Source organism: Cytobacillus kochii, from assembly GCF_020171845.1.
Lineage (GTDB): Bacteria > Bacillota > Bacilli > Bacillales > Cytobacillaceae > Cytobacillus > Cytobacillus kochii.
In genome coordinates this window covers 1-57,671 of the sequence record NZ_JAIVAM010000001.1, presented here as the reverse complement: position 1 = coordinate 57,671, position 57,671 = coordinate 1, and the positions used below count along the sequence as shown (strand labels likewise).

At 36.1% G+C, this 57,671-nt stretch carries 56 protein-coding genes and 1 pseudogene; 14 read left to right on the top strand and 43 right to left on the bottom strand.

Features of this window, described 5'->3' with window-relative positions; genetic code table 11:
• Positions 1 to 356 precede the first annotated feature (356 nt).
• A complete protein-coding gene (locus tag LCM23_RS00280) occupies positions 357 to 1,043 on the top strand; it encodes a hypothetical protein (protein ID WP_224934478.1) in 687 nt (228 codons plus the stop codon).
• 71 nt (positions 1,044 to 1,114) lie between these two features.
• On the opposite strand, the gene LCM23_RS00275 is transcribed toward LCM23_RS00280, so the two are convergent.
• Genes LCM23_RS00275 through LCM23_RS00260 form a run of 4 tightly spaced genes read right to left on the bottom strand, consistent with a single transcriptional unit; the run spans position 1,115 to position 4,811 of the window.
• The gene (locus LCM23_RS00275; RefSeq protein ID WP_224934677.1) at positions 1,115 to 1,822 is read right to left on the bottom strand and encodes a DNA alkylation repair protein; all 708 of its coding nucleotides are present in this window, start codon (positions 1,820 to 1,822) and stop codon (positions 1,115 to 1,117) included.
• A gap of 19 nt (positions 1,823 to 1,841) precedes the next feature.
• Positions 1,842 to 2,813, bottom strand: a complete 972-nt coding sequence (locus LCM23_RS00270; RefSeq protein ID WP_224934476.1) for a quinone oxidoreductase family protein — start codon at positions 2,811 to 2,813, stop codon at positions 1,842 to 1,844.
• 16 nt (positions 2,814 to 2,829) lie between these two features.
• Positions 2,830 to 4,314, bottom strand: a complete 1,485-nt coding sequence (locus LCM23_RS00265; RefSeq protein ID WP_224934474.1) for a PH domain-containing protein — start codon at positions 4,312 to 4,314, stop codon at positions 2,830 to 2,832.
• Positions 4,314 to 4,811, bottom strand: a complete 498-nt coding sequence (locus LCM23_RS00260) for a PH domain-containing protein (RefSeq protein WP_224934472.1) — start codon at positions 4,809 to 4,811, stop codon at positions 4,314 to 4,316. The genes LCM23_RS00265 and LCM23_RS00260 overlap by 1 nt, the downstream gene beginning before the upstream one ends.
• Positions 4,812 to 5,066: 255 nt before the next feature.
• Here LCM23_RS00260 and LCM23_RS00255 point away from each other — a divergent pair, with 255 nt between their 5' ends.
• The gene (locus LCM23_RS00255) at positions 5,067 to 6,311 is read left to right on the top strand and encodes a serine hydrolase domain-containing protein (RefSeq protein ID WP_224934470.1); all 1,245 of its coding nucleotides are present in this window, start codon (positions 5,067 to 5,069) and stop codon (positions 6,309 to 6,311) included.
• Positions 6,312 to 6,550: 239 nt separating this feature from the next.
• On the opposite strand, the gene LCM23_RS00250 is transcribed toward LCM23_RS00255, so the two are convergent.
• The gene (locus LCM23_RS00250) at positions 6,551 to 7,015 is read right to left on the bottom strand and encodes an SRPBCC family protein (protein WP_224934468.1); all 465 of its coding nucleotides are present in this window, start codon (positions 7,013 to 7,015) and stop codon (positions 6,551 to 6,553) included.
• Between the two features lie 680 nt (positions 7,016 to 7,695).
• Here LCM23_RS00250 and LCM23_RS00245 point away from each other — a divergent pair.
• Positions 7,696 to 8,163: a DUF2243 domain-containing protein gene (locus tag LCM23_RS00245; RefSeq protein ID WP_404826571.1), complete on the top strand. Its 468-nt coding sequence runs from the start codon at positions 7,696 to 7,698 to the stop codon at positions 8,161 to 8,163.
• Between the two features lie 27 nt (positions 8,164 to 8,190).
• Positions 8,191 to 8,973: a cytochrome c oxidase assembly protein gene (locus LCM23_RS00240; RefSeq protein WP_224934466.1), complete on the top strand. Its 783-nt coding sequence runs from the start codon at positions 8,191 to 8,193 to the stop codon at positions 8,971 to 8,973.
• Positions 8,974 to 9,033: 60 nt separating this feature from the next.
• Here the strand turns inward: LCM23_RS00240 and LCM23_RS00235 are convergent, their stop codons facing one another.
• Complete coding sequence (locus LCM23_RS00235) at positions 9,034 to 9,393, bottom strand: n-acetylglutamate synthase (protein ID WP_224934464.1); 360 nt, start codon at positions 9,391 to 9,393, stop codon at positions 9,034 to 9,036.
• Positions 9,390 to 9,761, bottom strand: coding sequence for a DUF3221 domain-containing protein (locus LCM23_RS00230; RefSeq protein WP_224934462.1), 372 nt, complete (start codon positions 9,759 to 9,761; stop codon positions 9,390 to 9,392). The genes LCM23_RS00235 and LCM23_RS00230 overlap by 4 nt, the downstream gene beginning before the upstream one ends.
• A 188-nt stretch (positions 9,762 to 9,949) precedes the next feature.
• On the opposite strand from LCM23_RS00230, the gene LCM23_RS00225 reads away from it, so the two are divergent.
• A complete protein-coding gene (locus tag LCM23_RS00225; protein WP_224934460.1) occupies positions 9,950 to 11,089 on the top strand; it encodes an endonuclease in 1,140 nt (379 codons plus the stop codon).
• A gap of 69 nt (positions 11,090 to 11,158) precedes the next feature.
• Here the strand turns inward: LCM23_RS00225 and LCM23_RS00220 are convergent, their stop codons facing one another.
• From LCM23_RS00220 to LCM23_RS00195, 6 genes are all read right to left on the bottom strand, one after another.
• Positions 11,159 to 12,301, bottom strand: a complete 1,143-nt coding sequence (locus LCM23_RS00220) for an MFS transporter (RefSeq protein ID WP_224934458.1) — start codon at positions 12,299 to 12,301, stop codon at positions 11,159 to 11,161.
• Between the two features lie 166 nt (positions 12,302 to 12,467).
• On the bottom strand, positions 12,468 to 13,859 hold the full coding sequence (locus LCM23_RS00215; protein ID WP_224934456.1) for a sodium/glutamate symporter: 1,392 nt from the start codon (positions 13,857 to 13,859) through the stop codon (positions 12,468 to 12,470).
• Positions 13,860 to 14,444: 585 nt separating this feature from the next.
• Positions 14,445 to 14,606, bottom strand: a complete 162-nt coding sequence (locus tag LCM23_RS26140) for a GntR family transcriptional regulator (RefSeq protein ID WP_224934672.1) — start codon at positions 14,604 to 14,606, stop codon at positions 14,445 to 14,447.
• A 189-nt stretch (positions 14,607 to 14,795) separates the two neighbouring features.
• On the bottom strand, positions 14,796 to 15,374 hold the full coding sequence (locus tag LCM23_RS00205; protein WP_224934453.1) for a hypothetical protein: 579 nt from the start codon (positions 15,372 to 15,374) through the stop codon (positions 14,796 to 14,798).
• A 427-nt stretch (positions 15,375 to 15,801) separates the two neighbouring features.
• Positions 15,802 to 17,697, bottom strand: coding sequence for an endonuclease MutS2 (locus tag LCM23_RS00200; protein WP_224934452.1), 1,896 nt, complete (start codon positions 17,695 to 17,697; stop codon positions 15,802 to 15,804).
• A gap of 397 nt (positions 17,698 to 18,094) precedes the next feature.
• A complete protein-coding gene (locus LCM23_RS00195) occupies positions 18,095 to 19,063 on the bottom strand; it encodes a tRNA dihydrouridine synthase (RefSeq protein WP_224934670.1) in 969 nt (322 codons plus the stop codon).
• 211 nt (positions 19,064 to 19,274) lie between these two features.
• Between LCM23_RS00195 and LCM23_RS00190 the strand changes: the two genes are divergently transcribed.
• Positions 19,275 to 19,496, top strand: a complete 222-nt coding sequence (locus tag LCM23_RS00190) for a cyclase (RefSeq protein WP_224934451.1) — start codon at positions 19,275 to 19,277, stop codon at positions 19,494 to 19,496.
• 117 nt (positions 19,497 to 19,613) lie between these two features.
• Entirely contained in the window at positions 19,614 to 20,249 is a 636-nt protein-coding gene (locus tag LCM23_RS00185; protein WP_224934450.1) for a DUF998 domain-containing protein, read from the top strand.
• Positions 20,250 to 20,264: 15 nt separating this feature from the next.
• On the opposite strand, the gene LCM23_RS00180 is transcribed toward LCM23_RS00185, so the two are convergent.
• The 8 genes from LCM23_RS00180 to LCM23_RS00145 all read right to left on the bottom strand — a co-directional run bounded on the left by LCM23_RS00180 (position 20,265) and on the right by LCM23_RS00145 (position 25,075).
• Entirely contained in the window at positions 20,265 to 20,414 is a 150-nt protein-coding gene (locus LCM23_RS00180) for a hypothetical protein (protein ID WP_224934448.1), read from the bottom strand.
• A 256-nt stretch (positions 20,415 to 20,670) separates the two neighbouring features.
• Complete coding sequence (locus LCM23_RS00175; protein WP_224934446.1) at positions 20,671 to 20,952, bottom strand: hypothetical protein; 282 nt, start codon at positions 20,950 to 20,952, stop codon at positions 20,671 to 20,673.
• 10 nt (positions 20,953 to 20,962) lie between these two features.
• On the bottom strand, positions 20,963 to 21,352 hold the full coding sequence (locus tag LCM23_RS00170) for an SHOCT-like domain-containing protein (RefSeq protein WP_224934444.1): 390 nt from the start codon (positions 21,350 to 21,352) through the stop codon (positions 20,963 to 20,965).
• A 14-nt stretch (positions 21,353 to 21,366) separates the two neighbouring features.
• Entirely contained in the window at positions 21,367 to 21,732 is a 366-nt protein-coding gene (locus LCM23_RS00165; RefSeq protein ID WP_224934442.1) for a DUF2089 domain-containing protein, read from the bottom strand.
• 151 nt (positions 21,733 to 21,883) lie between these two features.
• On the bottom strand, positions 21,884 to 22,381 hold the full coding sequence (locus tag LCM23_RS00160; protein ID WP_224934440.1) for a YehS family protein: 498 nt from the start codon (positions 22,379 to 22,381) through the stop codon (positions 21,884 to 21,886).
• Positions 22,382 to 22,535: 154 nt separating this feature from the next.
• Positions 22,536 to 22,724, bottom strand: a complete 189-nt coding sequence (locus LCM23_RS00155; RefSeq protein ID WP_224934438.1) for a hypothetical protein — start codon at positions 22,722 to 22,724, stop codon at positions 22,536 to 22,538.
• A 188-nt stretch (positions 22,725 to 22,912) separates the two neighbouring features.
• Complete coding sequence (locus LCM23_RS00150; RefSeq protein WP_224934436.1) at positions 22,913 to 23,719, bottom strand: SMI1/KNR4 family protein; 807 nt, start codon at positions 23,717 to 23,719, stop codon at positions 22,913 to 22,915.
• Positions 23,720 to 24,310: 591 nt separating this feature from the next.
• A complete protein-coding gene (locus LCM23_RS00145; RefSeq protein WP_224934434.1) occupies positions 24,311 to 25,075 on the bottom strand; it encodes an SDR family NAD(P)-dependent oxidoreductase in 765 nt (254 codons plus the stop codon).
• Positions 25,076 to 25,172: 97 nt separating this feature from the next.
• Between LCM23_RS00145 and LCM23_RS00140 the strand changes: the two genes are divergently transcribed.
• A complete protein-coding gene (locus tag LCM23_RS00140) occupies positions 25,173 to 25,799 on the top strand; it encodes a TetR/AcrR family transcriptional regulator (RefSeq protein WP_224934432.1) in 627 nt (208 codons plus the stop codon).
• A gap of 611 nt (positions 25,800 to 26,410) precedes the next feature.
• On the opposite strand, the gene ahpF is transcribed toward LCM23_RS00140, so the two are convergent.
• From ahpF to LCM23_RS00100, 8 genes are all read right to left on the bottom strand, one after another.
• Positions 26,411 to 27,940 (bottom strand): alkyl hydroperoxide reductase subunit F, encoded by a 1,530-nt coding sequence (gene ahpF, locus LCM23_RS00135; protein ID WP_224934430.1) that lies wholly within the window; start codon positions 27,938 to 27,940, stop codon positions 26,411 to 26,413.
• Positions 27,941 to 27,953: 13 nt separating this feature from the next.
• Positions 27,954 to 28,517 carry an alkyl hydroperoxide reductase subunit C gene (gene ahpC, locus LCM23_RS00130; protein WP_095370569.1) on the bottom strand — a complete coding sequence of 188 codons (564 nt, stop codon included), beginning with the start codon at positions 28,515 to 28,517 and terminating at the stop codon, positions 27,954 to 27,956.
• 425 nt (positions 28,518 to 28,942) lie between these two features.
• Complete coding sequence (locus LCM23_RS00125; protein ID WP_224934428.1) at positions 28,943 to 29,941, bottom strand: NADP-dependent oxidoreductase; 999 nt, start codon at positions 29,939 to 29,941, stop codon at positions 28,943 to 28,945.
• Positions 29,942 to 29,963: 22 nt separating this feature from the next.
• The gene (locus LCM23_RS00120) at positions 29,964 to 30,302 is read right to left on the bottom strand and encodes an ArsR/SmtB family transcription factor (protein WP_224934426.1); all 339 of its coding nucleotides are present in this window, start codon (positions 30,300 to 30,302) and stop codon (positions 29,964 to 29,966) included.
• A 250-nt stretch (positions 30,303 to 30,552) separates the two neighbouring features.
• Complete coding sequence (locus tag LCM23_RS00115) at positions 30,553 to 31,038, bottom strand: GNAT family N-acetyltransferase (protein WP_224934424.1); 486 nt, start codon at positions 31,036 to 31,038, stop codon at positions 30,553 to 30,555.
• A gap of 27 nt (positions 31,039 to 31,065) precedes the next feature.
• A complete protein-coding gene (locus LCM23_RS00110) occupies positions 31,066 to 31,449 on the bottom strand; it encodes a hypothetical protein (RefSeq protein ID WP_224934422.1) in 384 nt (127 codons plus the stop codon).
• A 176-nt stretch (positions 31,450 to 31,625) separates the two neighbouring features.
• The gene (locus LCM23_RS00105; RefSeq protein ID WP_224934420.1) at positions 31,626 to 32,090 is read right to left on the bottom strand and encodes an NUDIX domain-containing protein; all 465 of its coding nucleotides are present in this window, start codon (positions 32,088 to 32,090) and stop codon (positions 31,626 to 31,628) included.
• A 165-nt stretch (positions 32,091 to 32,255) separates the two neighbouring features.
• On the bottom strand, positions 32,256 to 32,810 hold the full coding sequence (locus tag LCM23_RS00100) for a GNAT family N-acetyltransferase (protein ID WP_224934418.1): 555 nt from the start codon (positions 32,808 to 32,810) through the stop codon (positions 32,256 to 32,258).
• Between the two features lie 567 nt (positions 32,811 to 33,377).
• Here LCM23_RS00100 and LCM23_RS00095 point away from each other — a divergent pair.
• Positions 33,378 to 33,860: a hypothetical protein gene (locus LCM23_RS00095; protein ID WP_224934416.1), complete on the top strand. Its 483-nt coding sequence runs from the start codon at positions 33,378 to 33,380 to the stop codon at positions 33,858 to 33,860.
• Positions 33,861 to 34,582: 722 nt separating this feature from the next.
• Positions 34,583 to 34,978, top strand: coding sequence for a VOC family protein (locus LCM23_RS00090; RefSeq protein ID WP_224934415.1), 396 nt, complete (start codon positions 34,583 to 34,585; stop codon positions 34,976 to 34,978).
• A gap of 86 nt (positions 34,979 to 35,064) precedes the next feature.
• On the opposite strand, the gene LCM23_RS00085 is transcribed toward LCM23_RS00090, so the two are convergent.
• The gene (locus tag LCM23_RS00085; RefSeq protein WP_224934413.1) at positions 35,065 to 35,436 is read right to left on the bottom strand and encodes a VOC family protein; all 372 of its coding nucleotides are present in this window, start codon (positions 35,434 to 35,436) and stop codon (positions 35,065 to 35,067) included.
• Between the two features lie 236 nt (positions 35,437 to 35,672).
• On the opposite strand from LCM23_RS00085, the gene LCM23_RS00080 reads away from it, so the two are divergent.
• Entirely contained in the window at positions 35,673 to 36,050 is a 378-nt protein-coding gene (locus tag LCM23_RS00080) for a VOC family protein (protein ID WP_224934411.1), read from the top strand.
• Positions 36,051 to 36,503: 453 nt separating this feature from the next.
• On the opposite strand, the gene LCM23_RS00075 is transcribed toward LCM23_RS00080, so the two are convergent.
• From LCM23_RS00075 to LCM23_RS00065, 3 genes are all read right to left on the bottom strand, one after another.
• A complete protein-coding gene (locus tag LCM23_RS00075) occupies positions 36,504 to 36,956 on the bottom strand; it encodes an SgcJ/EcaC family oxidoreductase (RefSeq protein WP_224934409.1) in 453 nt (150 codons plus the stop codon).
• A 270-nt stretch (positions 36,957 to 37,226) separates the two neighbouring features.
• Positions 37,227 to 37,934, bottom strand: coding sequence for a DNA alkylation repair protein (locus LCM23_RS00070; protein WP_224934407.1), 708 nt, complete (start codon positions 37,932 to 37,934; stop codon positions 37,227 to 37,229).
• Positions 37,935 to 38,069: 135 nt separating this feature from the next.
• Positions 38,070 to 38,447, bottom strand: coding sequence for an iron chaperone (locus tag LCM23_RS00065; protein ID WP_224934405.1), 378 nt, complete (start codon positions 38,445 to 38,447; stop codon positions 38,070 to 38,072).
• A 796-nt stretch (positions 38,448 to 39,243) separates the two neighbouring features.
• Between LCM23_RS00065 and LCM23_RS00060 the strand changes: the two genes are divergently transcribed.
• Together LCM23_RS00060 and LCM23_RS00055 are read left to right on the top strand one after the other, a co-directional pair.
• Positions 39,244 to 40,266 (top strand): DUF3231 family protein, encoded by a 1,023-nt coding sequence (locus LCM23_RS00060; protein ID WP_224934403.1) that lies wholly within the window; start codon positions 39,244 to 39,246, stop codon positions 40,264 to 40,266.
• Positions 40,200 to 40,727 carry a hypothetical protein gene (locus tag LCM23_RS00055; protein ID WP_224934401.1) on the top strand — a complete coding sequence of 176 codons (528 nt, stop codon included), beginning with the start codon at positions 40,200 to 40,202 and terminating at the stop codon, positions 40,725 to 40,727. The genes LCM23_RS00060 and LCM23_RS00055 overlap by 67 nt, the downstream gene beginning before the upstream one ends.
• Positions 40,728 to 41,454: 727 nt before the next feature.
• Here the strand turns inward: LCM23_RS00055 and LCM23_RS00050 are convergent.
• The 6 genes from LCM23_RS00050 to LCM23_RS00025 all read right to left on the bottom strand — a co-directional run bounded on the left by LCM23_RS00050 (position 41,455) and on the right by LCM23_RS00025 (position 53,608).
• On the bottom strand, positions 41,455 to 43,383 hold the full coding sequence (locus tag LCM23_RS00050) for a UvrD-helicase domain-containing protein (protein WP_224934399.1): 1,929 nt from the start codon (positions 43,381 to 43,383) through the stop codon (positions 41,455 to 41,457).
• Complete coding sequence (locus tag LCM23_RS00045; protein WP_224934397.1) at positions 43,380 to 45,302, bottom strand: ATP-dependent nuclease; 1,923 nt, start codon at positions 45,300 to 45,302, stop codon at positions 43,380 to 43,382. Before LCM23_RS00045 ends, LCM23_RS00050 begins: the two co-directional genes overlap by 4 nt.
• Before the next feature lie 433 nt (positions 45,303 to 45,735).
• Complete coding sequence (locus LCM23_RS00040; RefSeq protein WP_224934395.1) at positions 45,736 to 50,082, bottom strand: coiled-coil domain-containing protein; 4,347 nt, start codon at positions 50,080 to 50,082, stop codon at positions 45,736 to 45,738.
• A gap of 213 nt (positions 50,083 to 50,295) precedes the next feature.
• Entirely contained in the window at positions 50,296 to 51,045 is a 750-nt protein-coding gene (locus LCM23_RS00035) for a DUF6063 family protein (protein ID WP_224934393.1), read from the bottom strand.
• Positions 51,038 to 52,549, bottom strand: a complete 1,512-nt coding sequence (locus tag LCM23_RS00030) for a hypothetical protein (protein ID WP_224934391.1) — start codon at positions 52,547 to 52,549, stop codon at positions 51,038 to 51,040. The genes LCM23_RS00035 and LCM23_RS00030 overlap by 8 nt, the downstream gene beginning before the upstream one ends.
• A gap of 3 nt (positions 52,550 to 52,552) precedes the next feature.
• Positions 52,553 to 53,608: a Wadjet anti-phage system protein JetD domain-containing protein gene (locus LCM23_RS00025; RefSeq protein WP_224934389.1), complete on the bottom strand. Its 1,056-nt coding sequence runs from the start codon at positions 53,606 to 53,608 to the stop codon at positions 52,553 to 52,555.
• Between the two features lie 368 nt (positions 53,609 to 53,976).
• Here LCM23_RS00025 and LCM23_RS00020 point away from each other — a divergent pair.
• Positions 53,977 to 54,237 (top strand): annotated as a pseudogene (locus LCM23_RS00020) (recombinase family protein); the annotation flags it as partial.
• Positions 54,238 to 54,679: 442 nt separating this feature from the next.
• On the opposite strand, the gene LCM23_RS25770 reads toward LCM23_RS00020, so the two are convergent.
• The 4 genes from LCM23_RS25770 to LCM23_RS00005 all read right to left on the bottom strand — a co-directional run.
• Entirely contained in the window at positions 54,680 to 54,811 is a 132-nt protein-coding gene (locus LCM23_RS25770; RefSeq protein ID WP_263624066.1) for a hypothetical protein, read from the bottom strand.
• Between the two features lie 208 nt (positions 54,812 to 55,019).
• On the bottom strand, positions 55,020 to 56,399 hold the full coding sequence (gene rlmD, locus LCM23_RS00015; protein WP_224934387.1) for a 23S rRNA (uracil(1939)-C(5))-methyltransferase RlmD: 1,380 nt from the start codon (positions 56,397 to 56,399) through the stop codon (positions 55,020 to 55,022).
• A gap of 115 nt (positions 56,400 to 56,514) precedes the next feature.
• Positions 56,515 to 57,225 (bottom strand): alpha/beta hydrolase, encoded by a 711-nt coding sequence (locus LCM23_RS00010; RefSeq protein ID WP_224934385.1) that lies wholly within the window; start codon positions 57,223 to 57,225, stop codon positions 56,515 to 56,517.
• A gap of 78 nt (positions 57,226 to 57,303) precedes the next feature.
• On the bottom strand, positions 57,304 to 57,671 hold a 368-nt coding region (locus tag LCM23_RS00005), incomplete at its 5' end, for an IS3 family transposase (RefSeq protein WP_224934383.1).

Below are 57,671 nucleotides of genomic sequence, written 5' to 3'. Positions count from 1 at the left end.
TGTTAAGGATATGTTGTCAAACAGATTTTAATACGAACAAAAGAAAATCTGCAGAAGGGGAATATTATGAAATGTAAGGGAAAGTAAGATTGAAAAAAAGTTTGGTTATTGCGATGTTACGGGAAGAACTTAAAGAGGTGATAATTATCTTTTCTTAGTCATACGGGATGTCCATTCATTGTAGACAATACGGGGATTGCATATATTTTAATTAATCTTAATTAGAAATTTATGTTAAATGATAAAAATGCATGGAGTGTGCGTAAATCCTAAATTTGAACACCTCTCTTCTGATTTATGGCTTGGTGGGTTCGCAAATTTCAAATACCAACACTTCTCTTCTGGTTTATGGCTTAATGGGTTCGCAAATCTCAGATACCAACACTTCTCTTCTGATTTATGGCTTGGTGTGTTCGCAAATCTCAGATACCAACACTTCTCTTCTGGTTTATGGCTTAATGGGTTCGCAAATCTCAGATACCAACACTTCTCTTCTGATTTATGGCTTGATAGGTGCGCAAATCTCAGATACCAACACTTCTCTTCTGATTTATGGCTTGATAGGTGCGCAAATCTCAGATACCAACACTTCTCTTCTGGTTTATGGCTTAATGGGTTCGCAAATCTCAGATACCAACACTTCTCTTCTGATTTATGGCTTGATAGGTGCACAAATCTCAGATACCAACACTTCTCTTCTGATTTATGGCTTGATAGGTGCGCAAATCTCAAATACCAACACTTCTCTTCTGATTTATGGCTTGATGTATTCGCAAATCTCAGATACCAACACTTCTCTTCTGATTTATGGCTTAATGGGTTCACAAATCTCAGATACCAACACTTCTCTTCTGGTTTATGGCTTAATGGGTTCGCAAATCTCAGATACCAACACTTCTCTTCTGATTTATGGCTCGATAGGTTCGCAAATTTCAAATACCAACACTTCTCTTCTGATTTATGGCTTGATAGGTGCGCAAATCTCAAATACCAACACTTCTCTTCTGATTTATGGCTTGATGTATTCGCAGAGATATATGTAAACCTGTTAATGCATTAGAAAACCAACAAAAAAGCCGGAATCAATAGAATTGATCCCGACATCATTTGACTTTTAACATCTTACATATTTCCGCTTAAACCCTAGACGACCTTTATCTAAGTCTTTTTGAATATTTTCATAAGCATGAAGGACGCTATTTTTCTTTTTCTCTCTTTTGATTTCGATAGCTCCGATATCCTCTGCCACTTCAGCTGCTTTTTCACTTAGAGGAATATAGGAGATCGCAACGGTATATAAGAAGTTATTCATTGATACCTTTGTTCTTATAGGTGCGTCATAAATGTCCGCCTGCACCTGATCTAGCATATCCGATAATTTGCTCGTGACAAATTCGTCGTCCTTCCGATTACCTAATAACCAACAATAACAACTCCAACCAGCTGACATTCTCAGCTCATCCCCACTGGCGATCCATTCATCGGCAACTTCCTCGGCAATCGGTGATTCGGATAAAGTAACCGCTACGACATAGTCTGATAGCATATAAAAATACGCATCGTCTACCCAACGATTAAAATCTTCCTTTGTCATTGCTTTTGGGTCGGCAATAATGCCTGCAAAGTACGTCGCATCATAATTTCCTGTTGCATATAACTCCTCAGCTAATGATTGATCAATTTTTATTTTCTTCGCAAACGGTTTCATCGCTCCAGTTGCGACACCAAAAAGTGGCTCATGTGCACCGTTTGAGAGATAAATTTTTTTCGTTCGCTCTTTTCCTAATGCTTCTAATTCATTCATTACCTCTTTGAAATCCATCAACTAAAACACTCCTCTTCTAGGATACTGTTAAGACGATTTTCCCAGTATTCTCTCTATTCTCTATCATCTCATGTGCTTTTTTCACTTCATACAAGGAGTATTCTGCCCCTACTTTTACTTGTACATCCCCGTTTACCAATAACTTAAATACTTCATCAGCAACGGGCTTGATCGTTTCCGGCCTTTTCTTTCTTGTCGTACCAAAACTAAAACCAAGGACTGAACGACAACTGCTATGGAGAGCAGTTGTTGGGATCCTACCCGTTTGATTACTCGTATTGCCAAAGTGCACAATCCTCCCATATGGAGTTAAACAAGCAAAGCTTTCCTCAAATACAGAGCCAGAAACAGAATCTAAGATAAGATTAACCCCATCTCCATCGATGTATTCATTAACTTTTGAAGAAAAATCCTCATAAGTGATGGGCAAATCAGCCCCTGCTGCCAACACAGTGGAAAACTTCTCTTCCCTGCTAACCGTGCCAATTACTGTTTTCGCACCAAATAACTTTGCCATTTGGATGGCTGTAGAACCTACACCACCAGCTGCTGCATGAATGAGTACAGTCTCTCCTACTTGCATTCGTGCGATGTCCTTCAATAATTGGTAAGATAAAAAGGAAACAATAGGGCTTGCTGCTGCAGTAGTAAAATCAATCTCGTTTGGGATGGCAAATGTAAGTGCTTCGCTTGCCACAGTATATTGCGCATAGGACCCTTTTTCAGGAAAAGCTACTACTCTTTGCCCCACTTTAAGTTTCTTGACTTCAGAACCTACCTCGGCAATCGTTCCTGCCGCTTCAAGACCAAGAATCTTGGGGCCTTCCATTTTCTTCTTCAACCCTTGACGATTTTTAATATCAGCGTAGTTCACACTTGTTTTATCCACTTTTATGAGCACTTCATGAGCAGAAGGCCGTGGTATGTCTATATCCATTACTTGCAAGACGTCTGAGGAACCATACGATTCTATCACTACGGCTTTCATTTTACATTCACCCTATCTATTGTTTGAATTCAATTTCTGATCCTCTCTTCTTATACCATTGATAAAACGCTAAACGGAAGGATTCGGGCACACCATACATGTGAGTGTGTCGCACAGGTTGCGCTCGATTGATAGTCGTAATCTTAGCAATGCCTAGTAATTTCTCGAGGGGGCCCCTATTCATCTCAATTTCAATCACTTTATCACGTCTAGTTAGAAATAATGTCGTTGCTAAGCTCCCAGTCTTTAATTGAATAAAACGCTCATTCAACACATAGCGGCTATTATAGTAATCTAGGACCCTTAGTAAAACAACTAAAATAAGTAAAAGCAATGAAAACAACCACCATGGCATATTCATATTTAACACATTGGGTTGGAAATAATATAATAATGCCGTTGCAATCATCCAGAGCCAACTAGGTTTCAACAACCTGGCAAAAAGAGCATTTTTCGGAAGCTTGTGCATCTCTTCTTCTACTTCATAGTCTGGTAAGATTTCAGATATTAGACGAAAGGCATCCTTCTGCGGTAAAAAGGGGAACAAAGAGCTTGTCTCCATTGAAGAATCCCCGCCTCCTCCTCCTGTCTGACCAGCACTCGTTAGTTTCACTTCTGCAATACGTAAAATTCTTTTCATTAACGTTTGCGTTATTTCGACAGCTTGGACCTTTTCCTTTGAAATAGAAAAGCTTACTTCATCTAGTACGCCTCTAGAGATATAAATCCTATCAACATCTGAATAAATTCGATAATTACCATATTTTATATATGTTTTTATCATGCCAAATATGGTTGAAGCCACAACAAGAAAAATAACAACAAGTGCCGTTAACCACCAGGCACTTAATATAAAGTGAATGGCACCTTCCGCTTCTTTCTCGACATTAATAAAATCATTGATCATAAAAAACAGTGAGCCTAAAGCAGGAATTAAAAGCAAAAAGCTTAATGACGTCATTGAAGCTTTTATAATATCCTTCTTGCTGGCAGCAAAATGCAGTTTTCTATCTTCTATATATTCTTCTACCTTTTCCTCTTCACCTTCGGACACTTTGATATTGCGTGTACTTTTTTCTATCCAGTCTTCTAAATGGTCCGCTTCTTCTTTAGAAAGCACCTCGAACTTTATTGTCCCGCCATCACCAGACATACCTGTCTCAAACTTCAAGGAGGTCTTTCCTATTAATTTATGTAGAAAAGTCGTATGTCTATTTACATTTTGAACCTTACTAAAAGGAATCGTTCGTTTATGTTTTGTGAAAAAGCCTTCACGCAAGTAAAAAGCGACCTCATCGATCTTATAAGTTGTAGTCAGCCATTTAAAGATAACAAAAATAATAGAAAGAATAAGAAGTATGGCGGCAATAATTCTACCGTAACCAATCCAATCGGCCTCTCGATTAAATATAAATAAGTAAAGAAAAGCAAAAAAGAAAAACTTCAAAACACCCCATATATGAAAAGCAATGGTTAAGCGAGAATATCGTCTATAATCCATTATTCATCTACTTCCTTTATTTTTGCATAATAAGCAATCGTATTTCTCAGTTGCATCGCTATTTCCTTTGATAGCATAGGGATTGTATGGGTTGAGCTCATCGTTTCGACAGAAAGACCATATAATTGATACCTTCTCTGTACCGGTCCTTGATTCGTTGCCACAGATTGGATCTTTGTCATTGGTACTAATTCATATTTTTCTATAAACACACCTTGCTTAATCTGCAAGAATTCCTCATCTACTTCATAACGGAAGTTTTTATATAATAGGTATGGTTGAATGGTTAATGAATAAATCATAGATAAAATAGTAAGACCAAGGACAACCCATAGAACCCATCCTACCCAATCCCACCAATCAAATCGAGCGTCAACGTAAAAAAGTATAGCAAGAATTGGCAACCATATCGCATTCCCAATTAGTTCACTAATTAGCATCGCTTTTATACTATTCTTAGATAATCTCTGCTTTGGTATTGGTAAATCTATATCCATCTTTATTCTCCTTCTGTATGATTTTACTAATATACGGTTAGAAGCGGGGGTTAGTTTCATTTGTTATCATTTTGCAAGATATAATCAGAGTAACAAGAGTTAAAACGAAAAGAAATATAAAGTTTTTCACTAGTACAAAACTCTAAAAACCTTGCTACATTTTTGTAAAAACATGATATAGCTATTATCTTCTGTTCAACAACTTGCCTCTTTGGTCCTGAGTGTCATTTCTAAAATATATAAAGTGAGTAGCGTTTGAATCAGCTTATCTGCTCTATAAACTCCTACTCTTTTTGTCTATTTTTGTATAAAATTAATATATATCATCGTAATAACAAATTGAAAAATGCTATGCTCAAAAGAGAAGGGGGAGAGCAAAATGATTCTTTATCAAATTTGAAGAAGTTAATTGAATGTGCCTCATTATATGAATTCGATTTTTTAGATGGAATACACATTCAGGAGGAATTAAAATTGGATAAACAAACGAAGTGGAAGAGTCTAACAAAAAAGCAACAGGAAGTGCAATTTTCCGGGAGTATTTGTGTACGGAAGCATGATAGAACAATATTTTCAGAGAGCTTTGGTTATGCAATCTATCCTGAAAAAATCAAAAATCATTCACACACTCGCTTTTCAATTGCATCTGGTAGTAAGATTTTTACATCTGTTGCAATTTGTAAGTTGGTAGAAGAAGGTAAAATCACATTTGACACGAAAATCATCGATTGTTTAGATATTGTATTTCCATATTTTGATAAAGAAATTACCATTCATCATTTACTAACTCATACATCTGGCATTCCTGATTATTTTGACGAAGATGAAATGGATGATTATGAAGATCTTTGGAAAGATAGGCCAATGTATCAGATTCGTTCTGTAAAAGACTTTTTGCCAATGTTTCAATATAAAAAAATGAAAACCAAAGTGGATAGCCCTTTTAAATACAATAATACTGGCTATATTATTTTAGGCCTTATTATTGAACATATCAGTGGCATGAATTTTGTTGACTATATCAATAAAGATATTTTTGAAATAGCGGGCATGACTGACTCAGGATATTTTTCAATGGATGAACTACCCGAAAGCGTTTCATTTGGATATTTGGAAAAACCAGATGGAACGTTGAGATCGAATATTTTTTCTCTACCTGTAAAAGGTGGACCTGATGGCGGTGCCTATGTTACTGCAATTGATATGGGGATATTCTGGGAATCGTTAATGAATGGCAAACTCTTAACAAAAGATATGACTCGTAACTTATTGATTCCTCAAGTAAATGTGGAAGAAGATATCTTTTACGGTTATGGTGGTTATATGGAATCAAACGAACTGGGTATCGTGAAATATATTCAGATGGGATATGATCCAGGAGTTAATTATCGATCAGTACATTATCCAAATCAAGCTCTTACCATCGTTGTTTGCTCAAATAAATCAGAAGGGGCTTTTGAAATTCTTAAAGAAATGGAAAATATAATATTTAATCAGTAAAAGGTGAATAGGAGCTAATTTTTCACTATTAGCTCTTATCTTTCTTTTTAAATTTTTCAAAATCTAAGAGAAATACACTTTTCCTCTCATCTTCTCACTCCTTTTCATAATTCTTCTCCTTATAGACCTATACGAAGTAACATGTAAAAGGATCATCCTCTGAATGAACTGATTCTAGCGTAAAACCTTTTTTTATCATAAAAAAAGTAGCCAGAAAAGGGCTACTCTCAGCTTATACTTCATCTTCTCTTATATTCAACTTGATAAATATATTCTATATACTGATTAAACTGGTCATCATAAACATATTTAAATGACCATTTCATCATATTAGTAACTAATTTATAGATCCAGTTTGATGGAATCAATGTAACATTCGCTATAAACTTTGTTCCTTCTGGGAGGATTTCGAGAATGTATTCTGTCCTACTTATTCCTTCTTTCGTCTTCGTCTCTACTACAGCATAAAAAGGTGGATCATACTTAGAATAAACAGCTTGTAACTCATACACCTTTTTTCCAATTTTTTGCCTTGTAGTTAACATCGAGCCTTCTTTTAAATCACTTTCATCTCCATCATAATGATTTTCAATGATTTGTGTATTCCATTTTAATACATGTTGATCTTTATTAAGACATTCAAAAACTAAATCTATATCTGCCTCAATCTCTGCTTCAAATCTATAACATTGTATTTCTTTCATTTGTCTTTCTCCTAAATAATTTAATAAACACCCAAATATAATTATAACCTATTGAGGGAAAATTTGTTAAACTAACCATTCATTTTTACTATGCAATCGATTCATATTCATAAACTCTTTGCAAGAAGAAAGACTATTTATCTATGACATTACGAATCCCTGGGAAGCTCGTTACGAAGTATACTTCTCCACATATCAACCAATCAGAAGAACCTTCCGTTCCCTTCTTGCACGCAAAGTTATTTTAGCGACAGGTATTCAAGGTGGAAGAGAATGCTCGTTCGAACGGCCGCTTAGATGCTCCACTACTTACTAGACGTGAAAAAGAAATCCCCCTCCCCGACCTACCATTCTTAGAGGCAGTCCCTGTTCGTTCGGAGTGTCAAATGTAGATATGGATAATCACGTCTCCCTTCTCATTTCACCTTGGGGATACCAAGTATATCGTGGAAGCTAGTAATGAAAATTTCATAGCTACTCCAAAATGCCTAACTACCTTAGCGTAGTTAGGTTCCTTTTAATTCACAATAACAACCAATTGCTATAAATACTTCCTATGAATATCGAATCAATTTCAAATTCATTATAAACTTACACTTCTATATATGTTTAGAGTTTAAACACTCGGGAAAAATAGAGGAAATACCTTACAGAAATGAGCTGATACTATCGATAATTCAATTAAAGGCGAACATAAGGAATTCCAACAGAACATAACTAAGCACTCAACATACAATCTCATCTCTGGTATTCTCTTCGGACTTGGTTTGGTTGCATTTATTGATGAGATGGTATTTCACCAACTATTAGGTTGGCATCATTTTTATGATCAATCCACAACAAAGATCGGATTACTTTCTGATGGGTTATTCCATGCGTTTAGTTGGTTCGCTACAGTAGCAAGTCTGTTTATGGTGGCTGACTTACGCAGAAGAGAATCTTGGTGGAAAAAAAGATGGATTGGCGGGGCTTTATTAGGTATTGGTTTATTTAATTTATACGATGGTTTAATTCAACATAAAGTGTTCAAATTACATCAAATTCGCTACGGAGTTGATGTGCTACCTTATGATTTGGTATGGAATATCACTGCTGCAGTGATTACGATTATCGGAATCATTATCATCCGAAAAACTAGTCAGTCATAAAGTAAGTAAAGCTAAAAGGGGGACACTATGCCTGCTCAACAACACTTTGACATAACCATTCTTTCATTTATTTTAGCGACTCCTTTTTTTCTTTTAATCATTCTCTATGGAATCGCTGTCATCAAATCTAATCAATCTTACCGTCAGTGGCCATGGTATCACACAGCATGTTGGATTTGTGGAAATGTACTTTGTATATTAGCAGTGGCTGGTCCTTTAGCAGAGGCATCACACCAATTTTTCAGTGTCCATATGGTTGCCCATTTACTTTTAGGCATGATTGGCCCACTATTTATGGTACTAGCAAAACCAGTAACGCTCCTACTACGTTCATTACCTGTAAAAACGGCTAGAAAAGTGACTACTACCTTAAAAATGAGACCATTTCACCTTTTATTAAATCCCCTATTTACTACGGTGTTAAATATTGGTGGACTTTGGTTATTATATCGAACGGAATTATTCACAATGATGCATCATTCAATGGTGTTGTACACCGTCATTCATGCACATATCTTCCTAGCTGGTTATTTTTTCACAGCATCAATCGTCTATATTGATAAGCTTCACCAAGGTTATAGTTTTCAATTTCGAGCCATTATACTTATTTTAGCTCTCGCTGGACATCAGATTCTAGCCAAATCTTTTTATGGTTACCCTCCTTCAAGTGTAGAAAGAATGGAAGCTGAAAAAGGAAGCATGATTATGTATTATGGAGGCGATATTGTTGACCTAGTGATTATTATTATTTTCTGTTATCAATGGTTTAAAGTGACAAAGCCTAAAAGGTATCAACCTCATTCTGTGTAATCAGAATTTGAATAGCTAGTGGACTTTTTGCAGTAAAAGTGCAATCCACTAGCCTTCCTATCAATATACTTTCGATTCTTTTTTCATTTCCTCAATAACCGATTGCCCTTCGGTTTGATCTGCATCGTTCCATTGCCATTGTTCATGTAATCTCATTCGCCCATCTGGAAGGTATTCAGGCGTTGAAGAACAAGTACCACCTCTTACTTCATCTTTACTATTTACATGATTATAGTTAAACAATAAAGAACCATCCTCATTTACAATACCGATTAACGTTCCTTTTCTAATCTGTCCGCCATAGTAGCTAGCAGATAGGATATTCCCCTCTTGACTATAATCAAAATAAGTTTGATCAGAGACTTCACCATTATTTGTATTCTCTATTGATACAAATTTCTTTCCGTTATAATTAATCAATTTGATTCCTCGCTCTCACTTTTTATTAAAGAGACCCAATAAGCATCTCCGCCTCCAGGTGCAGAAGCTCTTATCTCCCCACTAAAGTAGATGATTACTTCATCACCGACTGACAATTGACCTACCTTTTTTTCTGACATATAAGTTGGTAATGTAAATTCAACTCCTTGATACATGTATGTTTCTCTTAACTCTTGTTTTGATTTGTATTTAATATTTTCAGCATTCGGCACAACCCAAATAGATTGCCCACTTTCTATAATGACACCCTTGTAGGTCGGCGTATATGTAAAGAAAAGAAACCCTCCAATACTAATAATGAGGAAAAGAGCTAAAGTACAGATGAGATACTTTCGTAAGATTTTCATCCTCTACCTCCTTACCACCTACTTTCACCATAAATTCCCTCTAAACAAGTTCTATTCTCCTGCAAACAAGCCGAGTAGATTTTCTTATTTTTATCAACGCCTCCTAAATTTACTTATTATTAAAAATATTTTAACAGAAAAATGGTAAGATGAAGCAGAATACAATAAAAAAATTAAAGGAGGATAATATGCGTAGATTCTTAAAGTTATCTATTGTCGCTTTTCTCGTTTTCTTTTCTACTCTATCATTCGATTCTTCGCAAATATCTGCTGCTACCTTACCAGTATCACAAGCCATCGACGTGCAAAATAACTCTGTACAATCGGTGGAAGGCTATATAGTAGGTAAGCCTACCTCAGCCAATACGGTAATTACGGGCAACTATCCAGATGATTACTCCTTAGCTATTGCTGATTCTCGCACAGAAACAAATACTGCTAATATGCTTTATATTCAGATTCCCTCACAATTCCGCACACAGTTCGGCCTTAAGAGCAACCCCGAATTACTTGGTGAGAAGATAACAGTAACCGGCAATCTCACAGCGTACTATTCACATCCTGGATTGAAAAACACAGCTGAAATGATCAAACAATCCGAAGAAGAGGAACCTGAAGGACCTGATGAGGAAAATAATGCCCCTGGTTCTTATTATGATTCTGCTACTGGAAAAACAGGCGAAGCATTAAAAACCGCGTTACACAATATCATTGATGACCATACCGAAATTTCCTATAGTGCCGTTTGGGAAGCACTGAAGGCAACGGATGAAGATCCAAATAATACGAATAACGTCATCCTTTTATACACTGGCAGATCACAAAGTAAATCAACGAACGGTGGAAATCCAGATGAATGGAACAGAGAACATGTGTGGGCTAAATCGCATGGTGATTTCGGAACATCTATGGGTCCTGGAACAGACCTACATCATCTACGCCCCACAGATGTATCAGTGAATGGCTCTCGTGGTAACAAAGATTTTGATAATGGCGGCTCTCCACAAGGTGAAGCACCTGATACCTTTACGGATAATGATTCTTGGGAACCACGTGATGAAGTAAAAGGGGATGTCGCGAGAATGATTTTCTATATGGATGTCCGTTATGAAGGCGACAGTGGCGAACTGGATTTAGAGGTGAACGACCGCGTAAGCAACGGTTCAGCTCCCTATCACGGCAAACTCTCAACGTTAATTGAGTGGCATAACTTAGACCCTGTAGATGACTTAGAACGACAAAGAAATGATATTATCTATAATGACTATCAGCATAATCGTAATCCATTTATCGATCATCCTGAATGGGTTGAAGAAATTTGGAATTAAATAAGGAAAAGAAAAGCAGTCTTCAATTGTGACTCTATGAGTCTCCCTTTGAAGGCTGCTTTTTTATTATCATTTACGCTTTTGCTTAAATGCGGCCAAGATAATGAGCAAGGCGATGCATGTAAAACCCCCTGCAATAAGAGGATTGATCTCCACATGATATTGATCGATGATGATTCCACCAACAGTTGAACCAATAGCCATACCAACATGAACCCCTGAATTATTTAAACTTTGTTGAATATCAGATGTTTCTGGCGCAGCAGATACAAGATAGCTCTGGATGGCGGGCTGCAAAGACCAGCTTAATAAATTCCATAACAATAGTGCACAAATAAACAAAGCAAGAGAAAACTGCAAATACGGGATAAGGATAATTGTAACAATAAAAGCAGAAAGTACGATGATAATAGATCGTTTCGCACCTAAGCGATCCGTAATCTGCCCACCTAAAAAACTCCCGCACACAGCAACGATGCCAATAATAAGGTAAATCAAACTAAGTGAATTACCAGTAATACTCATCGTCTCACTAAGAAAGGGTGTTAAATACGCATATAGACTCATATGACCGGCAAAAAAGAGAATCGATGTCAGTTGAACGAGTACAATCTTTCTATTTTTTAATGCTTTTAACTGTTCCTTTAAAGGTAAACCTCTTTTCGCCTCTATTGGGCCTAATGCAAAATAAACAACAATCATGATGATTAATGTCAGAATCGAAATAAACAAGAACGGCGCTCTCCAGCTATATTCATTACCTAACCACAAGCCGAATGGAATTCCAAAAACAAGGGACGCACTGACCCCCATCAGTACAATACCAATCGCTCTCGCTCGATATTTTTCACCACTAATTTGTGAAGCAATCGTGAGACATAATGAAATAAGAAGAGCCGCACACATAGCCGATATTACTCTTCCAACCAACAAAGATACATAACCATCCATAACAACAATCATTAAATTAGATAAGAAGAAAACAAATAGAACGAATAGAAATAACCGCTTTCTCTCTATCTTCGCTGTTAAAGATAATAGTACAGGACCAGATATGGCAAAGCTTAAAGAAAACAAAGAGATTAACATCCCCACTTCACCAAGCGACACACCTAAATCCGTTGCAATAAGTGGCAAGATGCCCGCAATAATTAACTCAACCAAACCGACAATAAAAGTAATTATGGTTAGTAAATACACTCTTTTATCCATCTGACCTTCCCTCCACGCAAAAAGGCAGCGCTCCCTATAAAAGCGGGAGGCGCTGCATTCAAACATATTCTATGCGAATTCGCTAACATGACGCCCATAGCCATGTCGCCATTATTCATTTATAAACAAAAATAATTTATCATTTTGAACATGGATTGTCAATCACTCACTTTTTCTTCTTACCAAACACTTTTACGCCTATTATCCAAAAGATAATCATTAAAATTGTACTGACAATTAATACAGGAATTGCTCCAAACTGAATAATAAATGGAACGGCTGCAGCTGTAATAAGCCCGCCACCTACCATCGGTTCAAATACAATTTGTTTATAGCCAAAGGCATTGAGTGCTGGCGATTTGTTCTCTGGATCGACTGTTTTCATTAGCATAATTCCTGTTGCAGCCACACCTGTAGACTGTCCGAAATCTCCTAATCCTCTTTCAAACCAATACTCAGGTATCATACGAGGACCCAGATATAAGAATAACCCTACATTCAAGACAATTCCAGCAATCGCTAAAATAATGAACGGAATGAAATTCTCACCAATGACCTGTAGACTAAGTGAAGCCATCGCACTAATGATTAGGAAATCAAGAGCTACACCTTGAATACGATTAATTAATTCGCGATCAACTAATTGATAACGGTCAAATTTGGATAAGAATAATTGTAACAATATTCCCCCTATCATTGCGAATGGAAATAAAGGAACATATTCAAATAAATAAACACCTATAGCTGGCCCATAAGTAACAGCCTCAAGCCATTGAAACGCTTCCAATAATAAGAACCCTATAAAAATAGATAGCCCAACAAATCCAATATGAAGCGTTAACGGCTCAATAGACATCGGCGAAGTAGTTTGCAGACCCGCTGATGAACGATTATCGACCTTAATAATACCTGACTGCTCCTCTACAGAAATCTCATCAGGGTGACTCAATGTTTTAGATTTGCCATTACGTGCTCCCCAATTGATTAAAATCATCCCTACGATGATACCTGCAAGAATACCGACTGTCGACAAACCAATTGCCAAATCATAACCTTCTTCAAAACCTAAAGAAGTAAATGTCCCTTGTAAACCCGCCGCTGTTCCATGACCACCAACAAAGGCAATCTCAATTAAGGCGCCTGCAGCAGGACTAAGTCCAAAAAGAGGTGTAATGATGGTGATAGCAAGTAAAATACCCACTACATATTGAGCAAAAGAGAGTGTATAACCTAAAGCAATATGCGGCCCACCAATCCGCCACATTTTTTTGGGATTAGGTAATTTAAACCCTATAAAAAGACATGCAAAAACAATATTAATTAAAAGGCCTGGCAGACTAGCCCAAACTTCGACCATCTCAGATGTAAAAATTCCACCTTCGCGTCCAAGTAGCCTTCCTAGTATTTCTGGTCCTAATATAAGTGCAATAAAACCCGCAATTAATGATGTTGGTAAAAACAATCTTTGAAGTAATTTCACTTTAATTCTTACCCATTTACCAAGCACTAAAATAATCGCCAGGATAAGAACTGAAAAAGCAGCAATCGTTAAGTCCATTTATTCATCCCCTTTGTATTTCATTTAATTTCCCCATTTCTCTTCTAGGGAAACCTATAGAGAGTGACCCGTGAATTATACTACATGCCGAATAAACTTGTCACATGAGAGAATAAATAAAATAATTCCATCTATTCCGAGACCACCGAAGAACTACCTGCCCCAAAGAGAGCTAAATAAAAAAACGGCTATTGTGAGTTTTTCCCATACAAACCGTTTCATTCAACAATTCCTGAGAAGAAACAACAAAGAAGAGTAAGTGATATCGAATCACTTACTCTTCTTTCGGACACCATTTAGTAGTAAAGACTTCTTCTGCAGCCGAACTTCTCATCCATCAATCCTTCATCATAGCGGGTCAATCAGCGTCTCCCAACGCTCTTCTGACATCGTGCCGATTCCATTTTCAGCTGCATCCATTCCATAAACAAACTCAATTTGTAATTCTGCTTAAATTTTTAAGAGGCAAGTTCTATGTCTGGATTATCTTTTTGAATCAACTAATTGATTTCTTCAAAGGAACCTTCATAATGTCTATACGACCATTCCAAGGCCATTTTCTCTAAAGTAATCCATATAATTCAATTAATTATTGCGATGAAAGCTGGCTAACAAAAATACTCCTCCGTTCAAAATGAAAAAAGCCTTCTGATGTAATTTATTTAATGCTTCTTTAACCGGCATTGTACTGACATTCAATTGGTCAGCTAATTTTCTAATAGAAACTCTTTTACCTGGTGGGAATATACCGGAGACATTTATACACTTCTTGAGAAAATGTGGGGACGGTAATTTCTTCGCTTATATGCATTTATGGGATCGTCACCTCCATTATGTGATATGTGATCACAGTTATAGCTTCTATGATACCTATCACATAGAGAGACGCAATGAATCTGTTAAAAATATGACAAGGAAAATTTTAGCACCCATTTACTATATTGAGACAAAAAAAGAATCTTTTCCCTCAGGTTGTTCTATTTCCTTATACAAATACTCTTTCAGCTTCCCTTCATATTCAACCTGTATAAAGGGGATATTGCGGAGATCATACGGAGTGATTAATGATAGCGGTTTTTCAAATTCGATGCTGTCACTTGCGTGGATGACTGAAGCTACAAACTGAGAACAGAAGAAAGCTTTTCTTCTTTTCAAAGGTTTATTAAACAGCACACCAAATAGACCAAAGAGATTATAACGATAATCCTCCTTTTCAGATTCGATTGTAGCGATATATTGTTCCATTTTCCTCAGTTCTTCATTATTAACTGCGAAAGAATAAATGATGCAATCCGCATGCTTCAACAATCCTTTGTTTATATTCTCTACTACAAACCCACCGATAAAAGGATTCCGTGGCTTTTTCCTGCCAAAACTATATACTTTTGCTAATTCATGATCAAAGGCGATAGATGCATGATTATAACTTCTCTTCGTATAGAATTTTATCAATTTCGTAAAGTACGTACCTGTATCTGTAAGCAAAATATAAACCTTCTTGTCACCTAAACCCATTACCGTCTCTCCTCTAGCCAACGAATGAAATATAAACAAATCCCGATAGCCACCATTTTTTCCGATTGCTTAAGATAAGCATACAAAAGGAATCATGACTGATTAACTAGCTAGAGACTAAAGTTTCGCTAGGTCTTTGGTCGTAATTCATCACACGCTTGATTCCTTTTCAGTTATTAGGTGCTTCTTACGGATGAATGGAGTGGTGGATTTATGAAGGTTAATATAATCAGCTTCGTCTATGTACCGTTTTTTTTGTACACTTGCAAAGCTCTTTCGTTATGCCATCTTCCTTGGTTTCTCTCTGGATGAACGCGCTAATTCCTTTTGCTCCGCTCACTTTCTTAAACTCTTCATCAGTTTGAGTTGTTACTAAATATGAAAAACCCGAATCCTTATACATGGACTCGGGTACATCAATATTGTTTTATTTTTTCCGCATTTCCTTCTGAATTTTCCGTAGGGCTTTCTTCGATCCTCGATTAATATCGTGTTCCATTTTCCTTGTAGCGAAATCAGTGAATAAGGTTTCTAAATCGTAACCTTCTGGATATAGTTCCTGTGCTGGGAGATTTAAAGTAATTCGTTTGACATTTACTTCAATCATTTCTCCTTTATAGTAGACCACAACATTATAAAATTGATCCATTTCTTTGTAGATAATCGCAAAGTCATTATGATCCAATAGTTTTACTCTGTCCCCTTTTTTATAATCATATTTTGCTGCAACTGCTTCGCTCTTGTGTTTAGGCTGACGTATTTTATCTGGATTCACTTGCTTTAGTTGATAATCTTTATTCTCCATATAAGCTTCTGCTCGCTTTAATACGGATTCTTTCATATTCATTTTGCGAGAAATCCATAATGCGTTGCTATCTCCTGATTTCCCGATAACTAACTGATACAACGGTGATAAAGTTTCTTGATCGAATTGCATCGCTGCGTTCATAAAATCACTATGCAATTCTGAATAACGTTTGATTTCCCCATAATGAGTGGTTGCAATGGTTAGACAGCCCATATGATAGAATTCCTCTAATATCGCAATTGCAAGTGCTGCCCCTTCATTCGGTTCAGTACCACTGCCAATTTCGTCAAATAATAAAAGAGTACGATGATTGGAGGCGTTCATGATTTCCGACAAGTTTTTCATATGAGATGAAAACGTACTTAAGGCATTTTCTATACTTTGATTGTCGCCAATATCAACGAAAATATGTTCAAAAATGGCGATCTCCGTTCCCTGTTCTGCCGCAATATGAACCCCTAACATCGTCGCTAAAGTTAATAGCCCAATTGTTTTTAATACAATTGTTTTTCCACCGGCATTAGGGCCAGTAATGATTAAGCTTCTATAATCTTTACCAATCTCAAACTGGAGGGGTACAGCATCTTTCGGCAACAAGGGATGCTTACCATTCACTATTTTAATATAGCCATGATCATTGACCTTCGGCTGTATACCAGCAATATGCTTACTATATTTCGCCTTCGCAAATACCATGTCATACTGGCTAATTAACTCCATATTTACTTTTATCTTTTGTAAATCTTCTACTATCATCCCAGATAGTGTCGCTAATATTTGGTATTCTTCCATCTCTTCTTCTACTTTAAGGCTTGCTAATTCTGCACTCAGCTTCGAAACGGTCTGTGGTTCGATAAATACAGTAGAACCTTTCGAAGATACTTCAATAATGGCACCTGGCACTTGACCTTTATAAGAGGCTTTAATTGGAATTGTATATCTGTCATCTTTTTTACTAATAAAGAACTCTTGGATATACTTCTTATTCGTGCCATTGTTTAAAAATTTATTTAAACGCTCGTTAATTTTTTCTTCTGTCGCTTCTTTTTTAAAACGGATTTTTTTTAACTCTCTACTTGCCGACGAATCAATACGACTGCCTTTAATCGTAAAATTGATCTCTTCCTCTATTGTCTTCATTTCAGACATCGACTGAGCATAAGAAGCAAGCGTTGGTGCGAAAAACTCTTTGCTTTGCATGAATTGTTTGATTTTGCGACAGCCTCGTAAAAAGTCAGATAAACTAACTAAATCACTCGGTTGCAAAATAATGTCCTTATCAAGTGAATCAATAATGCTTTCAATGTTTGTAATACCTACAAAAGGAATATGGCCCTCGGCATCTATGATTGCTCGTGCCTCAGTAGTTTCCTGTAAGCGGTTGTTCACCACTTTTATATTTGTACTCGGTGCTTGTTTATCGATTAACCTTTTACCTAAACCGCTCACACAATAAGATTGCACAATTTGTTTTAATTCGTTATATTGTAGTTTTTCAAATGTCATATTATTCAATTTCGATGCTCCTCACTCATTTTTTCATTGTGAAGACACCTACTTATTAGATTCCGATAGATTTTTAGACAGAAAAAGCTGCAGGGATACCCCGCAGCTTTTACATTTATAAGGCTAGAAGACGTCATGAACCATAAGAAAAGCTAGATATAGCTTCCCTGTTCATCACATGCTTTATAAAGTATAGTAGGTATCTTCATAGGTTGAAATCAATCCATAACAAATAGCAGGGGATCACTAATAAAATTTTCCCCATTTGTTATTGCATTCATTTCAAATTTAATTGCCTATTTAGAACCTACTGCACTCATAAAGGCACCTCTCAATTTTTATTATGGAATCTAATTACCAGTATCATATCATATCGATAAAAAGAAGTAAATATTCATCTTTTCTCTTATGAATGATTTATTCTGTCAAAATCATCAAGTAACGCACGTGCTTCATCAGTTGACTTTGTATTCATTAACTGATTTCTTAATTCTCCCGCTCCTTTAAAGCTTCGAATATAAATTTTGAAAAAACGATGAAGGCCGGTATACGGGCGCAGCTCCAACCCTGCATATTGATCATGAAGATCGAGATGCAATCTTAATAGGTCCAATAATTCTTTACTACTATGCTCTTTGGCTTCCTTTTCAAAAGCAAATGGGTTTTTAAAAATACCTCGGCCAATCATTACACCGTCAATTCCGTATTTTTCTGCCAGCTCTAGTCCCACTTGGCGGTCAGGAATATCACCATTAATTGTTAACAGCGTATCAGGAGCTACCTCATCACGGAGCTTTTTAATTTCTGGAATCAATTCCCAGTGTGCGTCTACCTTACTCATTTCTTCTCTCGTCCGAAGATGAATCGAAAGGTTGGCAATATCTTGTTTTAAAATATGCGTGAGCCAATCACGCCATTCGTCGATTTCACTATAACCGAGCCTTGTTTTTACACTAACAGGCAGTCCCCCTGCTTTTGCCGCAGCAATCAGCTCAGCAGCAACATCCGGACGACAAATCAATCCGCTACCTTTACCGTTTCCAGCAACATTCGGCACAGGACAGCCCATATTAAGGTCAATGCCTTTAAATCCTAGTTCCGCCATACCAATACTCATTTCACGAAAATTCTCAGGTCTATCTCCCCATATATGCGCCACCATCGGCTGCTCATCCTCTGTAAAAGTCAAGCGACCACGAACACTTTTTTGTCCATCAGGATGACAATAACTTTCCGAATTTGTGAATTCAGTAAAAAACACATCTGGCCGTGCTGCCTCACTAACGACATGACGAAAAACAACATCCGTCACATCCTCCATCGGTGCAAGCACAAAGAATGGGCGTGGCAACTCACGCCAAAAATTTTCTTTCATCATGTATTCAATCCTCTCACGGTGAGATATCTATTTATCAAATATACCTTCTTCACTTATAGCATGTTTACACACTGCTTTTCAAACAACAGTTAATTTTGACATTTATAGTTTATCATATCGGGGAATAAGATGGTTTGTATGAGAAGGTCACTTTATGCCCCCTAAACGAATAGGAATAAAACAATAACAAGAGTGGGGGGGCAATATAATGGATAAACGCGTACAATTCGACTTCGAAATAGAATTTACCAATGGGGGAGGCTTACAAGGACAAGATTTTCGCTTGGATATTGACGAAGATACGATCTCAGATGAAGATCTAGCGAACTACATTGTAGAAGATATGAGATTGTTAATGGTGGGAACAGTGAAAATACTAAATAAAAAAATCATTCATGAAAAACATAAACGTATGAAAAGCGAGGAATAGTGAGGCCACTTAAAGCTTTTCAGCCTCAAGCCTTAAACCAATATACACAAATAGCCCATACTCTTTAGTAAATAATGGATATAAAATATACATAAACTTTCTCTCAGGAGGAATCTCATGTATATATCAAATAGAATAGGCTTCTTAAGTTGGGGGATGACTTGCCTATACTTTCTTATTGAACCTTTCTTCATTTTCACCTCAACAGCGTCTTATAGCTATTTACATCATGCTATGAGTGACCTTGGTGTAACTACCTGCGGTGAATTCACTTATGCATTCGCACCTTATGAAATATGTTCCCCTCATCATGTGGGGATGAATGGACTCTTTGTGTTTAATGGATTAACCTTTTGTATCGGAGTACTATATCTCTCCCAATATTTGTGCAAATCATTGATTAATCGAATGGCAACATCGTTTATCCTTTTAATAGGCATTTCTACCTTTATCTCAGGCATAATCCCTGCTGATGTCAATTTATTAGGGCACTCTATTCTCGTATGGATCGCTATGATAACCGTATTTCCAGGCCTACTCATTTTCGCTAAGAAACTGCCACCCATTAGAAAATGGACATATTTTTGCACAGCAAGCTTAATATCTACTACTATTCTGATATCACTTGTTCCACTCTTTCCTCTCCCTTCAGGATTACTTCAAAGACTTTTTTATTTCATATTGTTTATTTGGGGAACAGTATCCACTTATCTTTTAATAAAGCGTTCTAAATCTTTGCCTGCGTCAAATTAAGATGCAGGTTTCTCTTCAGACATCTTCTTTATTTTTGTTCCTTTTATCCTTTATTAAATTACGGAATAGTATCACAAACCCAATAATAATCAAGCCCATCACTACTGCGGGTATGACGTAATAAATAAAGATAATAAACATTTCTGTCTCTTTACTCCATTCCACACCAATACACCGTCCTCTGTTTTTCCTTCTTCTCATCTGTTAGATTAAGAGTCGTTTTACATATCATCTATATAATTAGGTTGGCGATTTGATTTATTTAAGAGGAAGTTATGCGAATAACCTTTTAAGTATTCTTTTTACTGTTGCCTTTTTATTAATTACTTCTTTTTTTAGTTACCAATTTTCTTAAATTCTTGTTTGCCCTGCTAACACATAAAAAAAGGAACTGGAATTAATATAACCACTTCCCTTAAAGTTACAATCTGACCTTCACTTCAGTTCCATCATTCGCTACGACATCTACTAGTACCAAGCCTTTATGACTCTTTATTTCTTTCAGAATAGGTTTCAACCATTTTTTATCCATTTGTGGGATGACAAAATCAACTTCTTTCTTTTGCAGTTGTTGATTGATTCCCGCATATACATACCGCTGAAACACTTTGGATAAAAGAATAGAGCAACCAATATGTAATGCAGTATGAGGAACTGGAATCGTTAATCGCATACCTTCTGTTCTCACCGTAATTTTCAGCATGGGATCGTCACTACTCAATAAAGACCGAAACGGTATCTCCGTCTGCTGACTTCACATCAACAATTTGGCCGTCCAATTCATTTTCAATCGCTTCGATAATTAAGTTAATATCCATATCTTTCACGTATTTCGAAGACTCAGGTATACTCGCTGCAATATTATGCCCTGCTAACAACACCACTTTGACAAGTTTGATTGGTAGATTAACTGTGACATTATCATTTTCAGATGATTTCACACGGATTTTGAGTACTTTTTCCATATACTTACTTGATGATTCGGGCTGCTTACTTTCTTTCTCTTCCTTCTCTTTTAACACCTGGATCAGCTCTGCCCCTTTATCGGCATCTATTTTTCCTTCTTGCACCATCGTTAACACTTTTGTGATTTCCTCTTTCATACCAATACGCCTCCTTATTCTCCTTTTAAGAGCTTAATTGCTTCGTCTGAATTTATTTCACCGTTTTCCAACATGGAGATGACCTTCTTCTCATCCACTTCATTCTTCTTAGCCTGTTTATAACCAAGTGATGAAATGATATCTGAAAGCTTGCTGCGAACGGTCGGATAAGAAACCCCCAATTCCTTTTCAACCTCTTTTATATTACCTCGACAAGTTAAGAACACTTCCACAAAATGCAACTGATCGTTAGACAAAGACGCTAACTTAGATAATTCGAACTCATTTTCAATCGTCGTTTGGCAATGTGCACACTGCAATTTAGTAATTTTCAATGTTTCACTACAAACGGGGCAACTCGTAATCACTTTATAAGCCATAACGCACTCCCTTCATTTAATTTTATTTGATTATATATTAATTATATTAATATGTAAATTAATATAATTAATTTTTTAGATATATTTATTTAATTTAATTTATTTCAACAAAATAAAAACAGCAGGATTACTCCCACTGCTTTTATTTATATCATGCTTCCCTATATTTAATAGTCAAGCCTTTCAAAAAGTTCCTAGCAAAGTGATCTAAGCACACTTTATAGTTTTTATGTCCTTCTTTTCTAAGAAAAGCGCCTATTTCTCCTTTTGAAACGTTGAGCCCCGCTTTTCTAAAGATATCAATCATATCCTCTGCTGTTAATGCCAAGGCAATTTTGACTTTCTTTAAGAGAATATTATTGATATGACGATGGCTCGTGATCGACGGGTCCGGTGTATTCGCTTGCCCGGGTTTCGGTTCTTGTTTTCCTCTTTTATAAATAATGAGGCCATTTAAGAACGAATTCAACATCGCATCAGTTAATTCAATTCGGTTTTCCGCCTCATCTTCATCAAACTTTTTAAGAATCTTCACCACCTCTGGCACTGTAACCTCTTCCTCACCTAGCTTAAAAATCTCTGCCATTTCACTATTTTTAATATCCAACGCATATCGCAATCGGATTAAAAGATCATTATTATCAACCATGTTATTCACTCCTATCTTTAACGGACTTTGCAATGTTGTCCAATAGCCATTGTCTATTTTAACATTGTCATTGCTATGCAATCCACTTATGTTGAAATCAACTTATATCAAAGAAAAGGACAGTCTACCTAAGACCATCCCTCCATACTTAGCACTAATCAATCACACGAGCAACTTCACTGCCACAAGTTTTACATTTTCCTTTTAATATAGGTCCATAATCACCCGATTCAATCGTGTATTTCACAATCTCCGTTTCCCCACAATTGCTACAAAATACATTTCTTACGAGCATTTCTCTAGTATCCTTGGGGATAGCAAGCCATTGTTTTGCTGCTTCCATTTTAATTGCTCCTTTTATATTGATAGTAACGATTTTACTTGTATGTACAATTAAGCATAACATACAATTTCAAGCGGCTAAACAACGTCACACATTCCATTTCCCTCCAGAAAATTGGTGACATTTGTGGAGTGGGAACCTCCTATATACATCAACTAATCACTTATACAACAAAAACTAGGAAGTAATTATCCATTCAATTCTTCAACTATTTTTTGTTTATATTCTTTCACTAAATCTAACGGTGAATCTGGAATACTATCAAAAACTGCCTGAATGGCAGACTTTTCTTGTATCTCTTCCGATGCTACTTTTCTCCATAATATCCCCGCTACTAATGCTTGAACTGACAAAAATTTAGTGTGCTGAACAATGTGAAGCAATAGACGATTGAATTCACTTTTATCTTTGCCTGTTTGACCCCAATATTCTATTCCTTGATAAATTAAATCTTCATTATCCGAGTTTACCAGCTTTTTTGCAGCTACTAAATTAGGATTACGCAGGAATTGATTGATCTCTTCTTCATGGTCATATGAATTTTCATCATCTTCTGGTTTGAGCTCGTTCATAAATTCATAAAATGTTGGGAATAACTCGATTAGCTCACCTGAATCAGAATTTAAATAAGCGACATTCGGGTTATTTTGATCCTTACTATAATCTAACACAATAAAATAATGGCCATCGCCAGAAATAACGATAAGTTGATTATGATCAATTTCCCATTCACTAAATAGATACTTCGTCTCCATGATACCTTTATTTTCTTTAATACCGAGAAGATAATCAATTGGAAGCGTATGCTCATTTTCTATCTCTACGTCTATGTTGATGCTATCTTTCAATAGGTATCCGCCATTTTGTATATGAAGTAAATCCACATATTCCCTTGGCAATTTCACACCAAAATGCTCCTCAGCTTTCAATACATCTTCTTTTGTTAATTTCTCTAACACGATACCACTTGTAGCTTTGAAATAAAGTTTTAGCAAAAATACCTCGCAAATCCTTATTTTACGATAAATAAGAAGAATCCATTTGAACAAAAGTTTGATCAAAAAGGATTCTTCTTTAGCAGACTTAAGTTTGGTTTTTATAAAAAAGTTTGATCATTTTCTACCTGTGATGCTCAACAATCGCGCCCGATTGTGGAAGATTGTTATTCAACTGATATTCCCTTTATCACAACAAACTTACTAGCTAGACGATAATCAAGCTTATATTTCCCCTTTTCTAAAGAAATGATGGTTCGTTGCGTAACACTAATTAATTCAGCCAATGCAAAAAACATTTTCGAAAATAAAAAAAGAGCAGCAATTTGCTACTCTATTTTCACTCTATTATGCAGAATCTTAATTGATTTATATTTTTTCCCGTATTCTCTATATCTTGTTCTTATGACTGATACACATTCAACTGGGATATCACTTAAAACAAATTTAGTTTGTTCAGGACTTTATCCATTAATTTATTGCTGGTGTATTTGTCATATCTGGAGATAATGAGTTGACACTAATTCTATCCCTTGTATACTCCAATGCTACTGTAAACTATAATAACAGATTGTACTTTCATACAGTCAATTATCCTCGAATTGATTGTGCACCATCGATGATCATTTCTGTTCCTGAGATGAAACGTGCTTCATCTGAGGCTAAAAATAGTACTGCATAAGCTACATCATCTGGCTCGCCGATAAAGCCTAGTGGCACTTGACTTAAGAAGTGTGCTCTATATTCTTCCTTTTCTAAAGCCTCTTGAATCATTGGCGTATTAATGTAGCCTGGGTGTACAGAGTTAACACGGATATTGAATGGCCCTAAATCTTTTGCTGCACCTTTTGTAAATAGACGAGTTGCCCCTTTAGATGCTGTATATGCAGACATACCACCCATGCCTGTAATACCAGATAGCGATGAAATATTGACAATCGAGCCTTTTCCTAACTTCTTCATTTCAGGTACAACATGCTTAATGCCATAAACATTACCTAATGCATTGATGTTCATAACTTTATTCCATTCTTCAGCATCAAGTTCTTCAATTGGTAGTAACCCTTTACCTGTAATGCCTGCATTATTAATTAAAATATCCACTTGCCCAAATTTCTCAACTGCTGTTTTTACAACCTCAATCCAATTTGGTTCATCCGCTACGTTATGCTTAACCGCTATAGCTACTTCACCGAGTTCAGCATTAATTTCTGCCACGACTTTTTCTAATAACTCAAATTGCATATCTGTTGCAACAACTTTTGCTCCTTCTTTTGCAAATAGTCGTGCTTCAGCTGCACCTTGTCCATTCGCAGCACCCGTAATGATTGCTACTTTACCTGATAAACGTCCCATTTTGCTCACCTCTAAAAGTTTATGATATATTCATTTTAGAACAATAAAAAAAAGGAACAATCATTAATATAAACAGGAATGTACTGTTAATAGACAGATGATACTCAAATGTTGGTTTTCAGAAAGAAGGTGTCCTACTATAAAGAGAAATGATCGTCGTGTAAAAAGAACGAAAAAGGATTTACGTAACGCCTTTTTAACGCTTGCCTTACAAAAAGATATTGCACAGATAACAGTAAAGGATATTATCGAGGAAGCTGATTACAATCGCACAACATTTTATGTACACTATGCAGATAAGTTTGCTTTGATGGATGACTTAATGAATACTACTATTGAAGGAATAATTAACTCAATTCGGGAACCATATAGAGAAAATAAAGTGATAGATTTATCCACAATTCAAAAGAATGCTTTATTATTTGTTGACTATGTTTATGAGCATCAGCAAACATTTAAAATTCTATTTAATAAAGAACACTTCTATTTTTTCGAGGAGAAATTAACCAATTCAATAATGAAAGTTAATTTATCAGATGTAACAATTGAGGATGAAACTTTCCAAGTGATGGACAAGGATATACTTTTTCGTATGCATACGAAAGTACTTATTGGTTTACTTGAATTTTGGACGCAATCTAACTTCAAATATGACTGTGATTATATTAAAGAACAGTTAATAAACTTTTGGCGTATTCGAACTACTTTAGTCCAATTTAGATAAAAGAGAGTTACAGATAATGCGATTTTTTAATAAACTAATATAAACCAAGTGGAGATAGTAATATAATCTTTTCCAGTAAAAGATAAACTTTTGAAATAAGGAAGTTCTTCAACAATCTGGCCCGATTGTTGAATATCGTCATGTTATTTTCACCATAAAATCCCTCTTCGGACAATGCATATTCAAAGGGGTAAATCTTCGCATCTTTTTTATAAATATCGCACCTTTGTTTTAAACATCGCATCTTTTTTACAAATGTCGCGATTTTATTTTAAATCCACACCACTAGCGTAAAAAGGTCTCCACATATTTATAGTCATCCACCCTCTAGAAATCCTTTGATTGAGTATAATTGTATCAAAATATATGTAAAAATTGTAAAAATAACCTAGTTGATAAACGCTTAGTCAACAAATAAGGACAAAAGAGGAGAGAATGAAAACTTTTTGTTCGGCTATCCTTGATGATTTTACTCTAGATGTACGAGCAAAACCCTTTTTCTTTGATTGCATGATTGAACCAGCACAAACAATATCAATACATTCACTCCATAAAAAAAGAGAAAGGCAAGATGAGTTTCAACTCACTTGACCTTTCTCCGCAAATATATATTAATTCCTAATCAGGTAATCAAATGCGCCTAATGATGCGTTGGCCCCTGATCCCATAGAAATTATAATTTGTTTGTACGGGTTGTTCGTACAGTCACCTGCTGCAAATACGCCTGGAACGTTTGTTGCACCATGGTTATCGACGACGATTTCGCCTGTTCTTGTGCGCTCAATCGTATCGCCTAACCAATCCGTGTTTGGAACAAGACCAATTTGAACAAAGATTCCTTGAAGTTCAATATGGTGTACTTCTTCTGTTTCACGGTCTAGATAAGTGATACCATTCACTTTATCTGTACCCGTGATTTCTGTTGTTTGTGCGTTTTTAATCACTTTTACATTCGGTAAGCTATATAGACGCTCTTGTAGGACCGAATCGGCTCTTAGTTCTGCACCGAACTCAATAACTGTTACATGTTTAACGATACCCGCTAGGTCGATTGCTGCCTCGATACCTGAATTACCGCCACCGATGACCGCAACGTCTTTTCCTTCGAATAATGGGCCGTCACAATGTGGACAGTAAGCGACACCTTTATTTTTGAATTCTGCTTCACCAGGTACGCCAACGTTTCTCCATCTTGCACCTGTGGAAAGAATGACTGACTTACTCTTAAGAACCGCACCGTTTTCTAATTCTACTTCAATGAGTTCTTTTCTTTGTAAGCTTTTCGCGCGTTGTAGATTCATCACGTCGACATCGTATTCTTTCACATGTTCTTCAAGACTAGCTGCAAGCTTAGGACCTTCTGTATACTTCGTACCGATAAAGTTCTCGATACCTAGCGTATCCATGATTTGACCACCGAATCGCTCAGCAACAACTCCAGTACGGATACCTTTACGAGCAGCATAAATCGCTGCACTCGCTCCTGCTGGGCCACCACCAACAACTAGTACATCAAATGGATCTTTATTAGAAAATTCAGCTGGATCTTCTGTGCTACCCATCTTCGCTAAAATTTCATCTAAAGTCATACGTCCACTACCAAACACTTCTCCATTAAGGAAAACAGTTGGTACGGCCATGATGTTTTTGCTATCGACTTCTTCTTTAAAAGCCGCGCCATCGATCATTGTGTGTGTAATGCCTGGGTTTAACACACTCATGATATTCAAGGCCTGTACCACATCAGGACAATTATGGCATGTCAGACTAACGTAAGTTTCGAAATGAAACTCCCCTTGAATATTCTTTACCTGTTCCATCACCTTATCATCTACTTTTGGCGCACGGCCACTTGCTTGTAATAAGGCCAATACTAAGGAAGTAAATTCATGACCAAGAGGAATACCAGCAAAAGCTACACCTGTATCTTCACCCATGCGATTCACGCTAAAGCTTGGCGTTCTTTTTAAAGTAGCTGTTTCTATCTTAATTTTAGATGACATTGTTGCAAGTTCATCAACGAGAGCAAGCATATCTTTTGATACGTCATCGTCTCCGGTACTTACTTTCAGTAATACATCGCCCTCCATCAGTTGAAGATACTGATGGAGTTGCTCTTTAATTTCTGCTTCTAATATCATGGGGTTCCACTCCTTAAATTTTGCCGACTAAATCAAGGCTTGGCTTAAGTGTAGAAGATCCTTCTTTCCATTTTGCCGGGCAAACTTCGCCTGGATTAGAACGAACATATTGAGCTGCTTTAATTTTATCGATAAGAATGCTTGCGTCACGACCAATACCATCTGCATTGATTTCAACTGCTTGAATGATACCATCTGGATCGATAATGAATGTACCACGATCTGCTTGACCTAATTCTTCAATAAGAACATCGAAGTTACGAGAAATTGTATGTGATGGATCACCAATCATTGTATATGTGATTTTACCAATTGCTTCTGATGTATCATGCCATGCTTTATGAGTAAAGTGAGAGTCTCTTGAAACAGAGAATACTTCTACACCTAGTTCTTGTAGAGCTGGGTATTGATCTTGAAGATCTTCAAGTTCTGTTGGGCAAACAAATGTAAAGTCAGCTGGGTAGAAACAAACGACACTCCAATGACCTTTAAGATCTGCTTCAGATACTTCAATAAAATCTCCATTTCTATATGCATGTGCGTTAAATGGTAATACTTCTTTTCCTATTAATGACATGTTGTAGTCCTCCTAAAAGTTGTTTAAATTTAATCATAGATTAACAGAATGACCTCATTCATAATCTATAATTATTATTAATTAGCATTGATTATTATTATATTACTAATATTATATTTGTCAATTAAAGCGCATGAATTAATTTATATCAATCATTCCTAATCGGTTAAATATTATGAGAAATCTACGCTAAATATAGGCCACATAAGAAGTGTATACGTTTTCAACTAAATATTACATTATTGTGAAATAAACTATAAAATAGAAAGAAAGAGTTTTCAATTGAGAATAGATAGCTTCAAATGAAAATTCTTCCCTCTCCATTCTAAGAGAGAACGGACAAATAAATAAGGTTTAAGAAAGGGAAAACTAGTCCATTATGTGAGGGACTAGTTTTTTACAGCCACTGGCAGAATATTTAGCGCCTATTTGATTTTTAATATGATTTTCCCTTTTGCCCTCCCTGATTCTGCATATTCCATCGCTTTTTGTGCATCATCAAATGAAAATACTTTATCTATGATCGGCTTTATTTTACCAGCCTCAATCAAGTCTGCGATGACTTTTAATTGTTTGCCACTCGGTTTCATAAATAAAAACGTATAGTGAACATGATATTTTTTTTCAAGACTCGTCAGTTTATGGCTTGCCACGGAAAACAATAACGTCTTAAAAAAACCTGAGCCATAATCTTTACCGAAGCGAGCATTGGGTAGTCCCGAAACGGAAGCAATCTTTCCTCCAGGCCTTACCACTTCAAACGATTTTTCTAATATTTCTCCGCCAAGCGTATCAAAGACTGCATCGTAATCATTCAGTATCTCTTCAAATTTTTCCGTCTTGTAATTGATAATGATATCGGCTCCAAGAGATTTTACTAAATCTTCACCAGCTTGACTCGCAGTCGTTGCCACGGTAGCACCCATTTCTTTTGCCAACTGAATAGCAAAGGTGCCGACTCCACCTGCTCCAGCTTGAATAAACACCTTTTGTCCCTTTTGCAATTGTAAAATGTCTATTAACGCTTGATAAGAAGTTAGCCCTACCAACGGAATTGATGCTGCTTCTTCAAAGGTCAAATTTCTTGGCTTTAATGCAATGTCATCTTCATGAATGGCAATGTATTCCGCAAAAGTGCCAATTTTACTCTTGCGGGGGCGGCCATATATTTCATCACCTACTTTAAAACGCGTCACTTTTTTACCGACTTTTGTAACAACACCCGAAAAATCATTACCTAATATAAGTGGCATACTATATTTAACTAATAGTTTCACTTTCCCATCCCTGATTTTAAAATCAATGGGATTAAAACTAGCGGCATAAATGGTTACCAGTACCTCATAATCACTCATTTCTGGTATAGGCATATCTGCCAATTGCATAGGCACTTTTCCATATTGATCAATAACCATTGCTCTCATATTTCATCCACCTTTTCCTTCATTATCTATAAAAATCATCCATAAATTTTTCAATATCCCCTACAAGCATTTTTAATAACCCTAATTCTGATCGTACATTTATATAATAAAAATTCTTTGTGCCTTCTTTACGCATTAATATGATTCCAGCTTCACGCAAAATCTTTAGGTGATGAGAAACGGCAGGTCTTGAAAGATGCGTTTGATTAGTAATCTCACCCACGCGTATTCCCGTTTCACAATCCGTCCCCATAAGCACTAATAATATTGATTGACGCGTTTCATCACCAATGGCTGATAGAACCTTTTGACTTTGAATAAAATCCTCTTTAATCTTATTCAGTTGGACCTGTTTATTCATTCAGCTAAATTCCTCCAATTGTTTGTTGAATCGATTAAGTTGATAAACCAAATAACTTAGAGAACAATATACTATTGGTTTTTCTAGTGCAATATTGAGAAAGAAAATCGAGACGAACACATTAACGTTTTAATCTTATAGACCCCATCATTCGCGCAGGTTTCATTACATAAAGAAAAGCGTTTCTGCATAAACAGAAACGCTAGTATTCCTTCAAAATAAGAAGATGGTTTGAGATAAAAATGGTCTATTACTTTATCTCTAATTTCAATATAAACTGTTCGCCAATTTCTCCTATTTTCCGCTCACCAGTATCAACAAAACCAACTTTTAAGTACAATTGCTGTGCGGGAATGTTTTTATGATTGACCGCCAAAACCACTTCATGGCAATCGGGGAAATGAGTAGTGATAAATGCTTTTAACGCGAGCATCGCTTGCTTAGCATACCCTTTGCCCTGATGTTTGTAATCTATAGAAAGAGCTGTCAATAACATAGCATGAGAATTAGTAGTATATTCACTTACCCTTTTTGTACTGTGTAGCAGAAAAAAGCCTACTGGTACTTCTTTTAAAAGGATGACTACTCGATATTGCCCAACAGAAACAGCTATTTTTTCCTTTGGTAATGCGGTAAACTTCGCTTGATTTTCCGGTAATTCGAATCTATTTAATATTTCTAAGTGCTCCTCACGATATAACCCTAATTGAACTTCTCCAGATGTAATCAATTTCATTCTCTCCTTTTATCTACATTCAATCTGCTAGTTGCTTTTTAAATAGACCACACCACCATCCCTTACCACTTCAAACGGGCGCTGTTCATCCGCTATAAGGAGAGAGCCGGCAGGGACTTGAGTTGTTTTTTCACTCATAGAAATGCCGTATCCGTTATTTTCTGGGTATCCATATACATAACAAACCACTTGATTATTCTTTATAAATACTATTTGGTTCATTCCTTCGTTTACTGTTTCATTAATAGTATCCCATTTATATCCGACCGTTTCATATATCCACTCTTTCTGAGTATAAGGCTCAAAGAAATAAACCTTATCCCACTCAAATGGTGTGATATCCAATAAATTTACTTCTTCTACAGATGACTCAATGGACAATACCTCTTCTTTCAATAACTCAGCATTCACATCCCAGACATCTTTCTTTAGAAAGTTAAATAACATCACACAAACGACACTAACCAAAATGACACTAACTATGACAGTCGTTTTTTTTACTTCATTTAAATATTGAACCTCTTACTTTCATAATGATTCTAGTAACAAATCTTGCGAATATCTTTCTTTTCAAGATTCTTCTCCTATCAACTTAGCGTTTGTTCTTCTATTAATCCGATATTTCTTTTCTGTTGATGATAGGTAAGAATATGTTCTTCTAAATGGGGGAAAAGTAAGATGTTATTTAATTCGGATAATTTAATCCATTTTACATCAGTTTGATTAGGATCAGGATACTTTGGTTGTTTAGGAATAGATTCATCGGTAAGGGTACATTCAAAAATTAACTGCAACGAATGAATATCACCGTATTTATTCGCATTCAAGTGCGGAGCATACTCATATATAAATGCTAAAGGACCTACTTTCACATCAATTGATGCTTCTTCTTTCGCTTCTCGCTTTACAGCTTCAATGACTGATTCATTCGGTTCTACGCCCCCTGCAGGCAAATTATAATGAATGCCTCTCTCATCTTCATATTCAATCAAAAGAATTGAATCATTTTCGATGATCAGCGCACATGCCCTCACTCTCACTGGATAAGTCATCACTATCCCACCTTCTCTTTATATAAACCTATTATACCAGTGAATATGGTAATTTTTTTTAGAAATAATCAAAAAAACATTTGGCTCCTCCTTCGCCAAATGTACTGATAGCCACTGATGCTATCCCCGCTATCAATATGATAACAATTGAGTATGAATCTCACTTTAACGATATGTAAAACGTTTATTGAATTCTAATGTCAAAGAGGTAATATCTCTCCATCCATACACCATCTCCCCATATTTCTCACCAGCCATACTCATTTCAATAGAATCAATCTTTTCACCACCAAGGGCTTCATAAAATCGATAAGAGTGATTATCCTCGACAACTAGGACGAGCATTGATTGATATCCTTTTTGTTTCAGTTCAGTAGTCACAGCTGCAAACAGAGCCGTCCCCACTCCCTTTCTTTGATACTTTTCTATTAAATAAATCGCATAAAGTTCGCCATCAAAACCGTTGTACTTCCCACTTCTCTCTTCCCCACCCGAAGAAAATCCAATGATTTCACCAACCTCATTTTCAGCCACATATACGCCACCAAGAGGAATATTGTTTAACCACAATTTTCCCCTCTTTTCATACGAAAGTCTATTTAGATATTCTTGTGGGAAAATGGTAGCATAGGTGCTACGCCAACTATCGACGTGTACTCTTGCTATACCCTTGGCATCCTCAAGAACCGCTTTTCTTATAACAAACGACGAATGATTCATTGTTTTCCCCCTGTTTTTTATTTAAGTAATTCGTTTACTATTCTAAATATTCCTTTAAGATATTATGCTAAAATCCTATTAAAGAGGAGGGGCCTTTTTGAAATGAAGAAGTGCTTCATCCTTTGTCACCTTCAGTTTTTTATTGCTACTTAGCGCTTGTCACAATACACCTAGCTTTGATGTTTATAAAGGATGCACCTTAAAGATTAAAGGGGAACATGTAAAAGACGTATATTCTCGTATATTTACGACCATTAGTGGATTGGAAAGCGCTGGTCTATAAAAAAGGCTAGGGACGTGGAGCAGAAGCCCCATGGTCTTGCACCAATATCTTTAACGAAAGGAAGTCGAAGGTCTTGATGCTCATCTTCTTACTTATTCATATAATCGTTGGATGGGTTCTTATATGTACGTATAAAAGGTTGCCTTCTGCCGTTTTCACCTTTATAGGTGTTTTTGTTATTATGAGCTTTATATACTGGACGACAGTCGTACTCCGTTACTAATATGTATTTTCCTTCTCTTTACTACACATACTAAGTTTTAGTAATTTTCGGAGGAGATACCATGCTTTCTACTGCACTTAGTAACCTAGACCTTGGAGCAAAAGGATTATGGTTTCCAATCATCGTTGTTGTCGCGCTATTATTTATCCTTAACCTCATGCCCAAAAAGAGAATAAATCTAACAGAATTATATATCATTTTTTGTATTGTTGGGTTTGCAACATGGATCATGGATGCATTTATTTTACGCGTTTTCGACTTAGTTGATTTAGGTTCCCCTAAAAAGCTAGGACTCGGTGATATTCTCTCTTTTACCTTCATCCCTTCATCATTAGCTTGTATCTTCTTAAATTTCGCAAATAAGAAAAACAAATGGAGTTTAGTCATATTCTTCACCCTCATTTCATTTGGTATCGAAATTGGAATAGAATACTTTGGTTACATGATAGAAAAAGGATGGTTTAATTTTTTCTCTATTTTGTTTTATTTTATTGTTTATGGTTTTGTACTGCCTTATCAATTGAGAATTATAAGGCGGAGATGAATAATCCCCCTCGGAGAACTAATTTTTAATTTAGATGTTTACACTCTTGCGCTATCTAATATGGCGATTCTTATTTACTGCTTTTTCATTTTATTAAAGGATATGAACCTAACAACTTAAAAACCACCCTCTACTCGATACCATACAATAGCATCGTTTGTTTTTCACAAAAATGAAACACCTATATCAGAAGGATATACAAGGAATACACGGAGAAACAATTGTAAAACGGCTGCAAAAGGATTATTCATACCGATTTATCGCCTTAACATTGGTATAGTAACCTGGATGTAAGAGCATCGTTCACTGCTTCTTGTATCCTTGGATTTAGCAAACGAATGTTTATAATTTGGAGCATGGTCAATAAACCACTCTTTCATATTAATTCTTCAACAAATGTAACTTCTTCCGAATCCAGATTTGAGATAACAATTTCATAAGCCCATGGCATCCTCAAGAACCGCTTTTCTTATAACAAACGACGAATGATTCATTGTTTTTCCCTCCTTTATATTCTTTCACCTAACATTGAAGTTTTTTGCTGCACAATAATCGCCTGCTGTGTAGCAAGTGACTCTCTTTAATAAAAGGTACCTTCCTAGTGCTTGGCATTAATGTATAAAAGATAAATTAAATTCCATATTGAGAAGGAGCGCCCTACAAATTAGTAGAAATTACATACATGAGGGATTCATTTTTTTAAGAAAAATTAGGAGGTAATCATGAGTAGATTAGTACATTTCGAAATTCATGTAGATGACATGGACCGCGCTAGAAAGTTTTATGGCGAAGTATTTGGCTGGACATTTGAAGATTGGAGCGAATTTGCAGGTATGCCTTATTTTGGGGCAGTAACTGGCGATGAGGATGAGCCTGGAATTGACGGTGCTTTAATGCAACGTCAAAGTCCTCCTCCTGAATCAAATCAGCCATTAAATGGTTATGCCTGTACAATAGGAGTAGAAAATTACCATGCGATTGAAGGAAAAATACTTAATAATGGTGGTGTAGTAGCATTGCCCAAATATGCTCTCCCTGGCATGGCTTGGCAGGGGTACTATAAGGATACAGAAGGAAATATTTTCGGCATTCATCAACCAGATGCAAATGCGAAATAGACTAATCTCACCAGAAAGAAAAGGTATTTTTCATCGCACCTTTTCTTTCTATTTTTCGGTGTGATTTTTTTCAGATGAGTTCCACCTTATCGATGTTGATCAATTAAGATTGGATTGCCGTCTGGATCTTCCAGAGTAATAAATGCCGGTCCTTCTGTTGATTCATCGGCTTCCTGTATTAATTTTACTCCTTTTTCTTTCAATTCTTTTTGGAGTTCTCGAACATCTGTAAAATCTTCTAGATTTTCAGCGTTATTATCCCACCCTGGATTAAATGTAAGCGCATTTTTTTCAAACATTCCTTGAAAGAGACCTATGACCGTTTGTTCATTCTTCAATATAAGCCAATTTTGATTAATGTCCCCTCCTAGCGTTTTAAATCCTAGATCCTCGTAAAATGCTTTTGATCGATGAATATCTTTTACATTTAAACTAATAGAAAATGCTCCTAGTTTCATCGTGTCTCCCCCTTTTAATAGATTACATAATATTTCTATTTTTCATCAATAATACCTTCTAGCTAAAGACAATCATGGAGACAATATGTGATATTTAATGTTTCTATAGGCTTTATCCTAATACAACATATCATATGAATTGGAACAGCATAAAAGGAAATGAAAAAAATTTGTATTGCTAAAATTAAATGATAAAATTACTGGGATTAAAGTAATAAATAAAAAAGGAGTTTTCTATGATTAACAAAATTGGTAAGGTAACTGTTTATGTAAAAGACCAAGAACTAGCGAAAGACTTCTGGATAAACAAAGTTGGTTTTGTCTTAAAATTTGAACAAGCTATGGGACCAAACATGTCTTGGATAGAAGTCGGTCCAAGTAAAGACGAATTTACAACACTTGTTCTTTACTCCAAGTCAGCAATGGAACAACAAAACCCTTCAGCTGTTTCTCACCCTTCTATCCTTTTCAGCACAACTGATATAGAATCAGCTTACGAAAAAATGAACCAAAATGGAGTAGAAGTAGATGAAATGCAAAGACTTCCTTTTGGTACAATGTTCTCTTTTAAAGACCAAGACGGGAACAACTACTTACTACGTGAAGACAAGTAGCATTAATCAACTTAAATAAGATAGATTGCAAAAGCATGGACATTTTGACCGGAAAATCCATGCTTTTTAAACCTTTACAAGTCCATTCAAATCTACCGTTTATAATCCTAATAACAGAAACATTACATCGATGCAGTTCTTCACCCATAACTATATATTTCCCCTCACTACCACATGGACAAGAATCATTTCTACCGATTTTCTGTTCTTGAATAACTGGTGATGAAATATTCTCTTCTGATTTATTGATTATCCACTACTTCTAACAATTGACCTTTTTAACCTAGATTACCACTGCCATCGCTTCTTGTTTAATGCGCATTTTATTATGCGGTTTACCACCATATTTTTATCCTAATACCTAATGTATTCTAGTTGTTATTTCTCACTTAAATGAAAATAGGCGCCTCCATTGTTGCAGAAAGCGCCCTTTTGCTGAACAAGGCTACGACTTCAGTTATGAAGTAATTGCCTTAACTCTTCTGTCATTTCCTCCACTAACTCTGGTTTGCCATGAAACTGAGCCGGGGTATTTTGAAAAAGTTCAATTTGCCATTCATGATCTTTCTTCACGGCAACTAGCGTTTGATGAGCATTTACTGATGGGTTAATATCTGATGTTTCAGGTGAAATCATACCTGCAATAGCGTGTAAAATTGCTACATCAGTACCTAAAAGCCGTGTATCTTTAACTTTAGTAACAAAAGGAGCAGTAGGATGACCTTCAAATATGGGTGTAAGGTGCGATAAAATCTCTTCTGACCCTATTACCTTACTTCCATCAAAACCAATTTGGACTCCCTGTTCTTCAAAGAGTACAGCCATTCCCTTAGCATCACGATTGTTCCAAGCATCTATTAGTTTTTGATAAAGATTTTGAATTTCAATATGGAATGAAACATTCATGACCTATTCCTCCTTCATTTTTAATACCCTTTCTCATTGTTATCATAAAATTGATCACATTCATTTCCAAACGGTTTCTTTTCGGACTTTCATAAAATCTCCTTATATTCAATTAAATACTTCCATTTATAAAAAGAGTGAATTTCTTGCTGCAAGAAAGCACCCGGTTGTGGAGGAATGTCAAACTATTCAATGATAATTTTCCACTTTTATGTTTATTTTTCGACCTCAAACACACATGGGTAATGAGCAGGACTATACTTTATTATATTAACAAATACATGTCTTCCGCTTTATTCCAATTCGATCTTTATCCTCTACTTTTTTTATATAGTCTTTTGCGAGCGGTACCTTACAAGCAGTATTTCCTACATCCACATGTACTTTTCCAATAAAATCAGCTACCTGTTTCGCTTCTTCCGTTAATTCAGGTACATAGGAGCCGACGGAAATAACAAAGGAATTCATAACATAACGAACTCGATTGCGTTCCTCATGTACAGAATCTTTCACTCTGTACAACAATGTCCTAATTTCCCCTATGTCTAGCTCCTCATCAGGAGTAATTGATAAATAATTCGCATATGTACTCCATCCAACAACTGCGATCATCTCTTGCTCTGAGCTCATCCATTCATTAGCCAATTCAAGGGCATACTCACTTTCAGCTGCTACCTGCGCAACGGTATATTCAGCGACCATATACCAATAAGCTTTCTTAGCCCATTCTTGTAAGTCTTCTTTTGCCATTAATTTTGGATTAACGGATAGACCTGCCAAATACATCGCATCATGATTTCCAGAATGATATAGTTGTAATGCTAACTCATGATCCTTCTTTACATACTTAACAAGCTTTTTTAAATCTCCAATTTTCACACCAAAATAAGGTTCCTTTACTCCGTGGTTCAAGAAGATTCTCTTTGTTTGATCACTGCCTAATTCTTCAAGCTTTTGCATCATTTCTTCATAAGTCATCGTTTTCCTCCACATATGATTACATTAAATTCACTTCAGAGGAATTCTGAAGCGTTTTTTGGCATTTATGTTTAACACGGTCAGACACCTACATATATGATCACAACGGGATTGTGACCTTCTTATCTCTCAAGCTTAACAATCCGTATTTTCACCGGCGCGCCACATATCAACGGTTTTATGAATAAATTGTTCCAATCCCGTATCTTCCATCTTTATCGTTTTTTTGATACGAATGCAGCCTTTTCCGTAATTATAACCAGCTAATAGGGTCTCTGCATTTTCTACCTTATCTATTGTACCCACATAGAGACTGACATAATGTTTTTGCGCATTTAATGCAAACACATAGGTATCATCTTTACCATAATTCAACATTTTATAGCGAATCACCTCATCAAATTCGGGTGCATAAGCAAAAATCATTTGTCGAACCGCAAGCAATTTCTCTTTTCTCCAATCGTCTTCAAGCAATTCTAGATATTCTTCCGAATTCTTTGCATCATATTGCATATTGTCCCACTCCTCTATTTCTTAATTTATAGTTATAGAATTCAATTTACTTAACTCTTCCATCTATTCAAATTGTATCGTTGGTACAAAATATTTTGTATGTATAATTAATTAATTCAGGTGATGGCACTTGCTTCATTAATCAATCCTTAATCTATATCATAAATAATTCCACGTCTAAACTTAAATGCCTTTGCTAAATCGAATCATTTGAATTGAATAGACAACGGCTTAACTATTTTAATTTTAAGTGTCTTAGGTTTTCTGCACTCACGGATTAAGCTAGAACAACCTAAACCTAAATTTAAGTATAGGTCTATGATATCATATGCTTTGCCTATCATATAGCTAAGCGAAATTTAACTAGTTAACCACAAGAATGATGACCACACTGTTCGTTGAGTAGTAACTGCTGAATAAGCCCGAGGGTTCTCATGATATTCTATACGTAATAAGAATCAAAAAAGAAAAGCCGGTCAAGATAAATAACCCCAACCGGCAAACTCATTCTTTTATCTTGTCGACTAGTTTAAAGAATAAATTAAACTTTGTGATTGTTGTAGCATCTTTTATAATCTCGATGAACTGCTTGACTTTATATTTCTCGAGTAGGTTTTCGCTTTTTTTCTTGTCTTCCCACTTTTGTATAGAATACTCCACTATTTTAGTATGGCATTAAAAACATTGATGAAAACCTTCAGGTAGTGGTGTTATTTATCTCATTATTTACCATTAATAGTTTTTTTTATCGATCAAATACTATGTTTAAATTTGTTACATTTGGGAGGATATCATATTGAGTAAAACAAGTTATATACCCTTAACCTCATCAGAACTTGGTTCTCTTTGGTCAACTTACTTACAAAATAGTATGACAGAACATGTTTTAAATTACTTTCTAGTGCAAGTTCAAGACCCAGATATAGAACCGTATATTCAAATAGCCTATGACATATCTCTTCAAAGTTTGGACAATATAAAAAGTATATTCACACAAGAAGAAATCCCAATCCCCGTTGGGTTTACAGAACAAGATGTTAACCTGCAAGCACCTCGTTTATTTGATGATATCTTCTTTCTAAGTTATTTACAAAACCTTGGTAAGGCAGGAATGGCGCAGTATAGTTTGATGAAAGGTATGTCAACTAGAAAAGATATACGGGCTTTCTTTAGTTCTTGTCATGAAGAGACCTCCAAACTTTATGATCAAGTCATTGATAGCTTACTCAATAAAGGATTATTAATTCGGCCTCCACATATACCTATTCCTAATAAAGTCAATTTTATTGATGATAAAAACTATTTTGACGGTATATCGTTTATTGGGAAGAAAAGACCACTGAACGTAATAGAAATTTCCCAATTATTCTCGAATATTCAGACGAATGTTATTGGTGTAATGCTTTCTATAGGTTTCGGGCAAACAGCAGAATCACAAAAAGTAAGAGACTATATGAATAGAGGAAAAGAAATAGCTAAAAAACACATAAAAGTTTTTGGTGATTGTTTAATTGAAAGTGATATTCAAGTACCAATGACATGGGATGCTGCTACGTTAGAATCTACAGTTCCAGTTTTTTCAGATAAGCTAATGATGTTTCATTTTAATATGCTGGTAGCAGGTGGTATAGGTAATTATGGTGTTGCCGCATCAGTTAGTCAACGAAGCGATCTAGTGTTGAATTACAATCGGCTCTCAGCTGAAATTGTAAAATATGCTAATGATGGCGCAAATATCATGATAAAAAATGGATGGATGGAAGAAGTACCAACGGCAATAAATCGTACAAATATAATAAAGAAAAGTGGAAACAAATAAATGGCGTGAAAACAATCGAAGTATTACTTTGGAGCATTATATTTCCTGGTTTTGGGCAAATATTAAATGGTAAATACCTTAAAGGCATTGTACTCATACCTTTAATTGTTTTAATTATTGTAAAAGGGAACCTAAATCTAATTATCCTATCTAGCTTACAAGGTAATGTTGAAAGGGCAATTCAACTAACTAACCACAAGTGGATTTTATTTTTTCCTTGTTTATATTTCTTTGCAATATGGGATGCCTATAAAGATGCAGGCGGTGGTGAAAAGCCGTATTCATCTTTCCTGTTTTTGTTTTCAGGGTATTTTATGACCGTAGGAACCATTTTTTCTACGAAGATAACTTTGTTTGATTTACATATAGCACCTATATGGCTACCATTGATTAGTGTGATACCAGGGATACTTGTTGGGTTGCTATTACAATGGATAATCATAAGCAAGGAAAATGGTTAAAGGAAAGTATGCTAGCGCATATCCATCCATATGTAGGTAATTAGATTTTTCATACTCAATGTAGGACAATCAGTGGTATTGTCCTTTTCTTATGGTTCAAAAATGGTAAGTTAAAAATGGAAACTACCTTGTATTGTAAAAAAATAAGAGAATTTAAATGAGGAAATCTCTATTAGAAATCAAGGAAATGAACTGAAAAAGACCTCAAAAGTAGTATGGGCAGTAGCTGGTCTAATTGCTGGTTCTTCAGTTAGGGTAGCAGCATTTGGAATAGCTGACAGTATCATTGGTTGGATGAGGGACGAATCACCTGGATATTGTAATTGATTACACACTTTAAATTAATGGGAGCTTTAGTTGAAGTCCCCAATCAATTGAGAAGGACTTTTTTTAAAATCATTTTTTATCCGTTTTTAGGTTAGTAAAAGAAGTTTTTTCTACAATCTTAGACATACTCATGCAACTATGTGCCTTAAATCTGGTATGGGATTAAAGGAAGTTCAAGTAAAGTTGTATCATACAAGTATCAAAACGACTGGGATTTGTTTATTGAGTATGACTGCAAATGAATTATGAGAGGTTCTACAAAATTTCATTTCAGTACGAAGGTAAATGAGAAAAAAAGTGGGTGGTCCTTAGTATCTTGTTCTTAACAGGAACGCACCCCTTTTTAAACATTTTTAAGCTACCTACTAATAAATAAAGGCAGTAGCTGACTTTTAGAATTTTAATTAGTGCTTACCTCTTTTATTGTCGGCGATATTACCTCTACGATTTCCCATCCCACTTTTTTCAACTCTTCTTCATGCCCTTCTATAGATGACCTTTGAGCAGCAACACAAAGCAAATGTGATGGTCTAGACATGGCAACATAGGCATTTTTTAAAGCAACTTGCTCCCTTTTTCCTCTTTTTTCTTTTTTGTAGCCTTTAAATGAATTAATTAGACTACCTACATCATAATTATAGTGAAAAGTTTCTAAAAAGAGAGTTGCGGTATGTGTTTCACCTTTTACACCAGCAATTGTATCAATATCAATATTAATAGTTATCCCCTCATCACAAGTATATGAGAATATATTTAATGACGATTGACTTACCTCTAATTCGAATTGGGTACCTTCAAAAAAAGATTTCAATTTTTCAAAGGGTTGATTACCAAACAAAAGTGTAATTATTCCCTTACTAAACTCGATGAATTCCTCTCTTACATCTTCCTCTCTTCTTACCTTTAAACACCACTTCATTAATTCACCTTGAATAGTATCATATAACATTGGGTCATGTTCTTTAACTTTGGTTAAAAAGGATTTTTTTGAATAGTATATTCCTCTGTCGGTTCTAATACCTAGGATAGAAACCATGCGTAACAATGCTGCTAAAATAGCATTTCGATATGTTTTTACATCAGAATCACTATGCGGGTCAATAAAATGTTTGTTTAAATAATCCGAAACAAACTTTGGTCCTACTGCGCTTCTTTTTTGAATGTATTCTTGAAAATAGCTTGGGATTTTTATTCTCTCATCCCCATTATCTTTACCTATTCTTCCCACAGCTTTAAATTTATTGTTTCCTATGTTGTGTAAACGATTTGAGATTATTAATTTAGCAAATCGCGGCAAAACTTCATTAATATTTTCTGTATCATATACAATAATCTTAGGAGATATAACTGCTAGGTGGTCATTTCCATTCATTCCAGACTCCAAAAGTTCAAAAGGAGCAATCAACTTACTAATTACAGGAGAATTTCTGTTACTATTCGTAATTTTTAAGGGGTCTTGTCCAATGTCCCAAGCCATTTCTTCAGAATCTCCATAGATTGCCTGATTCGGGTCCCCAAACCTTTGCATTATTAATTTCCCTTTATCAAACACTCGATTGAGAATGTTAAGCTGTAATGGCGAAGTATCCTGCATTTCATCAATAAAAACAAAAGCAAATCGTTCAGAAAAAAAACTTCTTAGCTGGCTTTCACATTTGTCCATATATTTTAGCGCCAAATAATAAGCGTCATGATAACTTAATATTCCATCTTCAATAATACCCTTTTTCATTTCCATTAAAGCAATTGATATTTTTCCTTCTGACTTATATAAAGGTTTTCCCATTCCATTAACTAATGTATCATTCTCCGAATGGAAATGAATATCATTTAAATACTTAAATACATTTTCCTGAGTTTTAAATGTTTTTATTAGCCCATATCTTACTCCGTATTCCAATGTATAATATCGCTTTTTAACTTCATCAAAATATTTTTCGTCATCAATAGATACCACGTTTTTATTGTATTGATTTCTAAAGAAGGGAAGAGCTAAATACTGATTTATAAATGATTGTATTGTGCCAAAGTAGTTTGGATAATCAAACAACTTCTTACTATCGGCATTCAATCTTTCCCTTATTTCATCAATAGCGATGTTTGTATGCGTTAGTACACAGATACCTTTATTATTCAGTTCATGCAAATGGTCTCCAATTATAGACAACTTCGTTAATAGAGTAGTTGTTTTACCACTTCCTGGGCATGCCACAATATCTTTAGTCTCTAAGCAACATAATATGCTCCGTTTTTCTTCACTAAACGTATCTCCATTGGGTAAAAAGATGGATTCTCCCTTCATGATATCCTCTGTTGAAATCGAAATCATACTTCTTCACCTAATTTCGCAGCAAACTTAATTGCATATACAAGGTAAGATAAGTTCTCATCCTTTTTTATTCTATATTTAGTTTCAGTTGGGTCAAGACTAGAAAGAATATCGGCAAAGCATTGAGCTACAATTGCTTTTGAAATTTTTTTGTCGAGTATATAGTCATTATAGATAGCGAAAGCTATTGCTTCATCGGTTCGTTGTTCCTGTTTCCATTTTGACAATTCACCTTCCACAAACTCTATTCCCGCTACCTTCTTCTCTACGGTAAGTCCATATTTCTCACTATTCTCGATGTATTCTGCAAACTTAATTGCTATAAAAAATTCATGTTGAAATTCACCTGCTGCAATACAATATTCTAGTGTCCATGCGTCCGAGACAAAGCACTTTACTTCGTCCTTTGTATATAGTCCTTCTTTTCTCTGTTTGTGGTAATTTTTTGCCTCTTCATAGGTAACATTATCTCTGTCTCCTATTTTATAAGTTGAGCCACTTATGGAAGGTTTAACATCCAAATCTGTCACACAGGCTACAGGGATACCCATATTATCTGCTTCGTTTTCTCTTAAGAAGATATTTGAGTATCTCAAAAACGCAGTGCTACCGACATTGATTACAGAAATCCCATACTTTGAAAGTGAGATTCCAAGTATTTGAGAAAGAGTTGGAATGAGTATGTTTTCAGCATCTCCTTCCACCATAATAATTCCATTTGCAAAAAATAAGTTGGATTTTGTTACATCTAAAAATCTTTGAAGAAATAAGTAGTCCCCCACCCTTAATTTAGTATACTTGGACCCCATGTTAAAGACACCAGAGCTTTTACAAATAATTAAATTTTCCACATTCACTTTTGAAGCAAGATTTGGACTGTGTGTGGTTAGTATCATTTGAATGGATGATTCGTTGCACACAGACTCTAAATATTCTATTAATAACGACTGGGATTGAGGATGTAAATGTGCTTCTATCTCCTCAATTAAAGCTAGTTTTAACCCACTAAAATTCTCTCTTTTTAACAAGAGTAGTTCCGTTGCAATAAAAAGTAAATTCTGAGAGCCCAAACCAGCTTTATTATTTTGGAGCAGAAGACTCAGTTTCTCTAGTATTGATTTTAATTTCGTATCAGCAATATTAAAGTTTGTCTTAAGAAGATTACCTTCCCTTGAAAATTTATTTAAATAGCTGTTTAGTTCTTCTAGTAACTTTTTACCTTCTACATCGGCAATCTCATTACCATGCCCATCTAACCCTTTGAAGTAGTTACTAATTGAATTGTTGGCATCTTGGATAATCTTAATTAATTGATGATTTTCTTCATTACTAAATGCATCATGATTGTACAGAATATGTGATAGTCGTGAGTTTCTCCTGGAGCCTAACTCTCTCTCTGAATCTCTTAGTGGCTTAAGATAAGTTGTTCTCAATAGTTCCCGCGCTTTTCCGTCCATTTGTGAGCCTTCTTCATGAGAACCAGCTTTGATATCGTAATAAATATTTTTACCTTCCCTTTTTGCAGCAAAAGTTAACTTTAGATAAAATGTGGTTTCTCCAGCAGTTTCTTCAAAGCTCAACCACTCCAAAAAGTTTTTTGCTTCTGCTTCACTTAATCCCTTAAAGATGCATTCAATTCTAAATTCACTACACCGGAATTTTTCTTCTTTTCCAGCCTCAAGATAAAAGTCTTCTACTTCTGGCTTAATAAAATCGTTGCTTTGCGTACTAAGGACCATCTTTATCGCATCAATGATAGCTGTTTTTCCACCATCATTTTCACCAACAATAAGATTTAGTTTTGGGTTAAGATTTAAACAGAGTCCTGGAATAACTGTCCCATCTTCACTTTGATTAATTCCATATTTTCTAAAATTTGATATGTTCAGTTGATATAGATACATGGCTATCTCTCCCACTTTTTTGTTTATCCTCCTTTTATTATACTGGGGATTACTTACAAAACAATTATTAATATTCTACATTTGTTAGAATTTGGTTATTTGTTCCTTATTCAGATTTTTCTAATGAATATTCTTTAAGATAATGTCAAATCAATTTTTCAAATTGAATATAAAAAATTTCCTCCCCAAAAAAATAACAGGACCTCCTAAAGAAGGTCCTGTTTATAACGAATGAACATTGACCATTACAAAAGAAACAAATTTCATTTATATTTCTCAACATGGTTCATCAATATTCCGATTAGGAAAACAATTTTATGAAACCCAACGTAGTATTACAGAACATAAACCTCTAAATATTAGAACAATAACACAAGAAAAACAGCGCTTGTTTAACATAAGAACAGCACTGTTTACTTAAAGATAGATTATTATTTAAATTAGATAATTATTCTGACACTGCACGTTTTTTATTTAGTATGTTGTCTTTATCTATATAGATACGGGTATTCATTTGAATATCGTCTTGTATAAAGTCCTTCCCTTTATCTCTTGTAAAGGACAAACGATGAACGACTGGGAACCTTCTTGTCAATTCAAATGTCGATGTCAGCTCAGGAGGAGATACCACAATCCATTGTATTTTTAACAATTCACATAAGGCGAAAATTGGTGTAATGACATGTTCCGATACCATTTTACTGAAAGGATTGTCCGATATTAAAACAGACCATCCTTTTTTATTGCTCTTCATCAGCATTGCCATGATAATCATCTGGGTCATCAACTTTTGACCGCCGCTGCCGGAAGCTTCCGCATAATCCCCGTTCATAATTGTTTCCCAATCAGAGTAATAAGAGTCTTTCGGCTTCTCGTATAGCAAGTGATTTTTGCCACCAGGATTGTAAATAAATAGCGAAGGATATTGATTTCCTAAGACTTTTAAAACCAATGTACTGACTTCAATTCGTTTTTCAATGTCAAAGATAGGAACATCATTAATGTCTTCATAGTCATTCTGAATCTCATCCAAAACTTTAATAAAGAAATCCGTTAGGATACTATTGTACTGTTCCAAATTTTCATTGAACTTATAATTTTTTGAATATTTAACAAGCGGAAAAGAGTGGTCTTGATAGTTTTTTATTTTCATCTTATGAACCATCTGTTTCATCTTTTTCACGATAAGATTTACTCGAAAGGTAGCTCTATCTGTCCACTGTTTTAATACAGCGAGACCTTCATTCTTATTCTCGCGAATTTTTTGTAGTTCGGCTTCAAAAGAATCAAGTATGCTATTAACCCCTTCGTACCGTAGCAGATACTCTTGTGTATTGATGTCTTCGAAATAGGCATCTACTCTCAACACTATTTCTCTATCCATATCCTTTGTTTGGGCGATGGCTCTGCGATATTCATCGTACTTCACTTTAAACTCCGCTCCAGATTGCTGCAATTGTTTATTCAGATAAGTAAATTCCTTGGTCCAAGAAGAAGTTTTTTGCTGGTAGTTTTCCTTAATTCCCTGTAGCCAATCGATGTCACTAAATTCCTTGATGCTGTTCTTCTCTAAATCCATGTCTTCTAGCTGTGTAATATTTGTATTTAATGTATGTATGGCTCTCTGATTGATTTTTCGAGCATCTTCTGCTTTCATTTTCAAGGCAAGGACCTGTTGACGATTTCGTTTAATTTCTTTATCTTTTTCCTCCAAATCTATTTCGGACCAATTTTCCGGTTCCTTGGACGGATTGAGTTTAATGACAGTTGTTTTTTCACTTTTCAGAAACTCATCGGCTAGTTCTTTGGCACCCTGTTTCTTAGTAAAAACTTCTTTTAAGTTATCAGCTCTTTCTTTAAAATCAGCCGCATTCTTTTTATGGGTTCGAATGGACTGTACTATTACGTTTTTCGATTCATTTGGAGTGGTTAATTTCCTCCAGCTTTTATCAAGTTCATCAAGTTTTGTCTGAATCTCAAGAATCTTTTCATCTAAATGGCGAATATCGTTAGAAATAGCTTGTAGGTCAAAATTCTTTTTTTCGATTTCATTATTTAAACTGCTGTACTTAAAGATTTCATTTTTTAGCAAGTCAATATCCTCTGTTGAGTAGATAGGAGCTTGTACATCTTTTTTCTCTATTGGGGAATCGCTGATTTTATGCAGCGGATTTTCTACCCAAGGAAAAATATGTACCAGGAGTTTGAATTGTTCTTCGGCTTCCCTTTTCCACTCTTTATAGTCCTCACGGTAACTTACAGCTTTTGACTCGTTATTCCGAATCACACGTTCCCTTGACTCAAATTGCTCATTGAAACGATTGATTTGGTTGTGGATTCCTGTCTTATCTTTTATCAGTAGTTTATTTTTCTTCATTTCCTCTATCCAAGAAGTGACGACTTTGATGTCGTCTTTTACCAGAGCTAGGTCATCCGTGAATTCTTCTAAATGAGCCGCGTTTTCTTTTGTCTCCAACTCTATTTCCGGCAACCGCTCACTAATTGTTTGCAACAAACTGCTGTATACTTGTAAGTCCTCCGTTAGTCCATTCCGAGCTAAGAGTAGAAGGTGAGCGTCCGGTTCATTTAGCGATAATTTGCATTCCTTAATCAATTCCTTCAAACGTGCTAAATACTCTTTTTGCTGGTCTACCAAATAGGCGTAATCATCCGCTTTTTTATCCAACTCGATTTTCTTCTCTCCGAAGGAATACAAATCTAGAGCCTGATGTAGCCCCCCATCAATGGCGACAAATGTTCCCTGTTGGAACGGATAGAGACGCTCATGCTCCTGCTTCATGTCGGCTCTCTGTTTTCTCATATCCTCACGAACAAAGATGGGAACAGAAGATTGAAAATATTGGTTTTCAAGGAACGAGAAGTCAATGTTCTCTAAATCCTCTGAATGAACCACTACACCATACGGGAATAAAGGGTGTTTTTCGATTTCTTTTTTCGTCAATTCTTCGCCTAGGGTATCTAGCATTTGATATAAAATCTCCATGCCCAACTCACAGCCGATACCTTGAGAAAAAATCTGTTCTTTTACCACAACGATATCTTTATTCGGTATCCAATAATTCGAATCTTTTAGTAAATCATATTGGGACTCCAATGACCATCGTTCTTTTGATTTGGAATCAATGGTATTTTCCGTTACCATACATAATTTTTCTAATGCCTTCATGGAAGTGCCCATGACTTCTTTTGAATACGCCTCGACCCGTTCATTGGTGATAGCTGTTATCATTTCAATTAAAGTGGTTTCCTTCTGGCTTTTTAAGTGGATGTCCCGGTTTAAATCCTTGATTTTTTCCTTCAGGGAAGAAACCATTGAAGAACTTTCACCTTTCTCAAAGAGAAGCCTACTTTTTTCTGTCTGCAAATTGTTTTGTTTTTTGGTGAAGTCTGCATAATTTTTTTGTAGTGTTTGTCTCTTTCCATTCAAATTATCCAGAAGAGACTGAGGGTCATCCGTACCCATTTCGCCGAAACGACCTTGAAGTTCTTCTTTTTTCTTTGCATGTACTTCCAAAAGTGTGTTGATTTGAATGATTTTAGTCTCCAACTCTTTGATAGAATTTTGGATGCTTTTAAGTAACAGCTTGTCTTTTTCAATTTCTCCATCGCATTGTTTCATATAATCAAGATGTTGCTGCTTAATGGAAGACCACGTCACTTGAATAAAGTCCCACTTGTTTTTAAGTTTTTCTTTAAATGTTTTCATTTCATTTTCTAAGTCATCTATTACTAGCAAACTTTTCAACTCGTTATATTGATTGAGTTTGTTAACCCGATTTTTGCGTAATTTGGTGAGTTCGAATAAATGTAATTTAACGGTGTATTCATTAAATAAACCTTCTTCCGTTGTTAGAAGACCCGTTACTTTTTCATACTTGGCTGATAGTGACTCAATTTCTTGCTCTAAGCCGGAGACTTTTTGGAATGCCTTAGCAAAGCCAAGATTTGCCGATTCCCACTTTAGCCCATGTAGTTGGTTCTCGATATCCTCAAGTTCTTGGGCAATCGCTTTATCTGTTTCGACTTTGATTTGAACTTGACCTTTCATAAACTCCTTGATGGTATACCCATTTTTACGATGTTCAAGTAGGTTTTGTTCTAACTCGGCGCATTTTTTTAAATAGGCAGCCACCGGTGTTAGTTCGTCCATGATAATTTTATACGTGAGTTCGCGTTCCAATAGTTTTGGCATTTCTTGATTGGCTATCGCTACATCCTTGAATGTTTCCGCTAAGCTTTTGGATTCCACATAGCTTTTCTTATATTCCGGCTCAATTTGTTTATCAAGGGTAGGGATGATGAGATTAGACATGAGACTGTGGTTATCATTAGCTCTAGCAAAAAAGGCAGAGACATCTCCTTCATCTTTATTGATGCTCTTCAATACACGCCATTCATTCGGGTCAATCCCGTAGTTTTTGAGAGTGGCAAAATACTCTCGCTTTTGATTTCGGTTAAAAATTTTTACATGGTCTTCATGATTTTTTAAATAGTTCTTTAAATCATCAATCGATAACGAGGTTTGTGTATCCTCATTCCATACAGGAATAGAGGCGATATTAAAAGGAGTCTGTTCGTTTTGCTCCACAATATATAAGAGATATTCCGTTTCAATGGGCGAGGCATCACTTTTATTGCTAGTCTTGGGTTTGGCGGATATTGCGATTCCTGTCATAATCTTCGTATGGGGTTCCCAACCGACCAGCCATTCGATGAGTACGTGAAAGGTATAAGGAACAAATTTTCGCTTTTCATTAAAAAAGAAGCTGTCCACCATCTTCTCTTCTTTTCCCCAGCGAATGAGAGGGTCTAACAATTGAAAGATAGCTTGTAGCAGCACGCCTTTCCCGCCCATATTTATCAGTGTAATCAACGTATGTACCGGTTCCTCATCACGGTGGAAAGGGAGCAACGTATTTTTATATTGCTTTTGCATCTTGGCATATTTCAGACCTGCGATTCGTATTTGCTTTATCAAGGAATCCATCTATTCATCTTTCCTCTCGTCATCTTTAATCTGATTTATCAGGTTTTTAATTTCATGAAACTTCACATTGTTATTGAATTGTAAGTCTAAGCGCTCATTGAGAATACGAGTTGGTACCGCTTCGGCACTTTTCTTGAACCTTTTGATAAAAACCAATCCGTCATCTTCTAATATTTTCATAGCCGTGTGAACCAATCCAAATTTCGTTTTACGATTCATGGTCACACGCTGACGTACAGGATAATCTATATCAAGGTCTTTCCACAAATGATAAATAGCATCAATAGCAATAGAGAATTTTTTGGAAAACTCACCCTTGCTTTTTACCTGCGTATCATAGAACTGCTTGAAAACTTTGTCAGCTTGCTCGATAAGTTTATAGTAGGAAACACCATTTTGAAGCCATTCTATTTGATTAGTGGTAATTTCGGTACTAGCTTCGGAGAAAAAGACAAAGTGTAGTAAACCGATTAAATGCAGCATCCTCTTATTTTCTATAACATAGTATTTTTCTTTCATTTGTGAAACGGCAGAGGAATATAACGAACCGTCTTTGGTAACAAGATGAAGATACTCCTTGCCAAGTAGTATCTCGGTTCCTTCTACTTTGCAGCGGTTTTTAAGAATGAGTCGTGCCGATTCATTTTGTTTATAATCAAAAACCAATTCATCTTCATCCTTTAGGGCACGTTTATCCAATAAAGCACGGTAAATCTCATTGGCAACTTCCACACTTTCCATGTTAAGCATGATTTTTGGTATCCTCCTTTAAATGCAGTTGGTAGTCGGTGATAATTAATCCCCTTCGGTCTTCTAGTGTAAATGAAACATGTTTCCCTTCTACGAATTCCGTTACAATGGACTGGTTTAATAACTCTTCAAATGTTTCATCCTCGTGTATGAGCTCTTTTAAAAGGCGAACTCGCTGATCGCTAGAATTTAGAAGGTCCTGCTTGGTGACGAAAAGCGAATTATTCACAAATTGATTCCATAGCTCGATGGCATACTTGTTGTTTAACCAAACGCTCTTGCTCTCTTCATCTTCAAGAACGGAATGAAGATGGATGGTGCCTTTTTTCAACAATTCATAAAAAACAGGTTTCCATAGCTCCATCAACGGTTTCCAATCAGTAGGGGGAATAGTGAATTCATCGTCGTCATCCGAAGAATTATCATCGTCATCGCCGTCTATGTCGATGGCAGGCATCGTCACATCTTGTTCAATCGACCAATCTAATGGGTAAATCAATGGCTTCTTAGGTGAAAATATCATGGAGAGTAATTTAAACATGTCATCTGGGTCTGCAAAACCTTTTTGAAGGATTAAATCCTCCCAGATGGATTCTTTAAAGGAGATACGAGGTTTTTTCCAAAGCAGATGGAAATGATTTTTTCGAATTGTGATTTCCGTTTTAATATTTTCAATGACCAGTTGCGCAAGGATATCATGAAGTTCTCTTGTTTCATTTACTTTCTCAATAAGTGTTGAGACCTCCACCTCTAAATCAGGTGCATCATTGATTTTACTTAACAGCCGTTCCATTTCCATATACCGCTCTTTTTCTTCGGTGAATTGAGTTTCGACATTTTTCTTATGGTCTTGACCGGTGAAACGGGTGTAGCTATTGATAATTTTAGGGTTCCGTTTAATTTCCACGGAAAGTCGGTTTTCTTTTTTGATTAATTTTCGAACCCTTATAATTAATCTCTGTAATCTATCCAGTGCATCCCGATAATTCCCGCTCTTTATTAATTGCAATGCCACCCAGGATTGAATATCAATATCCAATTCATCTAGAATTTCATGACTCATAAAGATAATCTCATATGATTCTTCTGTGAGTTTATAGATATAAATTTGTTCTTCCAAGTTGCTGCTTTCAAGTTCCTCCTCTAAAAATCGAAAGGAATGTTCTTCCCATTGTTGTTGTTTTTCATTGAAATAAGGAGTTTTAAAAGCATTCAAATAGCGTGGGTCCCCGCTCCAAATTAGCCCTTCAATGATACGCTCACTTCTTTCCTTGCTTGCTTGAAAATTATATTTTGTCAGGACTTGTTTGGTTAGATACTCTAATTCGGGTATCGTCCTTCTCTCATCTGCTCGTACTTCACGTTTAAAAATCTCTAATATTATGTCGAGACAAATGTGCCGTATATACGGTGACAATTCACCGACTTCCATCCCTGTCCCTAAACTCCATATGGGATTTAATCGTTTTCCACGACTTTCAATATTATTGTAATCTACCGCCACGATTTAACCTCCGACCTTGATAGTATCAAAATTTATTACTTCTTGCGGTATTCGTAAACCCTCTGTAAAAAGAGATTCGATTTGATTATAAAGATGAGTAAAATGGGTTTTGAAATATTGGTCAGCCCCTCTCGCCAAGACTTGATTGGTTTGCTGGGGGTAATATTGTTGTTTCATCATCATAAAGTGATAGATATCTTCAGCTAAGAGTATATGATATTCGGGAAACCGGTGGACTAAAGTGTAATAAATACTTAAGCCGGATGGGTCAATATCTCCAGCGTAGCTAATGGTAGAATGCTTTCCTCGCAACAACCTCTCGATATATGGAAAGGTAGAGACAATCCCATTGCCTTGACCAAAAATCAACAAATCTGGTCGTCCCTTGAAAATCCATTCGTCCTTTGCTAATTGTTTTTTAAAAGTGCGGTACGTAGCTTTACCCTCAGTAATCAACACGCGAACGTTGGACATCTTATCGATATCGGCAGATATCCAATATTCAAATTCATCCTGTTTCTCTTCTATTTTTAAATCATGAGGAGCTAGGTTGATGCGATTCAAAAATAATTTTCCCTTATTGGAGCCTAAAAATTTTTCATCACCAAAAAGCATTAATGATCGCTCTTCTCTGTTTATCCAGTTATGTCCATCTTTCGTTTTCATAAAACGATAGAGAGCTAACAATTTAGATAAGTTGTCTTCTGTTTGAAGAAAGGGCAATGAGCGGTACTTTTTTATATCTAGTTCATCCAATAGCATGAAAATTATACTGTCGTTCCATCTCAGTTTTTGTTTGCTGCCAAATAACCAATATTGTTCGTGAAGCACCGGGTAAAGATTATTTAATCTGGATGATTTGACCTGTTGGACCAACCCCTCCTTCTCTATTTGTAGAAGGGCTTCATAAAAACAGCGGTACCCTCCCGCCTCTTCATATTCCTTCTGATTATAATAAAAATTCTTTACGGATAGTTCCAAATCCTTTACCGAATGCTTTGTTTTCTTCTTCTTTTTCTTTGTTATGTCGACAATAACTTTCAGCAATTTCGAATACATGACATCACCTGTTAGATAGGATGACGATATTTTTCCCTTTTTCGGGTTGTATTAAGTATGAGAAATATTACCTATTTGATGCAGAAGTATAAGATTAAAGCTATTTTCGCAAGTAAGTTGTTTTTAAAATTGGTAATAAAAATGAAATGTCTGGAGGACACTTGGAGGAAAAGAATGAGAAAGGAACAATTAGCGACTTTAATAGCATATAAGGCGAGGATAGAAAAATTGTGTATTAATAAAAAAATGGTCAATATTGGTATTTAAATGAACACTACTACATCTCAACAATACATTAGGAGTTGAGATGAATGAAATGTGCAGTATATATTCGTGTATCGACTAATAAGGAATAACAGAAAACGTCTCTTAAAAATCAACAGCGGTTCTTTTACAACATAATCGTGGAGAAAGGATGGGATTTGTTTCGTTTTTATATTGATGCGGAATCAGGAACGAAGGATAAAAAGCGGGGAAACTTGCGACAATTGATTGAGGACGCAAAGCAGCATAAGTTCGATGTCATTCTCTCAAAGGAACTATCGCGCCTAGCAAGGAATGGGAAACTTACATATGAAATTAAGGATATTGCCGAGAAGCATAATATCCACATTTTTATATTGAATTAAACCAGAAAAAATCCCGGGTTCCTAATGAGGAAAACCGGGATAATATTGAATCAGAACTTGAAATCGGAAATGTATATTTTTACTGGGAAGAATTTAATATTTTATTACAATACCTGTACAACCAAAATAACCTCCTCCTAAAACACCCCTCTCAAACCCGCATTCCACCGTTCGAGTTAAAATAAAGATTTCCTACCGATCCCCCGTTTTCACACTTTTTCTGTTCAAAATTGCTGTTTTTCACCTGCTTTTCCACCTGTTTTTCACCTTTTTTCCTCAGTTAAAATAAAGATCTCCGATAATAGAAGGAAGAGAGAATCGAGAAAAGACAGTAAGGACAAGGGATAATAGAAAAAAGACCCGGAAATCGGAAATGTTTATTTTACCGAAATCCAGGTCTTATTAGAAATAGTTTATTTTTACTGGGAAATGTTCTTTTTAGTTAGACAATACCTGTATAACCAAAATAAACTCTTCCGAAAATCCCCACCTCAAACCCGCATTCCACCGTTCCAGTTAAAATAAAGTTTTCCGACTGAACCCCCATTTTGAAGGAATTTTGATTCAAAAACACTCCATTTCTCCCCTATAATACGCCTGTTTTTTCACCTTTTTTTCTTTTTTAAAATAAAGTTCTCCGAGAATGTTGCGTAATGGAAACACGAGAAAACCGAGACAAGACAAGGGATGAGCATGAAAAAGACCCGGAAATCGGAAGTGTTTATTTTCACGAAATCGGGGTCTTAATCGGAAATGTTTATTTTGATTGAGAGATGTTAGTTTTAATTAGACAATACCAAAGTTAGTTTAGCTACTGCTTCCACATGCGTCGTCTGCGGAAACATATCCACCGGCTGCACCTCTACAGTCCGATACCCACCATCCTCAAGCACCCTTAAATCACGCGCCAATGTGCCAGGATTACATGAGACATAAACAACCTTCTTCGGCTTCATGTCAATGATGGTTTGCAAGAGTGCTTCGTCACAGCCTTTTCTTGGCGGGTCGACGACGAGGACGTCTGCTTTGTGTCCTTTTTCGTACCAGGCTGGGATGACTTCTTCTGCTTTTCCGACGGCGAAGTTTGCGTTGGTTATGTTGTTGAGTTCGGCGTTGCGTTTGGCGTCTTCAATGGCTTCGGGAACGATTTCGACGCCGAAGACGGATTTGGCTTTTTGGGCAAGGAAGAGTGAGATGGTACCGATGCCACAGTAGGCGTCGATGACTTCTTCTTTGCCTGTGAGTGCTGCGTATTCTAGAGCTTTGTCATAAAGGACTTTTGTTTGTTCTGGGTTGACTTGGTAGAAGGATCTTGCTGAGATGGCAAAGCGCACATCGCCAATATAGTCATAGATGACTTCTTGTCCCCAGAGTACACGGGTTTCGTCGCCCATGATGACATTTGTTTTCTTAGGGTTAACGTTTTGAACGATGGATTTGACACCTGCAATATTCTCTGTGATGTCTGCGATAATTTTCTTTCTATTCGGTAGATCCTTCGCTTTTGTGACAAGGACAATCATGACATCCCCCGTAACTAAACCGTAGCGGGCCATGATATGACGAAGATCGCCTTTATGGCGCTGCTCATCGTAGGCACGTACGCCATTTTTATTGCAGATGTCTTTCACTTTTTGAATAACCTCATCATTTTTTTCTTGCTGAATAAGGCAAGATTTCATATCAATGATTTGGTGGGAGCGTTGTTGATAGAATCCACCTATTAACCCGCCTTCATGTTCACCTATTGGTACTTGGGATTTATTGCGGTAACGCCACGGATCGCTCATGCCAATGGTGGGATGAACAGTGACGTTTTCAAGCTTGCCTATTCTTGTGAGCACATCACGGACTTGTTTTTGCTTGGCTAGTAGCTGGCCCTCGTAGCTTAAATGCTGGAGCTGGCAGCCGCCACATTCCTTATAAATGGGGCATGGGGCCGTGACACGATAAGGGCTTTCTTCGTAGGTTTCGATTAGTTTGCCGAAGCCATAGCCTTTGCTTGTTTTAAGCACCTTAATTTGTGCTTTTTCACCTGGAAGGGCATTGGGGACAAATAGTGGATAACCGTCGACCTTTGCCACGCCCGCTCCTTCATGGGTTAAATCTTCAAAAGTAACATCTATATAATCGTTTTTCTTAACAGGTAATGTTTGCTTCATTTCATTCTTCCTCTTCTCTTAAAATCCGTGCAAATCGCTAGTCAGATTGTAACATAAAAACAACCGCAATACGAAAGGAGGTTTCTTCCTCAATTTTAAATAAAAAAGCCATGCATTACGCATGACTAGTGATGTTTGCTTCAAACCGATCCTCCACCTCAAGAACAAACCCGTGAAAATACTTCTCAAAATAAGGGTGGCGATGAATCCCTTCCGCGTCAGTGATAAACTGGAAGGTCGCATGTGGATGAACGAGCTTCTCCTCAAGTGCTTTCGTTGCTTCTATTGTATTAGGTACCATTTCTCTAAGGATATTTGGATATTCGTCTCCTTCTTTTTCACCTACGTACCAGAAGATATGTTTCTCATCCGTAATGGCTGGTTGTTTTTGCAAGAATGATAGAAAGTCAGGGTACCATAGAGAAGCCGATAGTAAGAAATAATAGTCGAAATCCTCAGGTCTTGTTAATAAAGAGTAAAGGGAGACGAGCGCCCCGAACGATGCTCCTGCGATGCCTACATGCTTCGGTTCTATTGATAGATGAAATTCTTTATGTAAAAAAGGCAACAGCTCATCTTTAACCATCGTTAAATATGTATCTGCCTCACCTTCATAGGCATAGTCATCTACTTTTGCATACCAAGGAGTGTATTCCCTATTACGATCTATCGGGTCAACACCTACAAAGGCAATATGCTTCAGCGGGTGTTGCTCGAAGTACTCAAACAAATAAGAGCCATCTTGAACAATAATCGTCAGTTGCGGTGTTTCATTTTCTGGTAAAAGAATCGACAAGTTATATTCTTTCCATTGCCATTTTTTCATGGTTTTCTCACCTTCCCTTTTTTTCAAAAAAAGCTACTGAAGGTGGTCTTGCCCCTGTCAAGTAGACAACATAAAAAGCTAAGCAGTGAGCGCGTGTCGATATTCAATCGGCGCGCGTTTCTTTAGTTTCTTTTGTCTTCGTTTGTAATTGTAATGGTAAATGTAATCCTCAAGAGCTTGCTCTAGTTCTTCTTCTCCCTTACACTTACTTATATACAGCTTCTCGGTTTTGAGGTGTGAAAAGAATGATTCTATACAGGCATTGTCCAGGCAGTTTCCTTTGAGAGAGTGGCTGCCTTTGATGCCATAATCCTTTAATCGGTTGCCGTATATTTTTGACGTGTACTGGAAGCCTTGATCCGAATGGAGAACGGCTCCAGCCACGTCTTTTTTCTTTGTCCATTTCTCTACCGTTTTTAACACAAGTTCCAAATCATTTCTTTGGG

Excerpts from the sequence above, each read along its gene's own strand:
- LCM23_RS00280 (WP_224934478.1), top strand. The coding sequence starts at position 357 with ATGGGTTCGCAAATCTCAGATACCAACACTTCTCTTCTGATTTATGGC.
- LCM23_RS00275 (WP_224934677.1), bottom strand. The coding sequence starts at position 1,822 with ATGGATTTCAAAGAGGTAATGAATGAATTAGAAGCATTAGGAAAAGAG.
- LCM23_RS00270 (WP_224934476.1), bottom strand. The coding sequence starts at position 2,813 with ATGAAAGCCGTAGTGATAGAATCGTATGGTTCCTCAGACGTCTTGCAA.
- LCM23_RS00265 (WP_224934474.1), bottom strand. The coding sequence starts at position 4,314 with ATGGATTATAGACGATATTCTCGCTTAACCATTGCTTTTCATATATGG.
- LCM23_RS00260 (WP_224934472.1), bottom strand. The coding sequence starts at position 4,811 with ATGGATATAGATTTACCAATACCAAAGCAGAGATTATCTAAGAATAGT.
- LCM23_RS00250 (WP_224934468.1), bottom strand. The coding sequence starts at position 7,015 with ATGAAAGAAATACAATGTTATAGATTTGAAGCAGAGATTGAGGCAGAT.
- LCM23_RS00240 (WP_224934466.1), top strand. The coding sequence starts at position 8,191 with ATGCCTGCTCAACAACACTTTGACATAACCATTCTTTCATTTATTTTA.
- LCM23_RS00230 (WP_224934462.1), bottom strand. The coding sequence starts at position 9,761 with ATGAAAATCTTACGAAAGTATCTCATCTGTACTTTAGCTCTTTTCCTC.
- LCM23_RS00225 (WP_224934460.1), top strand. The coding sequence starts at position 9,950 with ATGCGTAGATTCTTAAAGTTATCTATTGTCGCTTTTCTCGTTTTCTTT.
- LCM23_RS00220 (WP_224934458.1), bottom strand. The coding sequence starts at position 12,301 with ATGGATAAAAGAGTGTATTTACTAACCATAATTACTTTTATTGTCGGT.
- LCM23_RS00215 (WP_224934456.1), bottom strand. The coding sequence starts at position 13,859 with ATGGACTTAACGATTGCTGCTTTTTCAGTTCTTATCCTGGCGATTATT.
- LCM23_RS00205 (WP_224934453.1), bottom strand. The coding sequence starts at position 15,374 with ATGGGTTTAGGTGACAAGAAGGTTTATATTTTGCTTACAGATACAGGT.
- LCM23_RS00195 (WP_224934670.1), bottom strand. The coding sequence starts at position 19,063 with ATGAAAGAAAATTTTTGGCGTGAGTTGCCACGCCCATTCTTTGTGCTT.
- LCM23_RS00190 (WP_224934451.1), top strand. The coding sequence starts at position 19,275 with ATGGATAAACGCGTACAATTCGACTTCGAAATAGAATTTACCAATGGG.
- LCM23_RS00185 (WP_224934450.1), top strand. The coding sequence starts at position 19,614 with ATGTATATATCAAATAGAATAGGCTTCTTAAGTTGGGGGATGACTTGC.
- LCM23_RS00175 (WP_224934446.1), bottom strand. The coding sequence starts at position 20,952 with ATGCTGAAAATTACGGTGAGAACAGAAGGTATGCGATTAACGATTCCA.
- LCM23_RS00170 (WP_224934444.1), bottom strand. The coding sequence starts at position 21,352 with ATGAAAGAGGAAATCACAAAAGTGTTAACGATGGTGCAAGAAGGAAAA.
- LCM23_RS00165 (WP_224934442.1), bottom strand. The coding sequence starts at position 21,732 with ATGGCTTATAAAGTGATTACGAGTTGCCCCGTTTGTAGTGAAACATTG.
- LCM23_RS00160 (WP_224934440.1), bottom strand. The coding sequence starts at position 22,381 with ATGGTTGATAATAATGATCTTTTAATCCGATTGCGATATGCGTTGGAT.
- LCM23_RS00155 (WP_224934438.1), bottom strand. The coding sequence starts at position 22,724 with ATGGAAGCAGCAAAACAATGGCTTGCTATCCCCAAGGATACTAGAGAA.
- LCM23_RS00145 (WP_224934434.1), bottom strand. The coding sequence starts at position 25,075 with ATGGGACGTTTATCAGGTAAAGTAGCAATCATTACGGGTGCTGCGAAT.
- LCM23_RS00140 (WP_224934432.1), top strand. The coding sequence starts at position 25,173 with ATGATACTCAAATGTTGGTTTTCAGAAAGAAGGTGTCCTACTATAAAG.
- ahpF (WP_224934430.1), bottom strand. The coding sequence starts at position 27,940 with ATGATATTAGAAGCAGAAATTAAAGAGCAACTCCATCAGTATCTTCAA.
- ahpC (WP_095370569.1), bottom strand. The coding sequence starts at position 28,517 with ATGTCATTAATAGGAAAAGAAGTATTACCATTTAACGCACATGCATAT.
- LCM23_RS00125 (WP_224934428.1), bottom strand. The coding sequence starts at position 29,941 with ATGAGAGCAATGGTTATTGATCAATATGGAAAAGTGCCTATGCAATTG.
- LCM23_RS00120 (WP_224934426.1), bottom strand. The coding sequence starts at position 30,302 with ATGAATAAACAGGTCCAACTGAATAAGATTAAAGAGGATTTTATTCAA.
- LCM23_RS00115 (WP_224934424.1), bottom strand. The coding sequence starts at position 31,038 with ATGAAATTGATTACATCTGGAGAAGTTCAATTAGGGTTATATCGTGAG.
- LCM23_RS00105 (WP_224934420.1), bottom strand. The coding sequence starts at position 32,090 with ATGACTTATCCAGTGAGAGTGAGGGCATGTGCGCTGATCATCGAAAAT.
- LCM23_RS00100 (WP_224934418.1), bottom strand. The coding sequence starts at position 32,810 with ATGAATCATTCGTCGTTTGTTATAAGAAAAGCGGTTCTTGAGGATGCC.
- LCM23_RS00095 (WP_224934416.1), top strand. The coding sequence starts at position 33,378 with ATGCTTTCTACTGCACTTAGTAACCTAGACCTTGGAGCAAAAGGATTA.
- LCM23_RS00090 (WP_224934415.1), top strand. The coding sequence starts at position 34,583 with ATGAGTAGATTAGTACATTTCGAAATTCATGTAGATGACATGGACCGC.
- LCM23_RS00085 (WP_224934413.1), bottom strand. The coding sequence starts at position 35,436 with ATGAAACTAGGAGCATTTTCTATTAGTTTAAATGTAAAAGATATTCAT.
- LCM23_RS00080 (WP_224934411.1), top strand. The coding sequence starts at position 35,673 with ATGATTAACAAAATTGGTAAGGTAACTGTTTATGTAAAAGACCAAGAA.
- LCM23_RS00075 (WP_224934409.1), bottom strand. The coding sequence starts at position 36,956 with ATGAATGTTTCATTCCATATTGAAATTCAAAATCTTTATCAAAAACTA.
- LCM23_RS00070 (WP_224934407.1), bottom strand. The coding sequence starts at position 37,934 with ATGACTTATGAAGAAATGATGCAAAAGCTTGAAGAATTAGGCAGTGAT.
- LCM23_RS00065 (WP_224934405.1), bottom strand. The coding sequence starts at position 38,447 with ATGCAATATGATGCAAAGAATTCGGAAGAATATCTAGAATTGCTTGAA.
- LCM23_RS00055 (WP_224934401.1), top strand. The coding sequence starts at position 40,200 with ATGGATGGAAGAAGTACCAACGGCAATAAATCGTACAAATATAATAAA.
- LCM23_RS00050 (WP_224934399.1), bottom strand. The coding sequence starts at position 43,383 with ATGATTTCGATTTCAACAGAGGATATCATGAAGGGAGAATCCATCTTT.
- LCM23_RS00035 (WP_224934393.1), bottom strand. The coding sequence starts at position 51,045 with ATGCTTAACATGGAAAGTGTGGAAGTTGCCAATGAGATTTACCGTGCT.
- LCM23_RS00025 (WP_224934389.1), bottom strand. The coding sequence starts at position 53,608 with ATGTATTCGAAATTGCTGAAAGTTATTGTCGACATAACAAAGAAAAAG.
- rlmD (WP_224934387.1), bottom strand. The coding sequence starts at position 56,399 with ATGAAGCAAACATTACCTGTTAAGAAAAACGATTATATAGATGTTACT.
- LCM23_RS00010 (WP_224934385.1), bottom strand. The coding sequence starts at position 57,225 with ATGAAAAAATGGCAATGGAAAGAATATAACTTGTCGATTCTTTTACCA.